The sequence below is a fragment of the Acinetobacter entericus genome (assembly GCF_026168575.1).
Classification (GTDB): Bacteria; Pseudomonadota; Gammaproteobacteria; order Pseudomonadales; family Moraxellaceae; genus Acinetobacter; species Acinetobacter bouvetii.
On sequence record NZ_JAPEQW010000014.1, the window covers coordinates 1 to 57671 of the forward strand.

Consider the following 57671-nt stretch of genomic DNA (forward strand, 5'->3'; position numbering starts at 1 on the left):
TTCACAGCTGGATGCAATGTGCCGTTACATCAAAGTGAATGGCCTAGTCAATGCATTAAAGAACAAAGATTGGAAGGCATTTGCGCGTGGCTATAATGGAAGTGGTTATGCGAAGAATAACTATGATGTGAAGCTGGCCAATGCATATATAAAGTGGTCAGCGTGAGGCTAGCCATTTTAATGCTGTGCATTCCGCTTTCAGGCTGCACAGCACATTCGATTTCGACAAGGGTGCATGTTACTGTATGTGTGCAGTGTGTGAATTGAGAAAGCCCTCTAAGTGAGGGCTTTTTTATGACTTTCAGGGTTTAATAATTCTAATAATTTAGATGTTAACTGCTGATAGCTATCGTAAAGCATATGAATAATAGAGCTAACTTCTGCACTTAATTGTTCTGGTTGTTTTTGGTTTATATCTGGATATTTAAAATAAAAGGCATTTTTATTTATAAATTCTATATTGCATTTGTAATTTATAACATTGCTATTTCCATCTTCATTTTCACTTAAAATCTCCGGGAAATAATAATGATAAGATTTTAACAGTTCTACAAAATTCAAATAATTAAGCTTAAGTTCATTATCATCATTAAACTTAGAATATTCTTCAAACCTGAATACCAATTCAGATGCAACAAATGCTATATTGAAATCAGGATAATAATCTTTACTGATGGGCATTTGATCAAATAATTCTGGATTATTGCATCTTCGTAAAATCTCATTATTTAAGAAATTAAGAATAGAATATTTTTCTCTTAATATTTCCTGAATTTCATATATTATTTTCTTTTCAAGCTCAAACTTGGCTGGTTTACGCCAATCATTAAACAGATAAATTGCCACAAAGCCTGCAAAAAATGCTCCAACACCCCCAAGAACACTTCCAAATGCAGATATTTTTCCAATATCAGATCCACCAAAAAACTGGACACTTACAAAAACAAGCATACTGATTAAATATAAATTTACTGCAAGATAAACCCAAAACAATGGCGACTTTAACTTCATGTTGTTATTTTAAACCTCACTTCCTAATTTCTTTTCAATAAAGCACTTCACCACAGCTTCAATAGCACTATCACCAACTTGTTCAGCTTCTCGACTACCAGTGCGTGGGCCAACATAAAATGCAGTCCATCTTGAGTACGAACGCACCAAGCTAATTTTTTCTTTTTCGATTAACTTTCCACACAGCTCCCAATCAATGACTGGCGTTGATTTCACTCTCATTGCTTTTGCAAGTGTGGTAGGTAGTTGATTAGGTGTTAGATCTGATACTTTCATAATTTATGTGCTCCAGCTATCTACAATATTTGCCCAATCTTGCATCATCTTTCGACGATCAATTAGATATTTCGCATGATTATATGAGGCCCTTGTTTTGTTGTCGTCAGCGTGCGCTAATTGCGCCTCAATCCATTTTTCTTCATAACCCAATTCATTTAGTAGTGTTGATGCGGTGGCGCGAAAATCATGGGCAGAAACATCATTGAGCCCTAAGTTTTCAAGCATCCTGTTCAACGTCATTTGATTGAGCATGCCATCGCTTTTATACACTGCAGGGAATACATATTTTTTATTCCTAGAGTTGTCATACTGAGTTTTTAAAATGTCATAGACTTGGTCGGAGATTGGTAAAATATGAGCACGGCTTTTCTTCATTGCGGTTTTAGGGAAATTCACTACACGTTCGTCGAAATCGACCCATGACCATTCCATTCTTCTAATTTCGATCGTTCTAAGCATTGTATATAGCAACATAAACCCAGCATTCTTAACTGTCTCTGCGCCACCATAATTTTCCAATCTCGTGCGTACCTGAGCGCGTTCTTCTTTGCTCAGTGATTTAGCATGTGTAACTTCAGGTCGAGCTACAACATCACGGACAGCATACGTAGGATCATTTTCCGCTCTAAGTGTTGCAATTGCATAGCGCATTACAGCACCAATAAATTTTCTGTTCTGAATAGCCGTTACTTCGCCGGTACCGCGATTTTTTTGAGAGCGAACACGCTTCATTGTATTTTTAATAATTGTAAGCACATCAGCAGATGTTACGTTTCTAACATCCTTATTGCCAATAATCGGCAAAATATCTTTTTCTAAAGAAACCTGAAATTGTTCTGCATACCTTTCTGATTTTGTCTTTAAGCGCTCTTTTGCATATTCTTGTGCAATGACTTTAAAAGTATTTGTGAGCTTATCATCTATAGCTTGCTTGGCCTGTCTGCGATCTTCTACCGGGTGAATGCCTTTTGCGATTTTAGCTCTCATTTCTTCGCGCAATAGGCGTGCATCCGCAAGACCAATGGCAGGGTATTCACCAAGACTCATAGATGACTCTTTGCCATTGAACACAAACTTAAAACGCCATACTTTTACACCAGTTGGGCGCACCTCAATATAGAGTCGGTCTGCATCTAAAATTCGATAAACCTTATCTTGTGGCTTCAGTGTTTTTATTTTTGCATCTGTCAGTTTTATTGTGGCCATAACGGGTAACGGGCGGGTAAGGTTTGCATTACCCGTGATCTTACCCGTTTTTCGTGCGGATTATAAAGAACTATGGAGAACTAATAAGGACTTATTTTAATTTTAATCATTGAGTTATAAAGGCTTTGGGAACTATAAAGAATTAACAGGAATTTTTATCTTTCTTTTCGATCATTAAAAGCATGAGCTTAACCTATTGAAATTACGCACTTAACTGTGCTTGATTAGTCCAAAGCGGCCCACAGTTTTCCTTGCAGGAGAAATGCAGCATTGATTATTTATATAAAGATAAATAAATCAGGAAAATGGAGCGCAAGTCATCATAGCAAAAAATAATCATTTTCGGCTGAACTATTTCGATGAACAGGAACGTGGCCTCGTGGATTGTGCCGATATCGCTATTAGGTTTTTAGTGATATTCAATAGCCGCTGATTAACGCCGCTGTTCAAGTAGGCAGCCGCTTAAATGGATGCGGCAGTCATTCATGTCTAACATGCAATTGCTGTCCTGCGAGCAGCTCACAATTTAGAGAAGATGCTGAAATCATTGTATGGATTGCAGTTAACCGTTGGGGAATAATTGTTGAGCAGCAAAATGAATTGCTGCTGCGCAGAATTTGAATAAAACACTGCTCGAAAGAAATATTCACTCAAATGGTGCATTTTTTGCCTGCGTATTTTTTCAGCATTATTTTGCCGAAAAAAAACAGCTTCAGCCTTGGATGATTTGAATGGCTGAATTTATAGCGCCAAATCTGCCAGGAGCTGGGGTTTGAAGGCTTAAAAATATTAAATAAGATGCTTTAAGTATTGAAGATTAAACAAAAAGATGAGTATTGGTTTTATTCAGGCAATTTAAATGCATGCATGCGGAAATACCGCAGCGTAAAAGGCGCAGGAATAAGCGGATATGCATGATTGCACCAAATTGGAACATGTTGTGGCGCTTTTTGAACAAAATTAAATGAGAGTGTTTGAATATGGTGCATTTACTTTGGCACTCAGTATAATAGACACAAAGCAAAGCAGCGTAATCTTTAATTCTGATAAGGAATTCAATATATTATCTTTGTTTTTAAAAGTTGGTACGGTAATTGCTTTATAACTGCCAACTGCTAACACGCACTTAGCAAGTGCAACAAAAAAACATCGGAGCAAAATGAGCATGGCGAACAAGGTCCTTCAACTCATCCAAGAAAGTGGCGCAAAATGGGTCGATTTTCGCTTTACTGACACTAAGGGTAAAGAGCAGCACGTAACTTACCCTGCTGATACAATCGACGAAGACACATTTGAAGACGGCAAAATGTTTGACGGTTCTTCAATTGCCGGCTGGAAAGGCATCGAAGCATCTGACATGATTTTACGTCCAGATGCAGAAACTTGCTTCCTGGACCCGTTCTTCGCTGAAGCAACAGTTGTTGTAACTTGTGACGTAATTGAGCCATCTACTGGTCAAGGCTATGACCGTGACCCGCGCTCGATCGCTCGCCGTGCAGAAGAATACCTGAAATCTACAGGTATCGGTGATACAGCATTCTTTGGCCCAGAACCAGAATTCTTCGTATTTGACGAAGTAAAATGGGACATCGATATGTCTGGCGCGCGCCACACATTGATTGCTGAAGAAGCGGCTTGGTCTACTGGTAAAGACTATGAAGCAGGCAACTCTGGCCACCGTCCACGCGTTAAAGGCGGCTACTTCCCAGTTCCACCAGTTGATTCTTCACAAGATATGCGTGCAGACATGTGTGCAAAAATTGAAGACATCATGGGCCCAGGCCGTGTAGAAGTTCATCACCATGAAGTTGCATCTTGCCAATTAGAAATCGGCGTAAGCTTCAACACTATGGTTCGCAAAGCTGACGAAGTTCAACAGTTCAAATATGCTGTTTGGAACGTTGCTCACCAATATGCAAAAACTGCGACTTTCATGCCTAAGCCAATGGTTGGCGATAACGGTTCAGGTATGCACGTTCATATGTCGATCTCTAAAGACGGCAAGAACTTGTTTGCTGGTGACGAATATGCAGGCCTTTCTGAAATGGCATTGTACTTCATCGGCGGTGTAATCAAGCACGCTCGTGCATTGAACGCAATTACGAACCCTTCTACAAACTCGTACAAGCGTTTAGTGCCGCACTTTGAAGCGCCGATCATGCTTGCTTACTCAGCGCGCAACCGTTCTGCTTCTATCCGTATTCCTTACGTATCTAGCCCGAAAGGCAAGCGTATCGAAGCGCGTTTCCCTGATCCAATGATGAACCCGTACTTAGGTTTCGCTGCATTGCTGATGGCTGGTCTTGACGGTATCCAAAACAAGATTCATCCAGGTGAAGCTGCAGACAAAAACTTGTACGATCTCCCTCCTGAAGAAGAAGCTAAAATCCCAACAGTTGCTCACAGCTTGGAAATGGCGCTTGATGCTCTTGAAGCGGACAACGAATTCCTTCTTAAAGGCGGCGTGTTCACTAAAGAAATGCTGGGCGCTTATGTTGAACTTAAACGTGAAGATGTTCGCCGTTTAAATACAACAACTCACCCTGTTGAATTCGACATGTACTACAGCTTGTAATTCTTCCGGTCTTTAGACCTAGAGTCACAACTGTAAAAAAAACCCGCCTTGTGCGGGTTTTTTTGTATCATGCATTGATACGTTTCAGATATGGCATACAAATTTATGGCGCAGCGTAAAAAGCATATAGGGTTTTTCCCTTGGAATGACCCAAAGGATCATGCAAAAGGCTTCAAGCTGAATTTTTCAGAAGTGACTTATATAGAAGTCGGCCGTACTCCTGAAGGCTATAAGCAGGCGCAATTTGTGGCATTAAAAAATCCTGAACTGGCTTTGCAATATGATTATCCTCAAAGTTTTTATTTGAGCAGTGAAGGATTGATTTTACAAAAAATGCCCAGCGGCAAATTTGAAGTGATTGCAAAAACAGACAATTGTTAATGATTGAATTAACCATGTTCAATGATGCGCCAACAAAAAAGCGTTAAACAGATATTTTACAGGTAGAGTTATGCAGCATATTCCCGCTGAACTGAGATCATGGCTGTATGCGTCAGGTTCATTGACCCAGCAGCTGACTGATTTAGCAGATGGAAAATTTATGGTTCAGCCGGTAAAAGAACATTTTCAGCGTCTAAACTTTATAGATGCAAAATGGATGAAAATGCCTTATCAGCACACATCCTGGGTGCGTGAAAGCTATTTATACGGCTGTGAAGAACAGCCTTGGGTGAAAGCCAAAAGCATTTTTCCGATTTTGAGCTTGCAGCAGCGCGCGCGGATATTTAAGCATATTGGCACTAAACCGATAGGCTTTTTTTTGTTTCAGCGGACAAATCCAGCCTGTGAACGCCGTGTGATTTGGCTTGAAGATGGCTGGACACGGCAGAGCTGTTATACTTGGCATGGCTGCAAATTCATTGTACAGGAAACTTTTTTGCAAAGTTTTGAACAGTATTTGCAAAAGCAACACTCTGCAGGTTAAGGACAGTCATGACAGCTGCGCATCAAATTACTTGGCGTGAACGTTTAGAAGCATATTATTATCTTTGCCGGTTTGATAAGCCTATTGGTACAGAATTGGTTTTTTGGCCAACCATGTGGGCGCTTTGGCTGGCAAATTCAGGCACACCAAGTTTGTCTATTTTGATACCAATGATTCTGGGTACAATTTTCATGCGTGCTGCAGGCTGTGCGATTAATGATTTTGCAGACCGTAAAGTAGATGCGCATGTAGAGCGAACTAAGACTCGCCCATTGGCAACTGGCATAATTTCGGCTCAAGAAGCAGTTTATGTTTTTCTGTTTTTGGTCGCTGCCAGTGCATGCATGCTGTTCTTTTTGCCGATTGAAACGTTTTACTGTTCTTTCGGTGCGCTGATTTTGGCTTTTATCTATCCTTTTATGAAGCGCTATACCCATTTGCCGCAAGTATTTTTGGGTGCTGCATTTTCATGGTCCATTCCTATGGCTTATACAGCGGTTGGTCATCCTTTGGATGTCACTTGCTGGCTGCTGTATTTTGGAAATCTCGCATGGACAGTCGCGTATGATACACAATATGCCATTACCGACCGCGAATATGATTTAAAGATTGGCGTCAAATCTACAGCGATCTTGTTTGGTAAATATGATATTGAAATTATTTCGGCACTGCAGGCTTTAAGTATTGTACTGATTGGTTCGGCGCTGTATTTAGAACAATTGCTGATGCCATTTGGTTTGCTGGCTTTACTGGCTGTTGCTGCTGATTTTATCTATCAATGGACCAAAACCCGTGACCGCGATCCGCAGCGCTGTTTTTGGGCTTTCCGCCATAACCGCTGGATTGGGCTTATTATCTTTATCGGCATTTTCTTTGCAGTTTTATGAAATATGCACACAATAAAGTGTGACGCAATTTACAAAAATTAAATAATTTATTGACCTATCTTACGAAAAGCACCTAATTGAGGTGCTTTTTTTATGCTTAATTATTTAAATCTCGTGATGAGATTCCGGCGAATAACAAGAAAGGGACATGAAAAATGAATCAGATGCTTAAACAAAGTTTGTTGGCGGCTGCATATTCTTCAGCCTTATTTTTAACGGCGTGCGGCAGTGGAGATAACGAGGACTGGAATATATGGTCTTCTAATATAAATGCTTATGCAGTGGATCCCGATGTGTCTGCATTGGCGGCGAAACATGAAATTTTGACTTATAAAATGCAAAGTGTTGCAGGCAAGGAGATTAATGCAACAACATTAATTTTTATTCCTGCTGGCGCTGCACCCTCAGGCGGCTGGCCTGTTGTGGTTTGGGCGCATGGCACAACAGGCGCTGCTGACCGATGCGCGCCATCTCAGAATGTTTTAGCGGGCTCTGAAAAGGCTTTGGTGAAAGCTTTATTAGCTAAAGGGTATGCTGTTGTTGCTCCCGATTATGAAGGCTTGGGCAATACTGCAGTACCGCACCCTTATCTGAATCTGGAAAGCGCAGCAACATCTATTCTGTCAGCGGTAAAAGCTGCGCATGATCAGTATGGAAATTTATCTAAAAACTGGAGTGTGATTGGCTGGTCTCAGGGCGGTCATGCGGCCTTGGCGGCGGCTCAGTACCAGCAAGCGCTGCTGGGCTATAATTTTAAAGGCACTGTAGCCATTGCACCTGCTTCTTATTTAGCAGAAACACTGGACGAGGATCTAAATACGGCGCAAAACAAAGCGGCAGCAGCTTTAAGCGCGGGTGATGCCGCCGCATTTGGCCAGGCCATTGGCATTGCAGCGACAGCCTATGCCTATGCGGCAATTGTCAGTTCAGGCATTAAAGCTGAAACCCCTGCATTTCAATACACGCAGTCTTTTCTGCCGGCAAAAGCTCCTATCGCTGCATTGGCGGAAAGCATCTGCTCACCCGAGCTGGGGATAAAATTCGCCGCAGACATGCAGCAATATATGGGCACAGACTATTCAAAATTCTTCACTTATACTGTATTGCAGCCAAATTTCTTAACTGATCAGGATATTGGGCAATATCTGAATGATAATACACCGGGAATGGTCAAATTAGATAAGCCTGTCGTGATTTATCAGGGCGAGGCGGATACGACGGTTCCAGTGGATATTACGACGGATTTGGCGGTCAATATGGATGGATTGGGTACAGATGTCCGGCTGGAGCCTTTCGCGGGTGAAACCCATTCAACGGTCTTTTCTAATAATATTCCGGCTTTGGCGGATGAGATTAATCAGTTGATGACCGCTAATTAAACAATGGATTCCCATTATACAAGGGGCAATGGCTCCTTGTATGATTTTTAGTGTATTGCTGCGGCTTTTAATTCCCGGCAAATCATCTGCAAGGCTTGATGGCTGGAATTTTTTCTGAAACTGGCATACAGATGCAGCGGCGTGATTTCAAAGTCGGTTGCGACGGTCTGCACATCCTCACTTAAAAACTTCAGCAGGTATTCTGGCGCAAAGCTGTAGCCCATGCCCATATTAATCAGATTGATATGCTGCAGCACATTGGTGACCCAATGCATCTGCCGCTGCGGCAGCTGTTCCAGCGCAATGATTTGATGAATATTTTCATAAAATACCGGGGAAGCGCTTTGTTCGCACATAATGATGTTCTGCTTGCTTAAATAGTTGCGCGTTACCGTATGGCCGCTGCTGTGCAGTTTTTTAGACGCCACTAAATAGATTTTCTCGGTCATCAGCTGAATATTGTCATAGTCGTCATGCTGCAGTGCAAAACGGGTAAAGCTGATGTCCAGCTCAGATCTTTTCAGTTTGTGAATCTGTTCTAAGCAGGTCAGGCTTTGAATATGAATACTGATATTGGGAAGCTGCTTTTTCAGCTTTTCTAAAATCAGCGGCATGATTTTTAATTCTGCCACATTTAAAAAACCAATATGAATTTGATTTTTCTTTTGATGCGCCACCTGCTGCGCTGCGGCCGCTGCTAAGTTGGCGCTTTCAATCGCATTTAAAGCATGCTTTAAAAAAGCCAGCCCTTCATCAGTCAGTTTGATTTGCTTGCTGGAGCGGTCAATCAGCGGTACGCCAACCTCTGCTTCCAAATCCTTAATTTGCTGACTCAGGGACGGCTGAGCGGTAAACAGCTGTTCTGCTGCTTTGGTAAAACTGCCGTGTTCTGCAACTGCTGCAAAATATTTTAAATGGCGCAATTCCATAGCGTATGACCGTTGAAAAATTAAAAAGAACCTGCAGCCAAAATCGGCGTCAAATTCAAATGAGTATGTATTCAAGCAGACAAAAAAAATATGCAACTATCGTTTAGAGGTCTTGGTGTAGGGCGCAGCTCCAAACTTTTTTAAACTGCTTAGCAGCGCTTTTGGCATTCAGGCCAAAGCTATACAGTAATTCAAATGCGGAGCTTGATATGCCGAAGCAATACGATACGGACGTTTTAATTGTGGGGACTGGGCCTGCGGGCTCTACTTTAGGTTTGGCTTTGGCGAACTATGGCATTAAAGTGCAACTCTTTACGCAATTTAATTGGCTCGCCAATAGCCCGCGCGCGCATATTACCAATCAGCGCGCGATGGAAGTGCTGCGCGATTTAGGTGTAGAAGAACAAGTCAAAGGCATTGCGACGCCGTGGCAAGATATGGGGGAAAGCTTGATCACTACCAGCCTTGTTGGCGAAGAAATTGCCCGCATGAGCGCGTGGGGAACAGGCGATGAACGCCATGGCGATTATGTGCAGGGCAGTCCATGCCCTTTGGTTGATTTGATTCAGCCGAAAATGGAAGCATTGCTGGTAAAGAATGCCGGTGAGCGCGGCGCGATTTATCATTTTAATACTGAGTATTTGTCGCATACCCAAGATGACGATGGTGTAACGGCAGCTTTTATCAATCAAATTACGGGTCAGGAATTTAGCCTGCGCGCCAAATATTTAGTGGGCATGGATGGCGCGCGTTCAAAAATCGTTGAGCAGCTGAATTTGCCTTTGGAAGGGGTGATGTCGCGTGCGGGTACAGTATATGTGACGTTTAAAGCGGATCTGTCGCAATATGTGCAGCATCGTCCCGCTATTTTACAGTGGATTGTGAATCCTGAAGCCGGCTTTGGGGATATCGGCATGGGATTGCTCCGCGCCATCAGTCCGTGGGATGAATGGATTATGGGCTGGGGTTTTGACATTGAACAAGGCGAGCCACAGGTGACAGAAGCGCAGGTGCGTGCGCGTTTAAATGCCTTTGTGGGAACTGAAATTGACGATGTTGAAATTCAGAAGGTTTCTTACTGGTATGTCAATCAGACTTGGGCAGCCAATTACTCGGTCGGCCGCGTATTTTGCGGCGGTGATGCTGTGCACCGTCATCCGCCATCCAGCGGTTTAGGCTCGAATACCTGCATGCAGGATGCTTTTAATTTGGCGTGGAAACTGGCTTATGCGGTGAAAGGTTGGGCGCAGCCAAGTCTGCTGGCATCCTATACTGAGGAACGGGCGCCAGTCGGCAAGCAGATTGTCGCCCGCGCCAACCAATCCCGTTTTGACTATAAGCATTTAAAAGATGTATTTGGTTTTGATCAGGGTGTAACCACGCAGGCGCAAATGCTGGATCGGATTTTTGCAGAAACAGAGGATGCGGCAAAAATCCGTGAGCAATTATTTAAAGCGCTGGAAATTAAACATTATGAGTTTAATGCGCAGGGCACAGAACTGAACCAGCGCTATGCATCCAATGCTGTGGTTGCAGAATCGGATGAAGAAGTCTTCCTGCAAGACCCGCAATTGCATCTGCAAGCGACTACGCGCCCAGGCGCGAAAGTGCCGCATGCTTGGCTGGTGGATGCCAAAGGGCAAAAGCGTTCGACTTTGGATATTAGCGGCAAAGGCCGCTTTACCTTAATGACAGGCCTTTCGGGCATTGGCTGGAAAGTGGCTGCTGAAGCATTGGCATTGCCTTATTTAGATGTGGTTCAAATTGGCTCGCGCCAATTCCGTGATGTGTATGGCGCATGGAATGCCAAATCGGAAGTGCATGAAGCAGGCGCGGTGCTGGTGCGTCCAGATGGTTATGTCGCGTGGCGCATGGTAAATAGGCCAAACGAGGGCTATGACTATGCTGCGGTCTTAATACAGGTACTGGCCCAGATTCAGCTGAGTGTTTAATACGTTTAGATAAATTTTGGAGCCTATTTTATCCAAGCCGGCAGCCTATGCCGGCTTTTTTATGCGGATGTAAAATGGTGGAAGCATCTATTCAATGACGCGCAATTTCAGATGAATTTGTTATATTAGCGTTCGAAACTTTAAATGCAGTGATATAGCAGGTAAATGGGTATGCAGCAGCCACAGTCAAATGCAGCGAAAACCAGTAAGAAAAAAGTCATTATTTTGATGGCGCTGGGTTTGCTGATTCCAATTTTTCTCGTCAGTATGGCTATTTTAGCTGTGAATAGTGACGCCAAAAATCAAGAAAAATACGCACAGCAAAAGGCTCAAATGCTGGAACGCATAGAAGCGCGTGAAGCGGCGGAACGGGCAAAAGCAGCGCAAGATCAGCCTGAACCAGCACAAGATGAAAATCTGAAAAATAAACAGCAGAATGATGCCGCTCAACAGCAATAAGCCGTATCGGGAGCAGCTGAAAATCAGCCGAATTCAACGCTAAGTCAATTGAGCTTATTCATTTTAGTGCTTGCAGTATCAAGTAAAAAAACCGCCGTCAATGATGGCGGTTTTTATTTGATTTGGATGGAGGGTTTGTCATTTAGCATCAGATTCAGTATAGTTATGAATTATTAAATATATTAACTATTTTTTGATGCTTTATGTAGTTGAAATAAATATTAAAAATTTAATACTGTGCTTATTTTGAAGTGAATGGATGGAACTGAAAAAAGGCAGAGAAGTTGGAAAAATCATCCTTTGGGATGACTTCGGTGCAGATCGACATCGCTAGAATGCTAGGTATTGTCAGACCATAAACAAGGAAGGCCGATGCACACAGATTTAATCATCAACGGACAGCAGATTCAGGGGCAGGCATTAAGCTTTGCAGTCATTAATCCAGCCAATGAAAGCGTTATTGCAGAAGTGGCCAGCGTGTCAGCGGGACAGGTCAATGATGCAGTTCACACTGCATTGCAGGCATTTAAAGCTTGGAAAAATGTATCAGATGATGCGGTTAAGCAGGCTTTTGCAAAAATTGCGGCTGATATCCGTGCGGAAAAAGATGAAATTGCGCAGCTGATTACCTTGGAGCAAGGGAAAACCATTGGCATGGCGCAGTTTGAAGTGGACGCTGGCGCCGGCTGGATTGACTATCTTTCAGGTTTGGACATTCCTGTAGAAACGATACAGGAACCCAACGGTAAAACCATTAAAGTCTATAACCGCCCATTGGGGGTAATTGCTTCTGTGACGCCGTGGAATTGGCCATTCATGATTGCGGTGTGGCATATCTTTCCTGCGCTAAAAACTAAAAACTGTGTCATCAACAAGCCATCAGAATATACGCCGCTCAGCACCATCAAGCTGGTGGAAATTATTAACCGTCATGTGCCTGCTGGCGTATGCAGCATTGTCTTAGGCAAAGGTGAGATTGGGCAGGCGCTGACGGAACATGCTGATGTTGCGAAAGTGACCTTTACAGGCTCGACACGTACTGGACAGAGCATTTTAAGTCATTCGGTCAGCTCGCTGAAAAGCGTGGTGCTGGAATTGGGCGGCAATGATGCCGGCATTGTTTTGGCGGATGCCGATGTGGAACGTGCTGCGCAAGGAGTTTTCGCTTCTGCATTTTTAAATGCGGGGCAAACCTGTGCAGCACTGAAGCGGCTGTATGTGCATGAAAGTATTTATGAGGCTTTGACTGAAAAGCTGGTGCAGATTGCAAATGCGCAAGTCATTGGCGATGGCGCGGACCCTGAAGTGACCTTTGGCCCAGTACAGAATAAAATGCAGTATGACAAAGTCAATGCGCTGATTGCAGATGCCGTAGCGCGGGGCGGTCAGATTTTGACGGCGTCAAAAGCGCTGCCGGATCATGGATATTTTATTGCGCCTGCGCTAATCGCCAATGTGCAGGAAGGCATTGCTTTAGTGGATGAGGAGCAGTTTGGCCCTGTGCTGCCGATTATTAAATTTAATGCCGTTGATGAAGTACTGGAGCGCAGCAATAATACGCAGTTTGGCTTAGGCGGTTCAATTTGGAGCACGGATTTGGCCAAAGCGGAGCAGATTGCCAGCCAAATGGAAACGGGGACGGTCTGGATTAACAGCCACTCTGATTTATCGCCTGCGGCGCCGTTCGGCGGCTGGAAATTATCGGGTTTAGGGTATTCTTTTGGCTTGGAAGGCTTGCTTTTATTTACCCATAAGCAGGCAGTGCATATCAGCGGCTGAAAATAAAAGCCTCTTACAGGATGTGGGAGGCTCTCTTGGCTTATATATTGCTTATTAAATTTCCGGTAAGGATAGGTGGAAATTATGCTTAATCATCAGTTTTTAACAGAGTTCAGTCAAAATTTTATAGAGCAGGTGCAGCGGATAATTAATATTGATGGATATTTAGTATATTCGATTGATGATATTGATCGGGCTTATGGCTACCATGCATTTAATATACCTAAAAATTCTTTGGATGAGTATTTAAATCATAAAGTTGAAAATGATCCTGTGTCATTTACCCGGTTTTATAACAATAAAAATAATAATGTGGAATTGCTCAGCCATCATCAATGTGATGAAAGCTATGCAGACTTTATGGCGCGCTGGAAAATACAGGATACCGCAGAAATTTTTTTCCGCAAAAGAAATGGCGATCCTATACTGGGGCTTAGCATTGTGCGTGAAAATGAAAAGATGCCTTTTAGTGTGCAGGATCAGAGGATTTTAGAGTCTTTTTATCAATTGTCTAAAAAGTATTTTTACCATCATACCGATACCATCGATAAAGCGGATATGTCTGCTTCATACAGTTTAACCAAAAAAGAAATTGCGGTTTTAGAACAGTTGATGAACGGCATTAATAATAGCGAAATTTCATTAAATTTAAACTGCAGCCTGGCAACAGTTAAAACACATGTGCAGCATATTTATCAAAAAATAAATGTCAAAAACCGTCAGGAATTAATCTGTAAATTTTTAAGATAAAATCATCCTTAAGGTGGATTTTTTATAATATTAAATCCTCTATTTTAAATCCATAGTGTTTTATTAATCATGGATTTTAGGAATGAAATATAATCGAATTACACAGTCCTTAAAAAAATGGGCTGGTTTGAATTTAACGGTTGCAGCGGCCTTAATTGGTGTGAGTCAGCAGGCTTTGGCGCATGGGCAGGCTGCAGACATGGTGCCGCTGTATCAGAACATGAGCGATTTTGGCGCTGATGTAAAAAAAGATGACTTCACTAATACCTATACCATTTCAAAAGGCTCTTTGGTGGTACGGGCTAAGCCCAATTCAGATACTGTTTTAGTCAATGGCAAGCCGCTGAAAGTCAGTGTGCCTTTGGTGGTAAAAAATGGCAAGGCCGAAGTCAGTAAAGAATTTGCCTCGGAAATTTTTCAATCAGGCTTAGATCAGACCTTTAAAGTGGAGTCTGCTGCGCATCCTTTGAACGGTTTAACCTCACAGGAAATTTCACAGACATTTGAAGCGATCAGCAAGTCTGAATATGCTTATCCGAATATGCGTTTTTCAGAGATCAAATTAAAAGATCCTGAAAAGCAGCAAGTATGGGATGCTTTCATTAACCATAAAGAATTGACACAAGACCGTGTGGCGGAATTCACTTTGCTTAAAGGCAAGTCGGTGATTGAAGGCGCGGTCGATCTGAAAATGCAAAAAGTGACGCAGTGGAAAGTATTAGAAAACACCCATGGCATGGTGCTGTATGACGATATGGTTGCGGTGCAGGAAATTATCACCAAAGATAAAAATTATAAAAAGGCCTTGGCAAAGCGCGGTGTTAAAGATGTTTCTAAAGTGGTGACGACACCGCTGACGGTGGGCTTTTTTGGCGGTAAAGACGGTTTGGGGCAAGAGCTGAATGTGCTGAAAGTGGTTTCCTATTTAGATACGGGGGACGGCAATTATTGGGCGCATCCGATTGAAAATTTAGTCGCAGTGGTGGATCTAGACCAGAAAAAAATTGTAAAGCTTGAAGAAGGCGCAATTATTCCCGTGCCGATGTCGCCCAATTCGATTGCCAATAAAAATGATAAATCACAGATAAAACCGCTGAATATGGTTGAGCCTGAGGGTAAAAACTTTTCCATTACCGGTCAAACGGTGCATTGGGGCCCATGGTGCTTCCATGTCGGTTTAGATTCCCGTGTGGGCTTAAAAGTATCGACCGTTACCTATAAAGATAAAGGCGAAAAACGCAAGGTCATGTATGAAGGGAACCTTGGCGGAATGGTGGTGCCTTATGGTGATCCGGATATGGGCTGGTACTTCAAATCCTATCTGGATTCTGGCGAATACGGTATGGGCACGCTGACGTCTTCTATTGAAAAAGGCATTGATGCGCCAGACAATGCGGTATTGCTGGATGCCGTTATTGCCGATTACACCGGGCAGCCGCGCGTCATTCCAAACGCCATTGCCATTTTTGAGCGCTATGCAGGCCCTGAGTTTAAGCATCAGGAAATGAACCAGCCCAATATCAGTTCAGAACGCCGTGAATTGGTGGTGCGCTGGATCAGCACCGTGGGCAACTACGACTATATCTTTGACTGGGTTTTTAATAATAACGGCATTATCGGTATCAACGCCGGCGCGACAGGCATTGAAGCGGTTAAAGGCGTCAAAGCCCGCACCATGCATGATGCGACTGCAAAAGAAGATACCCGTTACGGTACATTGATTGACCATAATATTGTTGGCACAACCCATCAGCATATTTACAACTTCCGTTTGGATATGGATGTTGATGGCGGAAATAACAGCTTTATGGAACTTGATCCCGTCGTTGCTAAAAATACCCGCGGCGGCCCGCGCAGCAGCGCAATGGAAGTTAAAGAGCGCACCGTGGCAACTGAACAGGAAGCTGCACAGAAATTTGACCCATCAACCATCCGCTTAATTTCCAATGCCAATAAAGAAAACCGCATGGGCAATCCGGTGTCTTATCAAATAATTCCGTTTGCAGGCGGTACGCATCCAATCGCGAAAGGCGCGAACTTTGCGCCTGACGAATGGCTGTTCAAGCGTTTAAGCTTTATGGATAAGCAAATTTGGGTCACCAAGCGTGATCAAGATGAACAGTTTCCTGAGGGCAAATATTCAAACCGTTCGGTGAAAGATACAGGGCTGGGCGAGTTCGTTGCCAATAACGACAATATTGAAAATAAAGACTTGGTGGTGTGGATGACGACAGGCACAACACATGTCGCGCGTGCTGAAGAATGGCCGATTATGCCTACAGAATGGGTCTATACCATGCTGAAGCCATGGAATTTCTTTGACAGTACGCCAACCCTGAACAATGGCGCAGATAAAAAGCAGGCCGTTGAAAAAGAACAGCACAAGCACTGATGGATGCATCAGGAGGATCAGCAGGCAGCTGGTCCTCTTTTTTTTGGAAGATTGAAAAATAAGTTTTAAGGGGAATCAAATGAGAAAGACAATGTGTGCGGCGGCATTGCTGCTGAGCGGCGGCACAGTGCAGGCAGATATGGCCAGTTTGCCTGAAAATGTAAAAATTAAACCTGTTTTAGATGTGACCTTAGGCGCTTTTTACAGTGATAAAAGCTATAACAATCCGGATGCATCAGGTGAGGTGTCTTGGCAGGAGGCTTATGCCAAATACGGTTTTGAAGCTGAAGTTCAGCATAGTGGCGGCGCATTATACGGCAGCGTGATGGGCCTGAGTTCCGGTACTTTTGGCGATGGAGATGCAGGCGGCATGACTACGGGCAAAGAGCGAAGAACTTCGTTGGAAGAATGGACAGCCGGCTGGCGCAATGGTTCGGCGGAAGAGGCCAGTTTTGATCTGCGGGCTGGCCGGCAAAATATTCAAATTGCCGATGGATTTATTGTGGCTGGCGATGCGCTGAATGTGGGTAACGGTGTTGCCGATGGGGAGCTGAACCGCGGCGGCGGCTACTATTTGGCGGCGCGCCGCAGTTTTGATTTTGCTGTGCAAATGAAGATGCAGCTGAATGAACAGCTGAAAACTCAAGTGTATTATTTAGAGTCAGACAATAAAGCGCAATATCAGCCAAAGCTCTGGGCAGCAGATGCAGAATATGACTTTGGCAAAGCGTCTGCTGGATTGACCTATTTGCAAGTAACGGATCTTGAAGATCCAAATCAAGACTCATTGCGTGATGACCTGAAAGATATTTCGCTGCGGGTGAAAGCGCAAGTCAATGCGCAGCTGGCGTTCAGCGGAGAATATGTGCATCAAGATCAAAAACATCACAATGAAAATGCATGGTACGCCGCTGCAAATTACACTTTTGATCAGCTGCCGTATCAGCCTATTTTAGGCTACCGCTATTCATCTTTCTCTGAAAATTATGATCCGCTGTTTTACGGCAATACCAATGCAGGCTTTGGCACATGGTTTCAAGGCGAAGTCGCTGGCAATTATGCTGGGCCATTCAGCAGCAATGCGCGGATTCATCAGCTGTCACTGCAGGCATCTATGAAAGAGAATTTGCATATAGGATTACTGGCATATCAGTTTGATACTATAAAAAAAGAGACTGAAAATTTAGATGGCCATGAAGTGGATGCTTTTGCTGTGTGGTCACCGACAGTAAATATCAATGTGATTCCTTTGGCTGGCTGGTACAAGCCGAAAAAAGATATCGATCATGGCGGCAGCCAGGCGGGCGGTACGGGCAGCAATGTTTATGCTCAGCTGATTTTGCAGTATCTGTATTAAATGCAGAATGAACCAATAAAAAAAGTACCGCAATTGCGGTACTTTTTTTATTTAAAGACATGGGTGAGGTTTAAGCTCCCATCCCTATAACATCATGATGGCTTTGCTGCAAATCAGGCCGCTAAAGCATTGGTGATCAGCGCCGCGCCTGTTACAGCTTTAATCTGCTCGAGTGTGACATCTTTCGCCAATTCCACTAAAGCAATTCCTTTTTCAGTTATATCCATCACGCCTAAATCTGAGATGATGCGGGTTACCACACCTTTACCCGTCAGCGGCAGGGTGCATTGCGGCACAATTTTCGGACTGCCGTCTTTGGCATTGTGCTCCATCAGCACCACTACTTTTTGCACGCCAGCCACCAAATCCATAGCGCCGCCCATGCCTTTGACTTTTTTGCCCGGAATCATCCAGTTGGCAAGGTCGCCAGTTTCAGAAACTTCCATTGCGCCTAAAATTGCAATGTTGACATGGCCGCCGCGGATCATCGCGAAAGACTCTGAACTGGAAAAAAACGCCGCGCCTTTACGTGCAGTGACAGTCTGTTTGCCCGCATTGATTAAATCTGCATCGACAGTATCTTGCGTCGGAAATTCATCAATGCCGAGCAGGCCATTTTCAGACTGCAGCCACACGTTGATATTGTTAGGAATATAGTTGGCGACCAGTGTCGGCAGGCCAATGCCTAAATTGACATAGAAGCCATCTTCCAATTCTAAGGCCGCGCGCTGCGCCATTTCATTACGTGTCCAAGCCATGATCAAGCCTCCGCCTTTAAGGTTAATTGTTCAATGCGTTTTTCAGGCGCTGTATTGAGCACAATGCGGTTGACATAAATGCCCGGCAGATGAATATCATCTGGATCAATCTCGCCAATCTCTACCACTTCTTCAACTTCAGCGATGGTAAGCCTGCCTGCCATGGCGCACTCAGGGTTAAAATTGCGCGCGGTTTTGCGGAACACTAAATTGCCGGCTTTATCGGCCTTATAGGCTTTCACTAAAGCGACATCCGCCGTAAGAGACGGCTCTAAAATGTATTCTTTGCCGTCAAACTCCCGGACTTCCTTGCCTTCGGCAATTAAAGTGCCAACCCCAGTTTGGGTAAAGAATGCGGGAATTCCTGCGCCGCCAGCACGCAGTTTTTCGGCCAATGTGCCTTGAGGGGTAAGTTCAACTTCTAATTCGCCATTTAAATATTGGCGTTCAAATTCTTTGTTTTCGCCGACATAAGAAGAAATCATTTTTTTGATTTGCTTGGTGTGCAGCAGTTTGCCTAAGCCGAAATCATCGACACCCGCGTTGTTGGAAATACAGGTCAGGCCCGTCACGCCGGTATTTTTTAAAGCATCGATCAGCGCTTCAGGGATGCCGCATAAACCAAAACCGCCAACGGCAAATGTTTGATTGTCTGCCGCAATATCCGCTAAAGCAAGTTCTGCACTTGCCGCCAGTTTGTTCATTCTCAAATTCCTTTTTTGCTTTATTATTTTTTAACATTGCGCTTAACAATTGAGAAATTGAATCTTTCTAACGCCTGATCAGAAAAACTCATTAATGAATGCAAGGCAGCCGTGTGAAGCCTGCATGCAGGGCAAGCGGATTTTGAAAATGAAGAATTTGTTTATGAATAATTTAATTGGTTTTATGGCTCATTGAAGGTGGTGCTTTAACGCATGACTCAATGAAAATCATGCTGTAAAACAGTTTCTATAAAATGTGTGGAAATATTGGAAAGTTCGTCATCTTTTTTATAAATGATGCCCACAGGAAGCTGAACATCATTGTCTTCAATTTCAATTAATACGTTTTGTTCTAAATTAATAAAATTTTTGAAATGGCGGGGAATGGCGCTGACCCCCATGCCGTAAGCGGTGAAATGCGATAGGGAGCTGATCTGGTGACATTCAACTTTTAAATCTAAGTGAATATTGTGCAAAGCGCAGTGCTGTTCGATAACCCTGCGGATAATGGAAGGGCTTTGCAGCGTGACAAAGGGCTGAGAACACAGCTCCAGCCAAGTGATGCTCTTTCGGCTGCTTAAAGCATGGCCCTTTGGCAGCAAGGCTAAGAAATCCTCATTAAATAAAGGCTGAAAAATCAACTGATCGCTCATTTGCGGATTAAAGCAAATGCCGATTTCAAAAATGCCTTCCTGCACTTTTTCAATAATTTTCTCATTGGGGATGTCATGAATGGAAAAATTAATATTGGGATAGCGCTTTGAGAAATTCTGTATGACGGCGGGCAGGATGGCGTGTGTCGCAAAAGGCATGGAGGCAATGTTTAAAGTGCCGCGGTTTAATTTGAACCGCTGCTTGACATCCTTTTCCATATCCTCCCAATTGGCTAATAATTTTCTTGCATAGGGGATGAGTGATTCGCCTTCCGCAGTCATTTCTACTCGGCGGGTATTGCGTTTAAAGAGTTTGCCGCCCAGTTCTTCCTCTAAAGTCTTGATGCTTAAACTCAAAGCCGATTGGCTTAGGCACAATTCATTGGCGGCATTGGCATAATTTAATGCGCGCGCTAAGACTAAAAAGGCTTTTAACTGTTTGAGTGTCATCCGTGGGCCTTATCAAAAGAAGTCAATAACGGTTCATAATAGCGAAGGCTGATAAAATTGGCATTCATCTGCTTAAAGTTCAAGCCGAACTCAATACAAACACAGGAAAATGAGCCCGATATTTCATTTAATAGTTTGTATTGATAATTATAAGCTGAAAAATACGGATTGCGGGAGTTTTAAGGTGTTGGCTATTCAGCATTATGAGTTTTTTTAAATATTAAAAATACAATGTGCCTTCAGATCTAAAATCTAAAGCTAATGTGGCGCATCCATTCCTTGCATTGGTACTGCTGATTTGAGTTGCGTAATGAATAGCTGTACTCCGCATACGCTTTTGCTGATTTCATTTAGAAAAGCAGCTCAGGGTTGAGCTGCTTTTTTATCATTGTTTTTGGGGGATGGCTTAGGCATCCACTTTCGCAGCGGCTGAGTTGTTGTCTAACTCTGATGCATGCAGGAAGTGCGTATGATCAGGCGCGCGTTTGGTTTTAGACCATTGTTCCAGCATGTCATGCTTCATGTCTTCCGTGATCATGGCAATTTTTTCAGGCGCTTTTTCATCGTCATATGCCAGTTCCAAACGGTGGCCATTGGGATCAAAGAAGTAAATTGAATGGAAAATACCGTGATTGGTAATGCCCAGCACATCAATGCCATTTTCTTCTAAATGCGCTTTTGCTTCAATTAATGCGGTGCGGTCTTTGACTTTCAGCGCAATATGCTGCACCCATTTCGGAGTGTTTTCGTCACGGCCCATTTCGGGTTGCGTTGGCAGCTCAAAGAAGGCGAGAACATTGCCATTGCCTGCATCTAAAAACAAATGTATATAGGGATCAAAGGCTTTGGTTGACGGAACATGGTCTTCTGCAAACGCCAGAATAAAGTTCATATTCAGGTTCTTTTTGTACCATTCCACAGTCTCTTTCGCGTCTTTACAGCGGTACGCTACGTGGTGAATTTTTTCAATTTGAATGGTCATGTTGAATGTCCTTATTTAATGATCAGTTAAGCCGCATCTGACTGCGCTTCGGGCGCAGCCTTTTGGAATGCATCCAATGCATTGCAGTGGGCGTATATAGATTGAATTTTGGGGTAAGCTGATAAATCAATATTGAAACGCAGCGCGTTATACACTTGCGGCATCAGGCAGCAGTCAGCAATGGTTGGGTAGTCGCCAAAACAGAATCGCCCATTGGAATGAACCAGCTGTGCTTCTAAAGCATCAAAGCCCACTTTGACCCAATGCGTGTACCATGCATTTTTCTGCTCATTGCTTAAGCTCAATTCACCAGTTAAATGCTGCAGTACGCGCAGGTTATTTAATGGGTGAATGTCGCAGGCGATGCTCAGGCTGAATGCACGGGCAAGCGCACGCTGCTGCAGGTCTTGCGGCAGAATGTTATGCGCTGGAAATTTTTCGTCCAGATATTCCAAAATGCTGAGTGACTGGGTGAGGGTGAAATCATCATCCACCAAAGCAGGAACCAATTCACTTGGATTAACTGCACGGTAAGCTTCGCTGTGCTGTTCGCCGCCGTTATGCAGCAAATGCACTGGAATTATCTCTGCATTGAGCTGCTTTAGATTCAGCGCAATGCGCACGCGGTAAGCTGCGGAGCTGCGGAAATAACTGTAAAGCTTCATGCGCATGATGCTTCGGCAGCATGTTCAGCAAAATGAAATGCAACGGCAGGGCGCACTTTGCCTGTGACTTCGCCAAAGCCAATGCGCAAACCGCCTTTTTCGCAAAAGCCTTTCATAATGAGGGTGTCGCCATCTTGAATAAAGCTGCGTTCTTCGCCATTCGATAGTGTTAACGGCTTGGTGGCATTCCAGGTGATTTCCAGCAGTGAACCATATGAGTTAGGCGTTGGACCGGAAATGGTGCCAGAGCCCATCAAATCGCCAACTTGCACATTGCAGCCGGCAATCGTGTGGTGGGTCAGCTGCTGCGCCATCGACCAGTACATATATTTAAAGTTGGTTTCGGAAATCACATCCGCCTGATCTGCGCCATCGGCTTGAATTTCGACAGATAAATTGATGTCATAGCTGTTGCTGCTGTGGTCTTCGCGTAAATAAGCCAGCGGCTGCGGCTCTTGGATTGGCGAATGGGTTTTGAAAGGTTCAAGCGCCTCCAAAGTCACAATCCAAGGCGAGATTGATGAAGCAAAAGTTTTGGCATTGAACGGGCCGAGCGGCACGTATTCCCATTGCTGCAAGTCACGTGCAGACCAGTCATTGAACAGCACCATGCCAAAGATATGATCCCATGCGTTTTCAATGGCAATCGGTTCGCCTAAATTGTTGGCTTTGCCTACAATAAAGCCGGTTTCCAATTCAAAGTCCAGTTTGCGGCAGGCAGAAAACTGCGGACGGTCGGCATTGGGCAGTTTGATCTGGCCAGAAGGGCGGACAATATCTGTGCCGCTCACAATCACGGAGCTGGCACGGCCGTTATAACCGACAGGCAGTTCTGACCAGTTCGGCAGCAGGGCATTTTTAGGGTCGCGGAACATGCAGCCGACATTGGTGGCATGTTCTTTCGATGAATAAAAATCGGTATAGCCAGGCACGTGCACGGGCAGATGCAAAGTGACATCGGCCTGCTTAAAGAACACTTGCTCACGCAGGGCTGGGTTGTCGCGCAGTTCGGCATTGTCTGCAGACAGCAATTCCTGAAGTTCAGCACGGATTTTAGACCAGTTGGCTTTGCCGGATTCAATGAATTTGTTCAATGTGCTTTGCGCAAAGTAAGTTTCGCCAGCATGAATTTTCAAATAGCCATTCGCTTCGAGGGCCGCCAAGTCCAGCACCCATTCGCCGATGGCTGTACCTGCGCGGCGCACGCCGTCTTGAGTGTTGCTGAAAATGCCATAAGGCAGGTTTTGAATTGGAAAATCTGAATTTTGGGCGACGTCTATAAATGAGTTCAATGGGCGGGTCATTTCTATATTCCTTTTGACTGAGCAAAGCAATCCATGCATTTGACACGTTTGCATTGAGAAAAATAAGCATCAGGGGTTCCAGGCATTGCGCAAATTGATGATTTTGCAAATCATATTTTTATAAAACTTTGAAATATAAATGTTTTATAAAAAATTACGCCTAAGGTCTTAGAAGCCTTGATTTTTACGATTAATCTCATCATACTCATTTTAATAAATTACGCAATATATAAATTAATTATGAATTGCGTAATTTATGAGTTTTTAAAATTAACAGATCAGGAGCATTGCTTAAAAGTTTATTGCGGCCAATTTTGTGTTTAGCGCTTTTTAATCAGACTGCTTCGCGTAAAATACTGATCATTAAATTGAGAGTTAAAAGACGAATGTCTGAAGAAAAAACACAAGGCGGGGTGCAGTCTTTAGAGGTCGGCTTAAATGTATTGGATGCACTGATTGCGCACCGTACGCCGATGATGCTGAAAGAACTTTCTGAAAAGCTGTCGATGCATCCGGCAAAGGTTCACCGCTATGTGGTGAGTCTGGTGCGGATGAATTACGCCAAGCAGCTGGATGACGGGCGCTATGCGCTTGGTGATCAGGCCTGGCGTTTAGGGCTGAGCTGTATACAGCGCACAGATATGATTCAGGCGGCTCAGCCGATGATTCATGCGCTGCACCGTGAAATCAACTGCGGCCTGCAAATCAGCAAATGGACGTCACAAGGGCCATTGGTAGTGCAGTGGATTGAACCTGATCAGCCCGTGTCGGTGATTACGCGGGTCGGTTCTGTCATGCCGATGCTGAATTCAGCAACTGGGCGCACTTTTGCCGCTTTTATGGCAGAAGACATTGTGCGCCCTTTACTGGAAAAGGAATGGCAGCAGCGCCAAAGTTTGGGTCAGCAGGTCTATCCAGCCAATTGGGAAGAGTTTCAGGAGATGAAACGCGCGATTTGTGACAAGGGCGCAGCGACAGTCTCTGGAGACTTGCTTGCTGGGGTAAATGCGGTGTGTGTGCCAGTGTTTAACCGCCACGGGGAAATTGAATTTTCCATCGCGGCATTGGGCAGTGATGCGCATCTGCCAATTGATTTTAATAATGAAAAAGTTAAAGCGCTAAAAGGAACAGCATCTGCTTTAACGGAGTTGATCTCTCAAGGTTAAGCCTTTGCTTTCCTTGAGCAGAATATATGCAAGGAACTAGGGAAAGCAAAATGAAGACAACGGAAAATCAGTTTTTTTACGGCTGGTGGATTGTATTGGCGCTGATGGCGGTTTCAGGTTCAGCCCTTGCGCTGACCATTACAACATTCAATATCTATCTGAACGCATTCACCCAGCAGGCGGGCATCAGCGCGACGCAATTTGCACTGTGCTCAACCATTATCAATATTACGGTGATGCTGTTTTCGCCGAAAGTCGGCAAAATCCTGCAGGCGCATACCCAAAAAGCCTTATTGTTTTTCTTAACCGGTTTTTGCCTGAGTTATGCCGCATTTTCAATGGTCAGCAGCATTGCGGCGCTGTATGTCACCGCGGCGCTGTTTGGTTTTTTTTCTACAGGTTTAACCTTTATTCCGCCCAATATATTGGTGAATCGCTGGTTTGCAGAAAAGAAAGGCTTGGCGATGAGCATTGCGCTTTCGGGCAGCGCATTCTTTGGCATGGCGCTCAGTAAATATATTACCTACTGCATTCAGCATTTCAGTCTGGCTTTTGCTTATCAGACGGTGGCGGCGATCATGTTTGCGGCAGGAGCCGTGTTGATTGTCTTTATCATCAAAGACAGTCCGGAAAGCATGGGCTTAAAAGCATATGGCGCAGAGCAGGCGCTGAAACAGTCCGTGCCGGGAAATCAAACTGCACTGGTGCATTTGGTGCCTGCCGTATTAAAGAAAAAGCCTTTTTTCTGGTCGATGCTGGCGGCTCAATTTTTGGTGGGTTTTGTCGGCGGGGGTATTGTGCTGCAGCTGCCAGTTTATCTGCAAAATACTTTTGGCATGGAGCAGGCGGCAACATTTTTAGTGATTACTCTTGGCATCATGATTTTTGCAAAAGTGGCATTGGGCTGGCTGTACGACAAATTCGGATCGCTTAAAACGACTGCTTTGGTGGCGGCATCGGTATTGCTGACCTGCATTCCCTTTATTTTTACCGTTTCTGCAGATATGTGGATGCTGGGGCTGGTGGGTGCGATGTTTTGGGGGGTAGGCAATTGCATAGGCACGGTAACGCCGGCTGTTGTGGCCTCCAAAACCTATGGCCCTGCATATTATGGTGAAGTTTACGGCATTTGCCTGCGTTTTCAGACGCTGGGTATTGCCGCTGGCGTTCCGGCAATTTCAATGATTGCAGCCGAGACAGGTTCATTCACCATGGTCTGGGTGCTTTGTTCATTTTTAACTGTATTGCTGCTGAGCTTTTATGCCGTGGGCTTAAATGGAAGCAAAGTATACCGCAGCCATACAGCTGAAGATTCGATTCAACTTAAAGACAGCATGCCGCTGCAGCCAGCAGGTTAAGCGGCTAAAAATATTTATTTATTGTAATGAAGACAAGGAGTTCAAGATGCATTTTTCAGCGGCAGAGCCAAGAAAATCACTGTATTACAATTATCAAGTTTTTCAGCACTATCATGGCGCGGCATCCGAAACGGCGGATGATCAAACTGTCACTGTTGTTGGCGCCGGGCCCATCGGCATGACCGCCGCATTGCTGCTGGCCAAGCAGGGCGTAAAGGTCATTTTGATGTCTGCGGAACTGCAGCTGTCAGAAGGCAGCCGCGCCCTGGTGTATACCAAGCGCTCAATGGAAATTCTGCAGGCGGCAGGCGCAGCGGGGCGCATTATGGCCAAAGCATTGCCGTGGACGCATGGCAATTCTATATATAAGGGGAAAATTGCCTTCCGCATGGCGTCGCCGGTCAGTGAGCATGATCAGTTTGCGCCATTGAATAATCTGCAGCAAAACTGGCTGGAGCATTTTTTGCTGGAAGAAATTCAGCAGCAGCCGAATATTGAAATGCGCTGGGGCAACAAAGTGGTGGATCATGAGCAAGCCCATGATCAAGTCACCTTAACTATTGAAACGCCGGAAGGCGCTTATCAGCACACATCTAAATGGGTGGTGGCAGCCGATGGCGGCCGTTCGCCGATCCGTGAGCGCATGAAGCTACGGATGGAAGGCGCAAGCTACGAAGGGCGTTTTGTCATTGCGGATATCCGCATTAAATTGGACTATCCAACAGAACGTTTGGCTTATTTCTCTCCTGACTGGAATCCGGGCAATACCATTTTGATGCACCGTGAGCCGGACAGCATTTGGCGCTTTGATTACCAGCTCGATCCTGCGGTTTCTCCAGAAGAAGCTTTACTGCCGGAAAATCTGCATAAAGCGGTCAATGATCAGCTGAAGATGATTGGCAAAGATCATTTAGCATGGGAAATGGACTGGAGCACGGTGTATTCTGCGCGGGCGCTGACCTTGGATAATTATGTGCATAACCGGATTATTTTCGCCGGTGATGCCGCGCATCTGCTGCCGATTTTTGGCGTGCGCGGCGCCAATACCGGTTTTCAGGATGCGCAGGATTTGGCGTGGAAAATGGCGGCGGTCGTGAAGGGCTGGGCGCCTGAAAAGCTTTTAGAAAGCTACAGTTGTGACCGGGTTGGCGCGGCGCGTGAAATTATTGCAGAGGCCGGAAAATCGACCCGCTTTATGGCGCCGCCGACGGAAGGTTACCGCCTGCTGCGTAACGCCGTGCTGTCTTTGTCTTTAGCGCATGAATTTGTGCGTCCGCTGTATCATTGGCGCACATCCCGCCCGCATGCCTATACGCATTCGCCACTAAACAGTCAGCATGATGATAATGCGCAAATGAATGAATTGACAGAAAATGGCGCGCTGATACCCAATGTTAAATTTGCCGATGGTTCGTTCCTTTATGATGCCATCTCTGGAAAATTCACAGTATTGGCGCTGACAGAGCAAGGCCAGCTCCCTGCATCATTGCATGCAGAAATTGTTGCGCTGAAAACGCAAGGCATTCCAGTGCAGCTCATAGCTTTAGCATTGGATGGCGTGACGGCTGATGGTGCAGACCGTACGGTCGCCATTGCGCCGGACGTGGCTGCAGAGCGCTTCTTTGCAGAGGCTGGGGCAATTTACTTAGTTCGTCCGGGGCATCATATTAACGGGCGATGGATCAATTACCGCGAAAATGCCATTCCCCAAACCTTTCAACAATTTCTTCAAGCCGCCGAAGGAGCCGCAGTATGAACGCAATCAGCATTCCAGATTTAGAAAAAGTATATGACCTGCTGGCCGAAACCTTAGATGCCGTGCCTGAACAAAAGCGTGAGCTGTTTTTAGTCAAACTGGCGTTACTCAGCGCCAATCAAATCCAGGATGGCGCCGTGTACCAGCAGCTGATTCATCAGGCTAAAGTTTTTGAAGATTGATTGTATACTTGATGCACCAAATCCTAGCCGCAACAAAGCGTCTGGGATTTTTTATTGCAGTTCTGCATGGGGCGGGTTAACCCGCTGCTGCGATTAACGTAGATGCAGAAAAGCCAAACCCCCAAAGGCGCTTTACAAAATATCCTTTTGCAGATTATGCACGCTGGGGATGCTGGTATAGCGCAGCACACGGTAACCGGCTTCCTGCAGCATGGCGTCCCGTTCAGCATCTTCTTTTTCCTTGCCGATGTGGCTGGGATCATCCAATTCAATAATCACGATCACGCTGCAGTCTTTATCCAGCAGCACAAAGTCGGTCACCTTGCGGTTGAACTGATTGCGTATTTTATAGTTTTGATTGGTGATGAGTGCGCTGAATGCCACCTGCGCTAAAACATGATGCTGCGGAAAAGCGCTGATTAAGCGCGTGTACATTTTGCTTTCGAAGGGAGTGATAACGCGTTTTGGAAAATATTTCTGCTTACGGAAAAAAAGCCGGGGAAACAGAATGCAAACTAAAGCAAAGCTTGCAAGGCAGCCGATAATAAAAAAAATAATTTGAGTTAAATTGAACACAGGAACTTTTGCTATACCGAAGAAAAAGCCCACGTCATAATGCGTGGGCTTTTAGAATTTGGCTCTCCAACCTGGGCTCGAACCAGGGACCTGCGGATTAACAGTCCGTCGCTCTACCGACTGAGCTATTGGAGAATCTGAAGCGGATTCTAGACGCCTCTGTCCATAAGGTCAAGACAGAAGTTTGAAAAAACACGGAATTAACGTTCAACTGGAGTAAAAATAATCAAAAATCAATTATTTCGGGGTTCTTACACTATTTTTATTAACCCGATGAAATTCCTTTTCAGCTGGCTGCTTAACCTGTATTTGTTGCTGTCATTTAAGAGGCTAAGCCGTCATAACGCAAGGCGAGTCGAGTTCAGCCAAAGCTGAAGGCGGATGATGAAGGCAATTTTCTGGAGGGAGAATGCGGTTTTACAGTAAATACAGCGCAGTTTGAAATTCAGCATAAAAAAGCCCACGTCATAATGCGTGGGCTGTTAGAATTTGGCTCTCCAACCTGGGCTCGAACCAGGGACCTGCGGATTAACAGTCCGTCGCTCTACCGACTGAGCTATTGGAGAATCTGCATGCGATTATAAGGAGATTTCCCCGAGGGTCAAGCGAAAACTGTCATCTTTATGGCATTTTTTAACTATATGCTTTTTATTTAAACAAAAGCGTTTGCTTTTAAAATTTACAGTCAGAAAGCCTTGCAATAGGAAAATCCACTTGCTAGTCTGAATTTAACAACAGAGAGTTTAAGCGCAAGCTTAGACGGTGTGGATTTAAACCAACTTGCCAGCACTAAAATGGCTAAACAGGAGAAAGCGAATGAATGCGCTGACTATTTCTTATCTATTTTCAAATCTTCAGTCTTATCAAGCTCAGTATCTTTCGATTCTGCAGAACGCAGAACAGTACTTTACGCCCGTAGAAGATGCCTATATTCACGTATGGCCCGCTGCAAGACAGCCGCTCTATCTGGGGGACTTGCTTCAGTTATGGCTGAGTGATAAATGGATTGTAAATACAAAAAAAACGCCATTAATCAATACCATTTTGCGCGATAAAAATAAGCCCGTCACTGAATTTGACCGTTATGTATTTAAGCTTGAAGGAAATTTATTCACTGGCCGGCACGCTGCTCAGGCTTGGTCAATTCACGCATCACAGTGTGAAACATTAAATGTGGGTAGTTTATTTCAGTTTTACTGCATCTTTAAAAGCTTAAACCGCCCCAAACCTCAAGCCAAACCATTGCAGCAGCCGGTTTAAGGCGCTTGCCGCCATTGGCTGGGATGCTTAGCGCTGAAACCAGCCAGTTAACGATTCCAGCAAGCATTGCACATTCGGTTAAAACAAAGCGCTATAACGCCAATCAATGCCTAAGGGCGGATGATCATGCAGGTTGCAGTGGCATGGGCATACAGCTTGCCGTCTTCATCAATAATCTTCCCTTCTGAAATGCCTAAATTTTTACTGATATTGATCAGTGTGCCGACAGCCAAAAGTTCTTTGTTTTGCGGGATGGGGCGGCACATTTTAATATTCAGATCGATGGTGCCATAGCCTACGCCAGCTTCAAGCATCGTATGCACAGCGCAGCCGGTGACTGAATCCAGCACCGTTGCAGCAAAACCGCCATGCACGCCGCCCAGCGGATTTAAGTGGCGGTGGTCGGCTTTGGCTTTAAAGCGGATGCTTCCCTCAGCAACTTCAAATGGCTGCATAGGAATCGTTTCACTGATGCTTGCAGGAGGTATTTTTCCGTCACACATGGCCTGCAGCAGCTGTAATCCTGTCATTTCTTTGGGATGCATTCTGTTTTCCTTTCTTTAATCTATAGTTCCTTTTTGGAACTTGATATTGATTAAACAAAATTCATCCGCGGGCGTCAATGCGCAGATTTGAATTCATCAGTACATTTATTGGTCTGTATTAGGAGAGATAGGCTTTATCAAAACAGTCAAATTGCCGCAGAATTTTCATGGCAATCTCTTCGCCGGTCGCCCACGTCGTAACCGCTGTTTGCGGATGGACATCAATAATGTCTAAATTCAGACAGAGGGTTTGCTGACTTTGAATAATAATAAATTGAGGAGAGCGCGGCTTTAAGCTTTTTGCAATATAGTGTTTTAAGTTTTCTTTTTGATAAACATCAATAATTTTATAGCGCATGAGCAGGTAAAAACCTCTATAAGCTTTATCGTGGCTATTTTAGAGCTTAAAGCATTTTTTTTGCAAAGCAATTAAATAGATAAATGTATCAAAAAGCTCAGAGCATAGACTTTTGGCAATATGCAGAATCAGTGTGATTTCAAGTGATTGATACGCTGCTGAACTGTTTATGGCTGAATAACAGGCAAAGTAAGCTAATGAGTAATTTAAATAAGGGTGAGTAGAAAAGCATAGTAGATTTCATAAGCAGAATTCGATATACCTAGAGCATGCCGTTGAATAAGGATGCTCAACCATGCTGTTTAAAATTTGCATCGCCATGCTGGCATTTGCGGCAAATTCTATTTTGTGCCGTTTGGCTTTAGCCCAGCAACAGATTGATCCCATGAGTTTCAGCCTAATCCGTGTGTGCAGTGGGGCAGTAGCGCTGTTTTTACTGTATATGTGTTCTGCACAGAAAGCCCAAATAGAGTGGAGTGTAAAAAACGGATTTTTTCTTTCCTTATATATTGTGGCTTTTTCACTGGCTTATGTGCATATCGATGCAGGTGTGGGGGCGTTGCTGCTGTTTGGTACCGTTCAGATCAGTATGGTGGCCTATGGGCTGTGCCATGGTGAAACAATCAATCTGCGCCGCGGTATCGGGCTGGCGATTGCCATTTTAGGTATTTTCATCTTATTGCTGCCTGGCGCATCAGCGCCTCATTTGGGCTATGCCGCGATGATGGTGCTTTCAGGCCTGGGTTGGGCGATGTACAGCATCGCAGGCAAAAATATGCAAAATCCATTGGCGAGCAGCCTTGCCAATTTTATGCTGGCTGTTCCTTTTGTTGGATTGGTTTATCTGGTTTTTTACAGTCAGAGCTTTGTGCAGCCTAGAGGGGTGATTCTCGCGATAGTGTCGGGCGGTTTAGCATCCAGCGGCGCTTATGTGCTGTGGTACGCCATTGTGAAGCAGATTGACCGTGTGACGGCCAGCAGTGTGCAGCTGTCTGTGCCATGCTTGGCGATTATCGGCGGTGCATTGTTTATTGGTGAACCTTTGAGCTGGCGTATTATTTTGTCGGCAGTCATTGTTTTAGCAGGGATTGGCTTGGTGATTTGGGCTTCGGCAAAGAAGGGTAATATAAAAGAAATTGAAAATTTGAAGATATAAATCATGAAAGAAAATAATGTATTGATTCCTGAAATTTACGCCTCTTACCCTTATGATGGAAAGATTTTAGAATATTATCAGGGCGTTTTTGAATCGGTGTATATCGTTTTACATCCCTTTTATAAAGGAATAACTCTAAATTTAGATCAGGAGAATGATGAATTTTGGTTTGATGATGATCAACTGAGAAATGGCTGTAAAATAGTGCAGTGGAAAGACGTTATTGCATTAACAAAGTTTGAGAATTATTCTCAAATACATAAGGCATGGAATAAATTAAATAGTGGTGAAGGTAATGGTATAGAGTGTTCCTGCACTTCTGAATTGGCTGGACTGTATGAGAAAACAAAAATAGCGATTCCAGATGATAGCTGTGGAATAATTTCCCCTTTTTTGTCAGATGCGATGCTAAAAAGTGTAAAACTTTTAGGATACTCTAAACTTTGGCTTGTAGATGAGTTTTCTTATCAGCAGCCCAGCTTGCATAATATAGATGAGTTATTGCTTACACAGCAAACACATAATTGTAATTATACAGAAGATCATAAATTACTTTTCGCAACGCATTGGGATAGTCATTTTTCGTTTCTATGTTCATCTAAATCAAATATTGACAAAATTCTTGAAAATTATCCTTTCGAAGGATTCTTCTGTACGCCTCAAACAGAAGTTTATTGGGGGCTGCATGAGATTTAAATACTGAATCATTTAGTCTTTAAAAATTTAAGCCGTGAAATTTAAACCCAAAAAAAACCCGCGAAATTCGCGGGTTTTTCAAATTTGATATTTAAATCAAATTATTTTTCAGCAGCAATTGAAGCAATCGCAGCATCTACGCCTTCGATTGAATCAGCCGCTTTCTTGATACGTGCCAGCGCGTCTACAAGCACTTCGTCAGCAGTTGCATAAGAAATGCGCATGTAGCCGCCTAGACCGAATGCATCACCAGGAACAACGGCAACACCAGTTTCTTCCAATAACCATGCAGAGAATTCTGTGCAAGATTTTAAGCCTTTGGCACGAATCAATGGGCGGATGTTGGCGTATGCATAGAATGCGCCGTCAGCAGGAAGGCAAGTGATGCCATTGATGTCATTCAAGCCTTTCACAACTAAGTCATGACGGCGTTTGAATGCTTCAATCATTGGCTCAAGAACGTCTTGAGGGCCATTCAATGCAGCTTCTGCAGCAACTTGCGAAATAGAGGTTGGGTTTGAAGTTGATTGAGATTGGATTTTTTTCATTGCGCCAATCAATTTAGCAGGGCCCGCTGCGTAGCCGATGCGCCAGCCAGTCATTGCATACGCTTTAGATACACCATTCAGAACGATTACGCGGTCATAAAGGTCTGGGGCAACAGTTGCGATGTTGTAGAATTCGTCTTCCCAGCGGATTGGTTCGTACATGTCGTCAGAAGCAACTAGAACTTCTGGGTATTTACGAAGAACTTCAGCTAAAGCGAGTAATTCTTCTTTCGTGTAGATCATGCCAGTTGGATTTGAAGGGCTGTTTAGAACCACTAAACGAGTTTTGTCAGTGATTGCCGCTTCTAATTGAGCTGGAGTGATTTTGAAACGCTGTTCTTCACCGCATTTCACAATGACAGGCACGCCTTCAGCGATGATTACCATGTCAGGGTAGCTTACCCAGAATGGCGCAGGGATGATTACTTCATCGCCTTTATTTAACAAAGCAAGCGCCAAGTTGAAGAATGATTGCTTGCCGCCGCAAGAAACCAAGATTTGGTTCGCTGCATAGTCAAGATTATTGTCGCGTTTTAATTTAGCAATAATTGCTTTTTTAAGGCCTGGAGTACCGTCAACAGCTGTATATTTGGTAAAGCCGTTGTTAATCGCTGCAATTGCTGCGTCTTTGATGTGTTGTGGTGTGTCGAAATCAGGTTCGCCAGCGCCCAAACCAATAACGTTTTTACCCGCAGCCTTCAATTCAGCTGCTTTGTTCGTTACCGCAAGAGTTGGGGACGGTTTGATGGCATTTACACGATCAGAGAGACGTACGTCCACGGCAGTATTCCTTCTTATAGGGATTAAAAATTAAAAAGCACATTATCTTAGCCTAAAATGGCGCATAAAGGGGAGTATGAATTGCACCATTATGAAAAAAACTCTGCAAAAAAATTCAAATACATTTGAGTGTCCTTACAAATACAAAGCTTTAGTCTGAATTAGTAATAGGAGGAATTTATTCTTTTGATATAAAAGGCATTATTTATAAATTTAGCATTCTTGATTGAAAACAGGCCGAAAATTAAATGATAAAAAAAGGCCGCATAGCGCTGGCCTTTTTTTACCGTCTATTTCAGCTTATTTTTGAAAGCGTGATAAATCTTCTTCAGGGCGCGCAGTTAATACTTCAACGCCATTTTTGGTGACCAGCAGCGTATGTTCATACTGCGCAGACAGGCTATGGTCTTTCGTCACCACAGTCCATTTATCGCCCAGTAATTTAGTTTTCCAGTCGCCGCCATTGACCATCGGCTCAATGGTAAAGGTCATGCCTTCTTCTAAAATCATGCCGGTATCAGGCTGGCCGTAGTGTAAGACTTGCGGTTCATCATGGAATACTGTGCCAATACCGTGGCCGCAATATTCACGCACGACACCAAAACGCTCTGATTCGACATATTGTTGAATGGCATGGCCAATATCGCCAATGGTTGCGCCTGGTTTAACCACTTCCATGCCGCGGTACATAGCTTCTTGAGCCACTTTGCATAAACGGTTTGCCAGGATTGAAGTTTCACCGCCTACGATGTACATCATATTGGTATCGCCGTGATAGCCATCTTTAATCACGGTGACATCAATGTTCAAGATGTCGCCTTTTTTCAAAACTTTACTGTCAGACGGAATGCCGTGGCAAACGACATGGTTTACAGATGTGCAGATTACATGCTGGAACGCAGGGCGGCCAGGCGCAGCACCGTAACCTAAACATGCTGGAATCGCCTCTTGTTTATTGACAATATAGTCATGACAAATCGTATCAAGTTCAAGGGTAGTCACACCGGGAACAATATGCGGTTTGATCATATCCAAAACTTCTGCCGCCAGCCGTCCAGCGACACGCATTTTTTCAATTTCGTCTGGAGTTTTTATTAAACGGCGGGGAGCTTCGTAAGTACGGTTCATGATCTCTAAAAACTTTTGGAAATTTGTATGTGACTATGGTATAAATAGCCGCCCATTTTATCAAATGCTTTTTCGTGAATAAATTTCACGAGCTTTGTGCGATGGGGCAATAAAATCCGCACATATATCGACACATTTCTCTGGGTGCCCTTTGGGGTGGAGAATGCGGATATATGGAGGCCTAACCCAAACTTTAAGGTAAAGAAAATGGCAGATTACAACGTAAGCATGCGCGACCTTCTTCAAGCAGGCGCTCACTTCGGTCACCAAACACGTTTTTGGAATCCAAAAATGCGCGAATACATCTTCGGCGCGCGCAACAAAATTCACATCATTAACCTTGAACACACTGTTCCTGCGTTAAATGATGCTTTGAACTTTGCTAACAACTTGGCTAGCAAAAAGAACAAAGTTTTGTTCGTTGGTACTAAACGTGCTGCTTCTAACATCATCCGTGAACAAGCTCAACGCGCAGGTCAACCATACGTTGATCACCGCTGGTTGGGTGGTATGTTGACTAACTGGAAAACTCTTCGTCAGTCAATCAACCGTCTTAAAGACCTTCAAACTCAATCTCAAGATGGCACTTTCGCTAAGCTGACTAAACGTGAAGCTTTAGAGCGTACTCGTGAGATGGAAAAACTTGAACGCGCTTTAGGCGGCGTTAAAAACATGGGTGGTTTACCTGATGCATTATTCGTAATCGATGTTGATCACGAAGCAATTGCAATTAAAGAAGCTAAAAACCTTGGTATTCCTGTAATCGGTATCGTTGATACAAACTCTAACCCAGACAACGTAGACTACGTTATTCCGGGTAACGATGATGCGATCCGTGCAGTTACTCTTTATGCTTCTGCTATGGCTGATGCGATTATTGCTGGTAAAGAATACGCTCAATCACAAGCAAATGCGCAAGCAAAAGCTGAAGACGTTAAAGAAGCTCCAGAGGCTTAATGCGTTTGACGCAAGCTTGTCATTTTTGCGACATGTGATGGTGGCAATGTAAGCGTCATGTATGCAGACGGCCCATGAGAATCCTCTGGGCCGTTTCTGTTCTAAAAAGAATTCATTTTCTACCGAATTTAGGAGATTGACATGACTGCAGTTACAGCAAGCATGGTTAAAGAATTGCGCGACCGTACTGGTTTGGCAATGATGGAATGTAAAAAAGCATTGACAGAAGCGGGCGGTGACATCGAATTAGCGATTGACAACCTTCGTAAATCTGGTCAAGCAAAAGCTGCTAAAAAAGCAGGCAACATTGCGGCTGACGGCGCGATTACTATCGCTCAAGAAGGCAACAAAGCTATTCTTTTAGAAGTAAACTGCCAAACTGACTTCGTTGCTAAAGACGAAAACTTTGCTGGTTTCTCTGCAAAAGTTGCTGCTGCTGCACTTGCTGCTGGCGTAACTGATGCTGCTCAAATTGCTGAATTGCAACTTGAAGATGGCCACACTGTAGAAGAAGCGCGTATTGCGCTTGTTCAAAAAATCGGTGAAAACATCCAAGTTCGCCGCGCGTCAATTGTTGAAGGTGAAAACCTTGCAGTTTACAAACACGGTTTAAAAATCGGTGTTGTTGTTTCTTACACTGGTGATGCTGACACAGGTAAAGGCATTGCAATGCATGTTGCTGCATTCAACCCAGTTGCCGTTACAGCTGACCAAGTTTCTGCAGATCTTATCGCGAAAGAAAAAGAAATTGCTGAAGCGAAAGCGATCGAATCTGGCAAGCCAGCAAACATCGTTGAGAAGATGGTAACTGGTTCAGTAGAGAAATACTTGAACGAAGTGGTTCTTGAGCGTCAAATGTATGTAATAGACAATGACAAAAAAGTTGCTGACGTATTGAAAGCGACTGGTACTGTTGTTGCTCAATTCGTTCGCTTTGAAGTAGGCGAAGGCATTGAGAAGAAAGCAGAAATGAGCTTCGCTGACGAAGTTGCTGCTGCTCAAGCTGCTGCTGCTCAATAATTTTAGCCTTTAGGCTCAAATTATTTGCATAAAAAAGCCCCATTTTTGGGGCTTTTTTATGTTTCCGCATCGGCTTAAACACTTTTAAGTCAAAGCAAAACCCACAACATTTATAATAATCAGTGAATTGTTCTGATTTAATATAAGCAGAATGATTTTGACATTAGATGATGTATGGCAAATAAAACAAATTTAAGTATTGGCGCAGTGATTGTGCTGCTGGCAGCTGCATATTTAGGCATTGATCTGCAGCAAAATAAAACTGAACAGCCTGCATCAAAGCAAGTGAGCGAGGTTGAACGCCCTACAGAGAGCAATGGCCTGCAGCATGCGGAAAATTATGCAAACCGTCAGCCTGCTGCCGATGATATGCAGAATGACACTGCATTAATTGAAAAGGCATATGCACAGCAGCAAAGCAATGTGCAGGTACATGCAAGCGGCGAAGTCAAGGCCGTATTGCGTGATGATGCTGAAGGTTCAAAGCACCAGAAATTTATTTTAAAACTCAGCAATGGGCAAACTGTTCTTGTCGCGCATAATATTGATTTATCGCCGAGGATTCAAAATCTGCAAAAAGGCGACACAGTTGAATTTTATGGAGAATATGAGTATTCCAGTCAAGGTGGGGTGATTCATTGGACGCATTTGGATCCCAATCAGCGTCATGAAGATGGCTGGTTAAAGCATGATGGGAAAATTTATCACTAATAATGCCATGATTGGATAAAGCTCAATAAGCAATTTTGTTCTATGCATGCGTTAAAAAATAGCTATGTTAGGTGTTGATAAGACAGGAGCAGTCATGCAAGAGAACAAAGCGCTTGAATTTGCAGATTATTGGCATGTCCAGGAGCTGGGCGGACTGGAGCTGCTTAAAGCATCCTATCAGCAGACTCAGTTTTCAAAACATACGCATGAAGGCTATTGCATTGGCTTAATTGATGAAGGGGCTCAGTCATTTTTGACCATGGGGAGTCAGCATATTGCCCCCAAAGGGGGCATTATTTTGGTGAATGCGGATGAAGTGCATACCGGTTCTTCAGCTGTTGAGACCGGCTGGCGCTATCGGGCGATTTATCCGACGCCAGAAATGATGGAAGAAATCAGTGGCGGCTTTTTCAGAGAAACCGGCGCTGCCCCATGGTTTCCGCAAGCGGTGGTGCATGATGAGGGGCTGGCGGAGCAGCTGCATATGCTGTTCGATTTATTGCTGCAGCCTAAAAATGCATTATTTAAGCAAAGCTTATATCTTTCTACATTGGCCTATTTATTCACTAAACATGCGCGGGAAAAACAGAGTTTAAAATCGTTACCCGAGGCGCAGCAAAAAATTCAGCTTATACAGGAGTTCTTGGCCGCAGAACCTGAAAAAGAGCATCAATTGGCCGATTTAGCGCAGATGGCAGGTTTAAGCCAGTGGCACTTATTGCGCCAATATAAGAAATATACAGGGTTGCCGCCGCATGCCTGGCTGGTGCAATGCCGCTTGCGGAAATCGCTGAAGCTGCTGAAACAGGGCCAGGATATCGCTTTAACTGCCCAGTTGTGCGGGTTTTCTGATCAAAGCCATTTTACACGGCATTTTAAGAAATCGCTGGGCTGCACGCCTGCGCAATACAGGCTGCATAAAAATTCTGCATAGCCTTTTTTAGCATACATCAATCTTCGAATACTGCAGCTATGCGAAACTGCTTTATTTTTTACTTGCACTATTTCTGTATACCGCAATTTTATTCAATTAATTCAGTACATTTGGATTCATCCTCTCTAGATACTGGAACTTGGGACGAATCCGTAATGATGAAAACATGGCCTTATTCAGCGAAAGGCACCCCGTCTTTAGGCTTTTGGCAGGGCGTGCAGGATATGCTGCCATTGTCTATTGCCGTCATTCCATGGGGGATTCTGGCCGGATCTGCAGCAGTCAATGCAGGATTAAGCTTAATGCAGGCGATTGGCATGTCTGCTTTTGTATTTGCGGGCGCTGCGCAGCTGGTCAGTTTGAGCATGCTGTCAGCAGGCGCATCTGCTGTCAGTATTGTGCTCACCATATTTTTCTTAACCAGCCAGCATTTTATTTATGCACTGCATTTGAGGGATGAAGCGGTCAAATTGCCATTGGCAAAACGGCTCTGCCTTGGTTTTTTGCTGACGGATGAGTTATATGCCACTGCTATGCTGACTGATCAGCGGCCTTATCGATATCTATTGGGGGCTGGGCTGAGCTTTTATCTGTGCTGGGTGGGGTTCAGCATTGCAGGGGTTGGGCTGGCCGCAATGGTTCCGGATTTGAGCGCCTTTCATTTGGAATTCTCGATCGTTGTCATCTTTTTGGTGATGGCGGTTTTACTGCTGAATAACAGGCTGGCCATTGTTGGCGTATGTGTTTCAGCGCTTTCAGCAGCCGTGTTTTCTTGGCTGAAACTGGAAGCGGCTATTGTACTGGCAGGGCTGTGCGGCATGCTGGCTGCAGCATGGCTGGATTGGAGAGGGAGCCGATGATGAGTTGGATCTTGCTATTCAGCCTGACAGCGGTGACTTTTTTTAACCGCTACCTTTTTCTGGAGCCTAAAACAGCAATTAAATTGCCTGATTTTACCCTGCGGATGCTGAAATATGCGGCGCCGTGCCTGATGGTTTCCATTTCTACACCGATTGTCTTTTTCGAGCACAGTGAATGGAAAGGAGTCATCAGCAACAGCTATTTTTATGGCGCTATTTTTGCTGTTTTCGTGACTGCAATTACACGCAAAATGCTGATCAGCATTGCGCTGAGTTTGCTATTTTTTTATGTCATGATTTATTTTTTCAAATTTTAAAAATGAGATGAAAATAATTCAAATAAGAGGGCTGGTTTGATGAAAAAAGCTAAACAAAAAGCCTTTTTCATCCCATCTGGAAAATCCGTGCGCTAAATGCTCGTCATTTGCGTTTTTTGGCGGGTTTTCCATTTAGCGCTAACTTTCCTAGGTAGGCGTCTACACACCATAGAGGGCCAATGAGGAGGAATTGAAGATCTTTAAAGAAAGACGGTTTTTTCCCTTCCACTTTATGGCCGTAAAATTGTCCGATCCATGCTGCGGTGAACAGCGCGATGTACAGCCCAGCACCTGCAGGCAGGATGAAAATCAGCCAAACCATCAGCAGTGTCAGCGCAGCCATGGCAATGGCTAAAGCAATATCAAGGCGCATATAAAACACCATGGCTAAAACAATCAGCAGAGCCGTAAGCAAAACACTGAAATGTGCGAGGATGCCGATAATCGAAAAATAAATGGTGGGCACGCAAACCCAATGGATCAGCTTATTGGTTTTGTTCTGATGGCTTTCATTGTATTCATCAAGCCATTCGGTGACTGTTTTCATGCGGCATCCATTCTTATCTATATTTCTGAGTAAAATATAATCAAGAAAAGAGGATCCGTCAAAAGATTCAAATCAGCAGCATGACGGCTCGGGCTGTAAGCGCTACGCTAAAAAAATGCGATTTAAGCTGAGGGTGCCTGCAAGGGGCATTTTGCCGGTTTTGAAAATGAAGAGCGTTAGGCGATATTGGGTTTATTTGACCTTGTGAAAGGTCATGCAGAGCAGTTGGGCGGTTTGCATCAGACTTTCAAACAGGTTGAAATGAAAAAAGCCGCAGGGCGGCTTTTCAGTCAAATGCAATAAGTAAAGCCTTAAGAGTTCGGACCTTCGACCCGTTCGATATTGACACTTGCTGTACCTGAATTGGTAATGCCTAATTGCTTAGCCGCACCATATGACAGATCCAGTACACGGTTGCCATGGAATGGGCCGCGGTCATTAACCTTTACGACTACGCTTTTGCCATTGTTTTTATTCGTTACACGAATAAAGCAGTTTAGCGGCAGGCTGCGGTGGGCTGCAGTTAATCCATTCATATCGAATGTATCGCCGCTGGCAGTTTTACGGCCATGGAATTGGCGGCCATACCATGAAGCTGTACCACTCTGGCTGAAACGGCGCACAGTGTTTGAAGCTACGGTATTCAACTTTTCAATCACTGAAGGTTCTTCTTCAGGGATCTCAATTTTTGCAGCGATGGTTTCGCGGCGGATTTTATCGCCAGAACGCTCAGTGATTGAAAGGCTGCTCAAGTTTTTAAAATTTGAGTTAAAGCTTTGCGCTTCTTTGTTCAAGGCGCGCGCGGCAAGGCGAGAGTTATCGTTATCATTGGTAAATGATGACTGAACCATCTCGGCTTGTGATTGGCTTAGGGCAACCGTCGTGGCAACCGCTAAGACATATTTTATAAGTGATGACTGCATTGTTTATCTCCCAAGGGCATATTTGCAGCTAATTTCAAGTGTTTGAAAATTATGCAATGTTGCCTGTTATTTCACTTTTGCAACTACATTTGACGAAATGGATAATATTCATGCAGTCAATAGGCTGTCTAGTCTTTAATTAAAATAGTTAAAAAAAGAACGCAAAAGAAACAAATATTGATCAAAAAATGATCAATATTGTAACATGGTATGTATAATGAGGCTTTTATGATCTTTTTTAATATTTTTTTTATTGACTTTTTTATTTCAAAGGAAATTGCCGGCCTTAACGGCTGGCAATTTCAGTCCCTAAAAGCCACAGTGCTGTAGCATACATGCGGCTTTTGTTGTAGGTGGTAATGACTTGAAAATTCGGGTAAGTGATGTAATAAATTGGCCCATAATTTTCTTGCAGCTGTATGACATTCACCAAATCTAAGTCATCAATTTTTATAATAGGATTCAAGGGGCTAATGCCCTGAGTCTTGACTGCGCCATAAGGGGCAGGCTGATTTAAATCGGCCGAGATGACAGAAGCGGGATTGCTGCCTGAATAGCGGGCGGGAAATGCAATCGGCTGATTGCGCTGCCAGCCATGCTGCGCCAGATAATTGGCAATGGAGCCGATGGCGTCTACGGCAGAATTTCTTAAATCAACATGGCCATTGCCGTCATAGTCCACGCCAAATTTAGGAATATTGCTCGGCATGAATTGCGGATAGCCTACAGCGCCTGCATAAGATCCGACAATTGAATTTGTCGGCACGCCGTCTTTATATGACCATGCGATTAAAGCGCTTAACTCATCTTGAAAATAAGCGCCGCGGCGTTCATAGCCAAATCCAAGCGTTGCTAAAGCGTCACGGGTGACAAAAGAACCCTTGTTTGCGCCAAAACCTGTCTCTACCCCTAAAATACCCAAAATGATGGATTGAGGTACGCCAAATTGCTGTTCTGCGCGGTTGAGCGTGTCTGCATACTGCTGTTTAAAGCGTACACCGCGCTGAATGGTGCTTTCGGCTAAAAAATTGGTTTTATATTCATACCAGGGTTTGCTTTCACCTGGACGGTTCATAATATTGATAATATTGGGCAGATTTTTTGCGCCATTCATTGCCCAGTCGACTTGTTCCGCACTGAGGCCGTAAGCCTGCATGGTTTTTTGCTTAAAATTAAAATATTGCGGCGTGTTTTGAAAATCATTGGCTTGGCAGAAACTGGTGATTGACAGGGCGCCAGCTGCTAGAGCCAAGGTTTTTAGCTTCTTATAAAAATGCTGTTTAAACATATTGGGCTGTATTCCAAAATTATTATCAATACGAATCAAATGACCGTAAAGCAGCTGCTCGCTGCAGGGGATAAAAGCATCAAAAAATGCTGATTTCAAAGGGTGTATTGCTTAATGATCTTAAGATAGCACTCATGAGCTGCAAGTTAACAAAAAGTTCTATAAAACTAGACAAGGATTGATCAAAAGGAAAAGTTTCATCCGTGATTTCTGAAGATTTGTATGTATATATAGTCGAAGAACAGGTGATGCTGAATAAACATGGTTTTGAATTGATGTTCTGCTTTAAGCCATGCGCTGCGAAGAGCGATTGGGCTGCTGATGTATGCGGAGAATTGGAGGGAATTCCATTGCGCCAAGTCAGCTGGAGATGCGTTTGCGCTTCAACGCTGTAGGCAAATCGTTTTATATAAACGCATGTATATAGTCATGAAAGGCATAAATTTAACGTTCGTTTAAATTTTTATCAAAAATTCTATTGTGCGCAATCGGTGGAGAGGCTGTTTGGGACTGCGTCTGCATGAAGAGTGCGGTAAACAGCGCGCGGTAAAAAGCCGCGCTTAAATTGAATTTAAGTGCGGCTCGGGAATCATTAAACCATGCAGAATAATTTTATGGATTGAACATCGGGTCGTGCGCTTCAGCAAGTGCGCCAAGCTCTTCTTTGGTTAAGTTCGGGAAGATCTTATCAATGGCAATGTGAACTGCCTTAATGACCGCAGAGGAACCGATATCGGCCGCTTTGCGCTTAATCATGCCTAAATCCAGTGTTTTGTTGAAGTCATTCATGAAATGGCGCACAGTCGCTTCGGCAAATTGTTTGTACAAAGCTGCAAATGCGGACTTATTAATGTCATTTCCGGCTTTAATCTCTGCATAAGATGCTTTTAAATTGGCAACTAAGCTGCTGTCTAGCGGTTCCCCAACGCGTTTAGCGCCGGAAGCATCTGTAAATAGGCTTCTTTCAGAAAACTCAATGGATTGCTTGACTACATTATTATCTGCCTTGCTCAATAGCTGCTTCAGCAGCACAGCAACAGTCGACTTTACATATCCTGCAAGTTTTTCAGCCGTATCGCGCTTGTCACTGGCAGGAAAAAGGCGAACTGGGCCAAGAATTGTCGCATCAATAATTTCATCATTGATCAGCAAGGCTGTTTTATCCCGTAAAGGATACAGCGGCTCGCTTGAGTTCTTGCTGTTATGGCCAGTCTCAATACTGTCTAAAAGCGAATCTGATGGAATAAAACCAAAAAATGGCATCGTATAAACCTCAATGTTCTTTATTTTATTGTCGCGCCAATCGAATGGGGCGAGGCATCCATGTTAAGTCCGATACACGGCAAGGGTTAATGTCTAAACCGCCGCGGCGTGTATAGGCGGCATATACCATCAGCTTTTCAGGCTTCAGGTTTTGCCAAATGTCAGCATAAATCTGTTCTACGCATTGCTCGTGGAAACCGTTATGCTGACGGTACGAGATAATATAAGCCAAAATACTCTCGTAAGACGGCTTTTTACCTTGATATCTTATAAATACCGTGCCCCAGTCGGGTTGTCCAGTGACTGGGCAGTTACTTCTGAGTAAATGTGAATAAAACTGGACTTCGATATTTTCATCCTGCGCCGCATCCAAAGCCAAAAGCGCGGCATTGGGATGGTTTTCCAATTGAGCTGGAATCAGCTCATCGATGCAAAAACCTTCCGGCTCAGAAACATCAACACCATCTGCATGAAATAAGTCGATCGTGACAGGCGCTCCGGCAGCCGCGGATAAATCTTTTTCTACAGTGGCCTTAAAGGCATCTTTAGAGTCAAACTTGGTGAAGTTCATACTGTTAAAGTAAAGCTTTAACGATTTTGACTCGATCAGATTCGGCGAGGCTGCAGGCAGGGTCAAGCGGCCAATGGCGACTTGAGGTATGCCGGTATGATTCAGCCATGAAATTTCAAAAACATGCCACCAGTCTTTGCCTTGCTGGATGCCTTCTACATGCGCATAGTTGTCACGTGACTGAGCACGGGCGATGGGAAACAGAATATCCGGCTGATATTCTGTTGGATAGTTGGTGTCTTTACCTAAAAGAGAATGTTCTACACTCATTATTCACGCATTCCTGAACCACGAGAAAGTAAATAGTAAGCAATGCCGTAAAGTACGGCACAGCATAATGTGACAACGCCAAGTGAAATGCCAACATTGACATCGCTGTGGCCCAAGATGCCGTAGCGGAATGCGTTGACCATATACACAATGGGGTTAATCAAGGATAAGTTTTGCCAAAATGGGCTGAGCGCCGAAATGGCGTAAAATACGCCGCCTAAATAAGTCAGCGGTGTCAGTACGAAGGTTGGGATAATTGAAATATCATCAAAAGATTTTGCATAGACGGCATTAATAAAGCCGCCCAATGAAAATAAGAAGGACGTAATTAATACAGTATATATAGTCACAAACCAATTGGTAATATAGAGGTCAGTAAAAAACAGGCTCATGGCTGTTACGATAATGCCGACTAAAACGCCGCGGCAAACGCCGCCCAAGACATAGCCCCATAAAATGGCATGTAATGGAACCGGGCTCATAATCAGTTCTTCAATGCTTTTTTGGAATTTGGCGCTGAAGAAACTGGACGACACGTTGGCATAGCTGTTGGTAATCACGGCCATCATAATTAAGCCGGGCACAATAAACTGCATATAAGTGAAACCGCCCATAGTGCCAATGCGTGACCCGACTAAATTGCCGAAAATCACAAAATACAGGCTCATGGTAATCGCTGGAGGCAGCAAAGTTTGCGGCCAAATCCGCATAAAGCGCCGGATTTCTTTATGTACAAGTGTATAGAGCGCGACTTTTAGCTGGTTTAAATTCATTGCGCGGCTCCATCAAGATTTTTTTCAACCATTTTGACAAACAGTTCCTCTAAACGGTTGGATTTGTTGCGCATGCTGCGTACTTGAATGCCTTGTGCTTCCATTAATTGGAACAGCTGATTTAATGTATGCGCTTTGTCCATTGTTACTTCTAGGGTGACAGGATCGATCAAATTAAAACGCACGCCAATAATATCGACATGCAGCGGTTCAATCGGCGCGGCCAAATCAAAGATAAAAGATTCTTCATTTAGCTGATTTAAGAAGTCTTTCATACTGGTGTCTTCTTTAATCACACCGCGGTCAATGATGGCAATCCGGCGGCACAGCATTTCCGCTTCTTCTAAATAGTGTGTCGTTAAAATGATAGACGTGCCTTTTTCATTCATTTCGGTCAGAAATTCCCACATCGAGCGGCGCAGTTCAATATCGACACCGGCAGTCGGTTCATCCAATATCAGTAATTTTGGCTCGTGCATCATGGCGCGGGCAATCATCAGGCGGCGTTTCATGCCGCCTGACAGCATGCGGCCTTGGGTATTGCGCTTTTCCCATAAGCCGAGCTTTTCTAAATATTCTTCGGCGCGCTTTTCGGCAATTTTCTTAGGAATACCGTAGTAGCCGGCTTGAGTCACTAAAATATCAAAGGTTTTTTCAAATTGCCCAAAGTTGAATTCTTGCGGGACGACGCCTAGGCATTGTTTGGCTTCAGATGGGTGAGTGTCTAAATTATGCCCAAAAATTTCCACGCTGCCAGATGTTTTTTTCGTCAGTGAGCTGATGATGCTGATAGTTGTTGATTTACCTGCACCATTTGGACCTAATAGCGCATAGAACTCACCTTCAGGAACGGTTAAATTGATTCCTTTCAGCGCTTGAAAACCGTTTTTATAGGTTTTAGATAAATCCCTTAGCGTCAATGCATCAGTCATGAAAATATTACCTGGTGAATAATGGGGCTATTGTGAGCGAATTGACTGAATAAACCAAGTAACTAACAGGGAATACTGCGTTTCAAATTTGGGATATTGTATAAAGTATAGGCACAAAAATGCATAACCTGTATATAGTTGCTTTACCTTACTGATTTTTTTGATATGATGTGCACGCGCGCTCATAGCTCAACTGGATAGAGTACAGGTCTCCGAAGCCTGTGGCGTGGGTTCGAGTCCCGCTGAGCGCACCAATTTCTTGTTTTATCCCTTCCGGTGTTATCTGAAAATCATTTAAAATAAATAACTTACGCAACTGGGTTGTCCGATACTATCCAAAGGCGTTTTAGGATACTGTAATCTTTTACGGTATTTTTTACGGTACATTCCATTTCTGAAAAAAATATACCGTAAAAAATGCCTAAATTAGTTATCAGTCTGACTGACTCAAAAATTAAGTCTGCAATATCAATGCAAAAGAAATCATTTGAAAAAAATATCAAGCTTTCAGATGGTGGTGGTCTTTATTTATTGTTAGATAGAAAAGGTGGGGCATATTGGCGTTTTGATTATATTCGCCCAATCTCTAAGAAAAGAGCCACTATAGCTATGGGTATTTATCCAAGTTGTACATTGGCCAGAGCTCGTGCAAAACGAAGTGAGTTTAGAGAACTGCTTGCGCAGAATATTGACCCAGCAATTCAAAAGCAAGATAAACAGTCCCAATGCCGAAATAATAGTTTTAGATCAGTAGCAGATGAATACCGCAAGACCGAAGAACTAGAGTCAAGCACTCAACGTCGAAATAATTGTGTTAGGGATAAGTTATATGCTGCAATTGGTAATTATCAAATAGACAGTATTACACCATCGCAAATTTTAGAAGTATGCTGACTGTATGAGCAACAAGATAAAACAGATTCTGCTAAACGAATGGGAAGTAAGGCCTCTCAAGTTTTTAGATATGCGATTGCTTTAGGTTTATGTCAATTTAATGTCACTGATCAAATTAGTGGTATTTTTAAAGTGGGCAAAAACAAGCACAGGGCCGCTATAACAGATGAGCAAATGCTTGGGCAACTATTAAGAAATATCAATAAAAATATCGGTCGTGGGGATATTACGATTGATTATGCAGTCAAAATTTTAGCCCATGTATTTGTACGCCCTGGCGAGTTATGTGCAGCAAATAGGTGGATACAAATTTTGAAAATAAAACTTGGCGTTATACACCGCCTAAAACCAAGAATCAGACAGCCCTACAGCATATTGTTCCTTTATCTGATCAAGTTTTGAAGCTATTTCAAGGGCTTCATCAAATGACTGGACACTCGGAATGCTGTTTTATCTCTAGGCGTAATCGGAATAAAACGATTAGTGAATCGACCATCAATAAACGATTGAAGCAATATGGTTTTGAAAATGGAGAAACGACAGGCCATGGATTCAGAGCAACGGCAAGAACCTTGTTGGATGAGGTTTTAAAATTTATGATTGAGCGTATAGAGTAGCAGTTAGCACGCCAAGTGAGGGATATAGATGGTCGAGCATATAACCGCACAAAGTATTTGGAGGAACGTACAGTGATGATGCAGTCTTGGTCTGATTATCTGGATAAATTGATGGATATAAACTTTCTTGCTATTGCTATATTTATGTCTTCAGTTAAGTTGTCGCCCCCCACCAAAAATTGTATAAAAAGCCACTTAATTAAGTGGCTTTTTATTGTGAGATATTTCACTTAAATATCAGGATGTGCTTTGTGTTATTAAAGCCTAAACTTTCCGATTTTACTTCATGACTTCTTGATTCATAAAAGTTTTATATTTGAATCTTTTAAAATCTGGTGCAAAAAATTCAAGTCGGGTTAGTACAGAACCATAATAATTTAGTTTGTTGTATTAAAAAGCCCAGATAAACTTTAAAAGGCCAGTATGTCCTTCAGGGCGGTTTTCAATATTGGTCTCTTTTAAGTACTTCGCTTCAATAGACCAATTTTGATCCTGATATTGAATAGCAGGACCAACTGCAAGGACTTGTCCTTTTTGACCAATATCATCACCGTTGAGATGATCTGATTTTAATTGTTTAAAAGCATAACCTTCTATTGCCAATTTGACATGATCATTCAGTTTGTAGCCCAAGCTGTAGTCACCGGCAAAATATGCTCCAGATTTATAATGCGTGTCGTCATTTTCATCATTAAAGCTATACGACAGTTTGGTTGAAATATCTAAACCATTTGCCGGCGCGTAGGTATAAGCAATAATGGGGCGAATAGTATTGTAATTCTTACCAATATTGGCCACCACAGGCTGAGCGGAGGTAGGAGTGTCATACTGCCCAGTGGCTAAAACTGTTTCGATTGCGCCAATCCAATGATGATTGCCTTGATGCCAGCCAAGCATGGAACCAAGAATTAAATCACCTAAAGCTGCATTATGATCAGACATGCCATTAATGTTTAAGCGCAAATCGACCAAAGGCTGGGCTGCATAAAAACCGAGCTGCCCACCTAGATAGTTTTGTTCGGTCATCCAGACCAAGCGTGGGATAAAGGCATTCACATCAAGATGAAAGCTGTCCGGCCCTTGGTCAAAACTGCCTGCATGATAATTTTGATAATAGTTAAGTAAATACACACCGGGCGGCGGCAATGCACCAGCCATCATACCTTCAGCCCCTAAGGCAAATGAATCAGCACCATTTTCTGTTGCAAAGGTGAGTGTACTGCTCAGGCCTAGGATTAGGCTCAGAGATAGCTTTAAAGTCAGTTTTTTCATAGAAAATCCTTTTCAATGATGTTGTTATGACAAAGATTGATGTCATTGATACCGCACCAATAAGAATGTTCATTGGTGCATATTCGGCATTAAGCACTTGCACGGCGACGGTCAACCTCTGTCGACGGTGCTTGATCTACCTCTTTGACCAATTCGAAATTGAATGTAATGTGCTTGAGCGGCTTATCTAAACCGCGGCGTGAGAGTTCAGCTTCATCTGTAATTTCAATGGCTTTTGCGATCAGTCCATCGCGTGTGGCAAAAGCGAAGTCATCCCAAAGATACTTATCACCTTCAATATTGAACTGAGTTGTTAATTTGCGGTAGCCTGGTGCAGAAACAAAATAATGCACATGAGAAGGACGATTGCCATGACGGCCCAGCTTATTCAGTAAGGCTTGTGTGGTGCCTTCAGGCGGACAGCCATAGCCGACAGGCATAGTGGTTAAAGCAGTATATTTGCCATCTGCATCGGTAAAAATAGTACGGCGCAAGTTGAACTCGGATTGCGCCTTATCAAAGAAAGAATAGTTTCCAAGGCCATTCGCATGCCAAATTTCAACTTTTGCATTGGGGATCATATTTCCCTGAGTATCGGTCACCGTTCCTTCAATAATTAAAGTATCAATGTGGTCTGATTCTGAGCCATCATCCAAACGTGCAAAACCAACGGATTCTGGTGCGCCAGCCACATAAAGTGGGCCTTCGATGGTTCGCGGTGTTCCACCTGTAATTCCTGCCTTAGCATCGGCTTCATCCGCGCGTAAATCTAGATAATGTTCTAAGCCTAAACCCGCAGCGAGTAATCCAAGTTCGTTGGCTTGACCTGTATCGGTGAAATATTCCAAGCCTTTCCAAAGTTCAGTTTGAGAAATATCCAAATCTTCAATGGCCTGAAAAAGATCACCTAATAAACGGACAACAATTTGCTGCACACGCGGGTTTACTTCACGTATCGCAGTATCTACATTCATTTGTTTTACTAATGTGTCGATTTCTTGACGGTTCATTTTTATCTTCCTTTTTTATCGTGTAATTGTTCCGAATACTCTGAAACGGACATGAAACAGAGCATCCGAAAGGGGGAGAACCAAGTAAAATTGGTTCTATGTCTAGAAGTTCTTAAAACGTTTCAATCAGCATTGTGATGTTGCTATATGTGTCTAAATAGCGCTGAGCGAGAGGCGGTTGTTGCACCATCAGCGGCACTTAAGAAGCGTTCGGTATGAATATCTTTTTCAAAGAGACGGCTTTGCATCAGTGTTGAAATAGCCGCATCAATCATAGGTGGCGGACCGCATAAATAGGCTTTATGACCACTGCATTTATTTTCAAAATAATCTGCCACCGCTTCATGTACAAAACCTGTAAATCCTGTCCAGTGATCTTCTGCTTTGGGCGCATTTAGTGCAGGTATGTAACGGAAATTTGGATAGTCTTTGACTAATGTTTCAAACATTTCATGGTTGTAGAGTTCAGACACATCACGCGCGCCTTGGAAAAGATAGATGGTACGTGTATCACCTTGTTCCAAAAGGTCCAAAATCATGGATTGCGGGCTAGAGAGACCAGAACCGCCCGCAATAAAGATGGCATCTTTTTCATCGGATTTACGGACAAAGAATTGTCCATAAGGTCCTGAAACTTCAAGTTCATCGCCCACTTGCAGGGTTTCATGCACATAAGTGGTGGCTGCACCACCTTGTACCTGACGAATATGCAACTCAATTACACCTAATTCACTCGGTGCATTGGCAATTGAAAATGCACGGGTCCCTTCAATATTCGGCAATTGAAGATTGATGTATTGCCCAGCCTGAAACTCCATTGGACGGTCAATCTGTAAACGCACACCTTTAATGGTCGGTGACAGTTGTTTGATCTCTAAAACTTTAGCTTGGTAGTCTTGGACTAAATAGCCAAGGAAATCCTCGTCCTCATCAACATCGGCTTCAATCACCATGTCAGATTCAGGTTTACAACAGCAGGCAAGCACTTTATTTTCTTCGCGTTCAATGTCCATGAGTGCAAAGGGCGAGGCTTCACCGACATCATAAAAACCGTCAGTGACCTGAACTTTACAGGTACCACAGGTGCCATGACCACAGGCGAATGGCAGCCAAACCCCTTGACGTAAAGCGGCGTCTAAAATGGTTTGATCTTCTTCTACTTCAATGGTCATGCCTACAGGTTCAATCGTGACTTGATAACTCATGATATTTCTCCCTTATACATGCGTGCCGTTGTAGCCATCTAAACCGGGTGTTACAAAGCGCAGGAGAGATTTATGATCAAAATTTAAATCAGCCAAAGTTTTAGAAAAATCGATATCTGTCAGGCGTTCGCGATTCAGGGTGAATTGTACTTTTGACCAATCGATATGCTCAAAGTCTGGGTGTTGATTGAAACCCGCTTGAATTTGCTGATCAATCAAATCTTGTAAACTTTGCTGTGGTGAGACGACAAAAGCATGTGCGGCACAAAACAGCGTGTGATGATCCCATCCCACATAGAGCAGCATGTTGTCGCCGTAATTTTTTTGTGCATCACGTGCATCAAATTCATAATTTTTTTGAATCGCTTGTACTGGCATGAGAAAACTCCTAAATTCCTTGAGTGTGAAGCCATCTCAAAATGTGTATTCATGAGATGACTTCTGATCCTTTTTACTTATGCAACGTGACCTTTCCATTTTTTCCAACGTTCTTGGTCTGGAGAACCTTCAATATCCATGTTGTCTGAACCAACATTAAAGTTGTAGTAATCACGTAAAATGCTTTCTAAATCAGGACCGCCACAATTGCCTTGTAAAATTTGATTCACTGGCAGCCACGCTTGAATATATTTTTCAGGTTCACGTTCAAAAATGTCATGACATCCGTCTGAACAAGTGTGGTAACGCTCGCCTTTATAAATACTGTCACGGTAACTGAACATGGTTGGATCACCATCCATTTCAGTAAAGGTCATTGGAATCTGGCAAATTTGGCACAGTTGCGGTAAGCCATTGCTATAGAAGCGTTTACCTTCAGCTTCCAACTTACGCGCCAACTCCCATTTCGGACGGTAATATTTGTCGAAGGTGTCTGGATATTTCTCAGATAACCAATCCATTTCTTCATCGGTTGGAATCCAAGTATGGAAGCCAGCAGCATGACCGAAGTTATAGAAAATCCACCAAGCTTGATGTGAAATATGCTCTTTTTCTTTCACAATCACGTCGGAATATTTCGGCATACGAATACCGTAACGGCTGAGGTCTTTAAACAATGCACCGCCAGCTTCTTCGAAATAGGTTTCCCATGCTTCTTTCCAAGACATCACTTTGTTTGGCAACATGTAATCCATCATCATGCCGACAATAGACAGCAGGCGAGTACCGCGCCAGAACCATTTATCAATCCATTCCTGAACAATCGGCACGTTGTCTTCATGTTGTTCCAGTAGGAATTTTACGATTTCCAAACCTAAGGTCATGTGACGTGCTTCATCGGACTGCGCACTAAAACCGAAGGTCACGGTTGCCATATCACCGTTGTAGGCCGCACCTGACATAAACGGCACGAACAATAAGTTAGTCAGAACGTATTCAAAAGAGAAACTAATCGCCAATAAGAATTCGAATGGGCCTGCTGAACGCGCATCTTCAAAGAATGATTTTGGTACGGAGAGATACCAAACACGGTCATGCATGTGCGCCCAGTCTTGGAAGCCATCAAAGAATTTGTTGTAATGGCTCATGGCATGAATTTGCGTTTGCACATGACGCAGTTCATCAATCGATTGCATTTGTGAGGCAATTCGTGCGCCGATTCCGCCAAACTGACGACCAACATGTGCATAACCCTGATATGCCTGATATTCCAGTGGCGTTACAGCTGTTAAAAATAGTTTAATGGCATTTAAATAGCGTTCATTACTGACATTCATTTGACTATTGTTTTGAGAAAAGGCATCAAAAATGGCATACAATTTTTTCTCTTTTTCTGACTGATACTTCCAATATGAATCCATGGTTAAACGGAATGGATCTTCCCATTTTGACCAGTCTGTAATTTTAATGCCTTCAAATTCTTCGTAAGGAAAAGCCTCTTTACGATCTGCATAGGAAAAATCCCAATCCAGATCACGAGTCAGCATACGGTAACGGTCTTTCGCATTGAGTTTTTTGGTTGCTGTTTTTGTCGCATTTTGTGCTTGGCTATTCATCTTGATCATCCTTTTCAATCTGTTGAAGCGATCAGCTTCTTATGTTTTTCCGTGTAGGCTTAATTCCATTGCAACGTGAAGGTGTCATCATCTTCATCAACGTTGCCACCTAAGGTGATCATGTTGAGTTGCAGTTCTTGAATATCCCAATCTTGTCCTAGTTTTTCAGAGACCGTTTCAGCACGAACCACTAATTTTCCGAGGTTTTCCACACGAATCATGGCAGGAAGGTATTGAATGGTAGCTTCTGGGTTATCTTGCTCAATTGCTTCAATGATGTAGCGTGAGGTATCGTTATCTTGTAATGCCAAATAAACTTTAGAGCTCATGTTTGCGTATCCTTATGCAACTGAATCTAATTCTGAGGTTAAACCGGCTTTTTTACTGCGCTCTGCAATGACCGCTAAGCCATTGGCTATAGATGGATATCCAAGAGCGGTATTTGACCATGCACTAAAGGCTTCAGTCACTTGAGGTAAAAGTGTGTTTATCCAACCCTGAATTAAGGTTTTATTTTCTTCAGATTCAGCAATGGCTGTTTTTAAAACAGGGTCTGACCATTTGCGTAAATCGGTTAAACAGTCCTTCATAAATTCAGTCAGCATTGCCACATCACGTGCGCCGTGTTCAACTAACCATTGATCCAGTTCACCGTAAACCAGAGCTTGCATTAAGCTGTCGATGATTAGGTTTTGCAGGATATATAGCTTGAACCAATCTTGTTCCGTTAAGCTTTGTTCACACAGTTTGCGCAGTGGTTGCCAAGAGGTATCATTCATCCAGCTATCTTTGGCTTGTTGTAATGATTCACCAGTATTGCCATCAATGAGTAAGCCAATACGAGAGAGATATTGCGCCATGCCCAAACGATCCATTGCCGCAAAAATACAAGCTTGAGTAATGACTGTGCCATAACCATAGGCACTGCCTGACATCATGTGTAGATTGGCGGTTTGTTCGATATAACGAAACGGTAATAAGCAAGTGATGATTTTCTGTTTCACTTCATCACTTAGATTTTCAATCAAATGGCGTTTTTCAAAGAATGAGTAATTGCTTTCAGCGGTCTCTTGTAAACGTGCACGATGCTGTACATATGCACCATAATAAAATTGACGCGGATCTTTAAATACATACCAGTCTTGCATTTGTAACGCTGTATGGGTGTGATCATTTAAAGTTTTGTCTGGTTTCCACAATGGGCGATAATGAAAATTGGTTGTACCTTGTACATCAAAACTGACTTCTTGATAACGAGTCGCAGGTTTTTTACCAAAACGACGCTCGATATAGGCATAGGTTTGACGAATCGGTTCTAAGTTGGAGGTTTTAATTTCTAAAGTCATCACGATTTCCTTATGGGCTTAAGATGGATCTTCTTGATCTAAATGTTCATGGGCTTGGCTTAAAATGGTGGGTTCAACGCCATAACGCCATTTATCTTCTTGTGCATCATTCCAAGCTTGCTGGGCTTCAGTCATTTCAATGACATGATTAATTTCACAGAAATGTTGAAAGGCTTGCTGAGGGAGAATAAGTTCGACAAAAAGTGTTGGGTCGTGGATTGCGAAGTCAAATTCAACAAACTTGGCATGACGGTCGCCTGTTATACGAATGTATTTGGTGAGCTGGTCATGTTGTAGCGCTTGAGTCATTGGAATCATCCTTTTATCTCTACACTGAAATCATTTCAGTGATGCAACCTTGCATTTATTGATAGAGATATATCAAAACTCATGCCAACTTTTATTAATTATTATTAATCAAATATTTATAATTTTTATCTGCTTTGTTTATATCATTTGAATGATAAAGATTCATGGAATGATGAACATAAAAATGTTTGATTTCATCAAATAATGAATGATTAGGCGAAGAATTTGAAAATACTTTTTATAGGTCAAGTGATATATATCTATATAATTTTATAGGTTTAATTTAAAAATACCTTATAGGTATAAAGTTATGACAATAAGATTGTAAAGCTTTTTCGTTGGATGTGGGTAAGATAGGGGGAGACCTATAGCCAAGGATGGATATTCAGTCATGCCTAAAGCCAAAGATGCGAATTTTTATACTCAAATTTTGGAGAAAAACAAAGACATTCAGGATTTATTGGATAAAATTCAGTTTGATAGCCAGCATGGAAAAATTTGGTTTGAAGAAAACCGTATGTTGCTGATACATACCAGCATCATGGGCTTTTTAAGAAAAGATTTGTATAACATGCTGGGCTGGGAACGGACTAAGCGTTTTTTTATTCGTTTGGGGTATCAGGCGGGTGTGAGGGATGCAGAAGTCACTTCTAAATTACGTCCGAATTTAAATGAAGCTGAAGCATTTATGGCTGGACCGCAAATGCATGGTATTCGCGGCATGGTTCAAGTTGAAGTCAATGAACTTCAATTAAGTCATGATGAGCATGAATTTTATGCAGATTTTAACTGGCGAAATTCATTTGAAGCGGAAGTTCATTTAAGTGAGTTTGGTGCTTCGGAAGAATCGGCTTGTTGGATGCTATTGGGTTATGCCTGTGGTTATAGCAGTCTGGTCATGGGGCAAACTATTATTTATCAGGAAACCCATTGTGTTGCCAAAGGGGATGATTGCTGTCGAATTATTGGTAAACCTTTAGAGGAATGGGAAAATGCCGATGAGCTGATCCAGTTTATGTCACCCGATCCAGTGTCTGATGAATTAATTGCCTTACAGGCGGAACTGAATGAATTAAAGAAAAATATCTATACAGATATAGAAGCAGACTACACCATGTTCAATTCTATTGGTGAATCAGTTGCATATCGTAAAGTCTGTGATCTTTTGAAAAAGGCAGCAGGCAGCAAGGTTGCTGTATTACTGCAAGGTGAAACTGGGGTGGGTAAGGAAGCTTTTGCCCGAGGGATTCATGAAGGCAGTTCCCGTAAAGGGCAGCCATTTGTTGCTGTAAATTGTGCCTGTATTCCGCCAGATTTAATTGAAGCGGAACTTTTTGGTGTAGAAAAAGGTGCATTTACAGGTGCAACGCAAACTCGGAGTGGAAAATTTGAACGGGCTCATCAAGGAACTATTTTTTTAGATGAAGTGATTGAACTTTCACCACGCGCTCAAGCCGCTTTATTGCGGATGTTACAAGAAGGAGAGTATGAGAGAGTTGGTGATCATCAAACTCGAAAGGCTGATGTCCGTTTGGTTGCAGCCACCAATGAGGATTTGGAACAAGCCGTGAAAGATGGGCGATTCCGTGCCGACTTATATTATCGCTTAAACATCTTCCCCGTTATCATTCCGCCGCTGCGTGAGCGCCGTGATGATATTCCATTATTGATTACGCACTTCTTATCACGTTTTGAAAATATGTATGGAAAGACTTTAAAAGGTTTAAGTGACAAAGCCAAAAACTTTGTAATGACTTATGAATGGCCAGGTAATATTCGTGAGCTTGAAAACTTATTAGAGCGGGCGACCTTACTGACGGATCATCAGCAGGAAATTAAACTTAGTCATTTGTTTCCGCAGATTAAAGAGTATGTTGAAACAAAGCCTGAAAAAGTGGACTTAGATGCCGTGATACAAGATGGCTTTTGTCTGGAAGATCATGAAAGGCAACTGATTTCTATCGCAATGCAAAAAGTGAATCATAATGTTTCTGAAGCGGCCCGGGTATTGGGTATTAGCCGAGCGGCTCTGGATTATCGTTTAAAAAAGCAGGCTATTCATGGTAAGAAAGCGTAGATTTCAATGAAGTACAGCTTGATTGTTATGATGGGTTTTTTTAAAGACAAATTTTCCAAGATTGCTTGATATGGCTTAAAGCCTTCTAAAATGAATTTAGCAATCAATTTGATGAAGTCTTCAGGATTAGTAAATATTTTATAGCATTCAATGAATGGATGAATGCTAACAAAATGGGTTGGTGGTTTTTGTGAGCGCTGAGCACACCATTTTCCTGTTTTATCCCATCCAAAAAATTAAAAATAAATAACTTGCGTGGTTGGCTTGTTTGATACTGTCCGATGGTATTTTCGTTTATTTCAGTTTTTTACGCTAATCAAACATTTACTGCAGGGATTTACCGTAAAAATGCCAAAATGAGTTTTAACTCTTACAGATACATAAATACGATCGGCTTTAAATTCACACCAAAAATTATCAGTTAAGATTCAAATCAAACTCGCAGATGGCAACGGTCTATTCTTTATCATTGATAAAAATGGGAACGCATATTGAAGATGGGGTTATACTCGGCCCATAGCTAAAAAACTAACAGTATATCTTTAGGAACGTATCCAGAAATATCTTTATCAAGTGCTAGGGTAAACAAGCTGATTGTAGAAAGTTGCTTGCCCAAAATATTGATCAAGCAACTCAAAAGCAACGTGAAAACGAATTTAAACAAATTCAAAAAATA

General features: G+C 43.3%; 55 protein-coding genes, 3 tRNA genes and 2 pseudogenes. 28 read left to right on the top strand and 32 right to left on the bottom strand.

Annotation, left to right across the window (positions count from 1 at the left end; genetic code table 11):
- A partial coding sequence (locus OKC24_RS11680; protein WP_265465343.1) for an N-acetylmuramidase domain-containing protein occupies positions 1–166 on the top strand: 166 nt, incomplete at its 5' end.
- 110 nt (positions 167–276) lie between these two features.
- Here the strand turns inward: OKC24_RS11680 and OKC24_RS11685 are convergent.
- From OKC24_RS11685 to OKC24_RS11695, 3 genes are read right to left on the bottom strand one after another with little or no spacing between them, the layout of a single operon-like run.
- Complete coding sequence (locus tag OKC24_RS11685; protein WP_265465242.1) at positions 277–1011, bottom strand: SoxR reducing system RseC family protein; 735 nt, start codon at positions 1009–1011, stop codon at positions 277–279.
- Between the two features lie 9 nt (positions 1012–1020).
- Positions 1021–1287: a phage protein NinX family protein gene (locus tag OKC24_RS11690; protein ID WP_265465244.1), complete on the bottom strand. Its 267-nt coding sequence runs from the start codon at positions 1285–1287 to the stop codon at positions 1021–1023.
- A 3-nt stretch (positions 1288–1290) separates the two neighbouring features.
- The gene (locus OKC24_RS11695; protein WP_265465246.1) at positions 1291–2496 is read right to left on the bottom strand and encodes a tyrosine-type recombinase/integrase; all 1206 of its coding nucleotides are present in this window, start codon (positions 2494–2496) and stop codon (positions 1291–1293) included.
- A 1159-nt stretch (positions 2497–3655) separates the two neighbouring features.
- Here OKC24_RS11695 and glnA point away from each other — a divergent pair.
- From glnA to OKC24_RS11720, 5 genes are all read left to right on the top strand, one after another.
- The gene (gene glnA, locus OKC24_RS11700) at positions 3656–5071 is read left to right on the top strand and encodes a type I glutamate--ammonia ligase (RefSeq protein WP_018572573.1); all 1416 of its coding nucleotides are present in this window, start codon (positions 3656–3658) and stop codon (positions 5069–5071) included.
- Between the two features lie 105 nt (positions 5072–5176).
- A complete protein-coding gene (locus tag OKC24_RS11705; RefSeq protein WP_130145064.1) occupies positions 5177–5452 on the top strand; it encodes a hypothetical protein in 276 nt (91 codons plus the stop codon).
- Between the two features lie 70 nt (positions 5453–5522).
- On the top strand, positions 5523–5996 hold the full coding sequence (locus OKC24_RS11710; RefSeq protein WP_130145062.1) for a chorismate--pyruvate lyase family protein: 474 nt from the start codon (positions 5523–5525) through the stop codon (positions 5994–5996).
- 8 nt (positions 5997–6004) lie between these two features.
- The gene (gene ubiA / locus OKC24_RS11715) at positions 6005–6883 is read left to right on the top strand and encodes a 4-hydroxybenzoate octaprenyltransferase (protein WP_130145060.1); all 879 of its coding nucleotides are present in this window, start codon (positions 6005–6007) and stop codon (positions 6881–6883) included.
- A gap of 155 nt (positions 6884–7038) precedes the next feature.
- Positions 7039–8262: an alpha/beta hydrolase family protein gene (locus tag OKC24_RS11720; protein WP_130145058.1), complete on the top strand. Its 1224-nt coding sequence runs from the start codon at positions 7039–7041 to the stop codon at positions 8260–8262.
- A 47-nt stretch (positions 8263–8309) separates the two neighbouring features.
- Here OKC24_RS11720 and OKC24_RS11725 read toward each other — a convergent pair whose 3' ends face one another.
- The gene (locus tag OKC24_RS11725; protein WP_130145056.1) at positions 8310–9191 is read right to left on the bottom strand and encodes a LysR family transcriptional regulator; all 882 of its coding nucleotides are present in this window, start codon (positions 9189–9191) and stop codon (positions 8310–8312) included.
- Positions 9192–9400: 209 nt separating this feature from the next.
- Here OKC24_RS11725 and OKC24_RS11730 point away from each other — a divergent pair, with 209 nt between their 5' ends.
- The 6 genes from OKC24_RS11730 (at position 9401) to OKC24_RS11755 (ending at position 17880) form a co-directional block, all read left to right on the top strand.
- Positions 9401–11143, top strand: a complete 1743-nt coding sequence (locus OKC24_RS11730) for an FAD-dependent monooxygenase (RefSeq protein WP_130145054.1) — start codon at positions 9401–9403, stop codon at positions 11141–11143.
- A gap of 165 nt (positions 11144–11308) precedes the next feature.
- Complete coding sequence (locus OKC24_RS11735) at positions 11309–11602, top strand: hypothetical protein (protein ID WP_130145052.1); 294 nt, start codon at positions 11309–11311, stop codon at positions 11600–11602.
- Between the two features lie 372 nt (positions 11603–11974).
- Complete coding sequence (locus OKC24_RS11740) at positions 11975–13381, top strand: aldehyde dehydrogenase family protein (protein WP_265465253.1); 1407 nt, start codon at positions 11975–11977, stop codon at positions 13379–13381.
- A gap of 84 nt (positions 13382–13465) precedes the next feature.
- Positions 13466–14131, top strand: a complete 666-nt coding sequence (locus OKC24_RS11745; protein ID WP_131277039.1) for a helix-turn-helix domain-containing protein — start codon at positions 13466–13468, stop codon at positions 14129–14131.
- Between the two features lie 82 nt (positions 14132–14213).
- Positions 14214–16523, top strand: coding sequence for a primary-amine oxidase (gene tynA, locus OKC24_RS11750; protein WP_131277036.1), 2310 nt, complete (start codon positions 14214–14216; stop codon positions 16521–16523).
- 79 nt (positions 16524–16602) lie between these two features.
- Complete coding sequence (locus OKC24_RS11755) at positions 16603–17880, top strand: hypothetical protein (protein WP_265465257.1); 1278 nt, start codon at positions 16603–16605, stop codon at positions 17878–17880.
- Positions 17881–17993: 113 nt separating this feature from the next.
- Here OKC24_RS11755 and OKC24_RS11760 read toward each other — a convergent pair whose 3' ends face one another.
- The 6 genes from OKC24_RS11760 to fahA form a co-directional block, all read right to left on the bottom strand.
- Positions 17994–18638 (bottom strand): CoA transferase subunit B, encoded by a 645-nt coding sequence (locus OKC24_RS11760; protein WP_131277030.1) that lies wholly within the window; start codon positions 18636–18638, stop codon positions 17994–17996.
- A gap of 2 nt (positions 18639–18640) precedes the next feature.
- Entirely contained in the window at positions 18641–19342 is a 702-nt protein-coding gene (locus OKC24_RS11765; protein WP_131277027.1) for a CoA transferase subunit A, read from the bottom strand.
- 218 nt (positions 19343–19560) lie between these two features.
- Complete coding sequence (locus tag OKC24_RS11770; protein WP_131277025.1) at positions 19561–20445, bottom strand: LysR family transcriptional regulator; 885 nt, start codon at positions 20443–20445, stop codon at positions 19561–19563.
- A 406-nt stretch (positions 20446–20851) separates the two neighbouring features.
- Positions 20852–21427, bottom strand: a complete 576-nt coding sequence (locus OKC24_RS11775; protein ID WP_131277022.1) for a VOC family protein — start codon at positions 21425–21427, stop codon at positions 20852–20854.
- A gap of 26 nt (positions 21428–21453) precedes the next feature.
- Entirely contained in the window at positions 21454–22092 is a 639-nt protein-coding gene (gene maiA / locus OKC24_RS11780) for a maleylacetoacetate isomerase (RefSeq protein ID WP_131277019.1), read from the bottom strand.
- Positions 22089–23396, bottom strand: a complete 1308-nt coding sequence (gene fahA, locus OKC24_RS11785) for a fumarylacetoacetase (RefSeq protein ID WP_131277016.1) — start codon at positions 23394–23396, stop codon at positions 22089–22091. Before fahA ends, maiA begins: the two co-directional genes overlap by 4 nt.
- Positions 23397–23782: 386 nt before the next feature.
- Between fahA and OKC24_RS11790 the strand changes: the two genes are divergently transcribed.
- Genes OKC24_RS11790 through OKC24_RS11805 form a run of 4 tightly spaced genes read left to right on the top strand, consistent with a single transcriptional unit; the run spans position 23783 to position 27858 of the window.
- Positions 23783–24562: an IclR family transcriptional regulator gene (locus tag OKC24_RS11790; RefSeq protein ID WP_130145030.1), complete on the top strand. Its 780-nt coding sequence runs from the start codon at positions 23783–23785 to the stop codon at positions 24560–24562.
- 50 nt (positions 24563–24612) lie between these two features.
- A complete protein-coding gene (locus tag OKC24_RS11795; protein WP_131277013.1) occupies positions 24613–25920 on the top strand; it encodes an MFS transporter in 1308 nt (435 codons plus the stop codon).
- A gap of 46 nt (positions 25921–25966) precedes the next feature.
- Complete coding sequence (locus OKC24_RS11800; protein WP_131277010.1) at positions 25967–27676, top strand: FAD-dependent monooxygenase; 1710 nt, start codon at positions 25967–25969, stop codon at positions 27674–27676.
- The gene (locus OKC24_RS11805; RefSeq protein ID WP_005011237.1) at positions 27673–27858 is read left to right on the top strand and encodes a hypothetical protein; all 186 of its coding nucleotides are present in this window, start codon (positions 27673–27675) and stop codon (positions 27856–27858) included. Before OKC24_RS11800 ends, OKC24_RS11805 begins: the two co-directional genes overlap by 4 nt.
- Positions 27859–27990: 132 nt before the next feature.
- Here the strand turns inward: OKC24_RS11805 and OKC24_RS11810 are convergent, their stop codons facing one another.
- From OKC24_RS11810 to OKC24_RS11820, 3 genes are all read right to left on the bottom strand, one after another.
- Positions 27991–28434, bottom strand: a complete 444-nt coding sequence (locus tag OKC24_RS11810) for a DUF2726 domain-containing protein (protein WP_130145024.1) — start codon at positions 28432–28434, stop codon at positions 27991–27993.
- A gap of 59 nt (positions 28435–28493) precedes the next feature.
- Positions 28494–28569, bottom strand: a tRNA-Asn gene (locus tag OKC24_RS11815).
- 355 nt (positions 28570–28924) lie between these two features.
- Positions 28925–29000 (bottom strand) — tRNA-Asn (locus tag OKC24_RS11820).
- A gap of 250 nt (positions 29001–29250) precedes the next feature.
- On the opposite strand from OKC24_RS11820, the gene OKC24_RS11825 reads away from it, so the two are divergent.
- On the top strand, positions 29251–29694 hold the full coding sequence (locus OKC24_RS11825; RefSeq protein ID WP_130145022.1) for a hypothetical protein: 444 nt from the start codon (positions 29251–29253) through the stop codon (positions 29692–29694).
- Between the two features lie 110 nt (positions 29695–29804).
- Here OKC24_RS11825 and OKC24_RS11830 read toward each other — a convergent pair whose 3' ends face one another.
- On the bottom strand, positions 29805–30239 hold the full coding sequence (locus OKC24_RS11830) for a PaaI family thioesterase (RefSeq protein ID WP_130145020.1): 435 nt from the start codon (positions 30237–30239) through the stop codon (positions 29805–29807).
- Between the two features lie 118 nt (positions 30240–30357).
- Positions 30358–30597, bottom strand: coding sequence for a hypothetical protein (locus OKC24_RS11835; protein ID WP_005011230.1), 240 nt, complete (start codon positions 30595–30597; stop codon positions 30358–30360).
- A 295-nt stretch (positions 30598–30892) separates the two neighbouring features.
- Here OKC24_RS11835 and OKC24_RS11840 point away from each other — a divergent pair, with 295 nt between their 5' ends.
- Positions 30893–31753: a DMT family transporter gene (locus tag OKC24_RS11840; protein ID WP_130145018.1), complete on the top strand. Its 861-nt coding sequence runs from the start codon at positions 30893–30895 to the stop codon at positions 31751–31753.
- A gap of 3 nt (positions 31754–31756) precedes the next feature.
- On the top strand, positions 31757–32449 hold the full coding sequence (locus tag OKC24_RS11845; RefSeq protein ID WP_130145016.1) for a DUF2711 family protein: 693 nt from the start codon (positions 31757–31759) through the stop codon (positions 32447–32449).
- 101 nt (positions 32450–32550) lie between these two features.
- On the opposite strand, the gene OKC24_RS11850 is transcribed toward OKC24_RS11845, so the two are convergent.
- Positions 32551–33777 carry a pyridoxal phosphate-dependent aminotransferase gene (locus OKC24_RS11850; protein WP_005011222.1) on the bottom strand — a complete coding sequence of 409 codons (1227 nt, stop codon included), beginning with the start codon at positions 33775–33777 and terminating at the stop codon, positions 32551–32553.
- Positions 33778–34077: 300 nt separating this feature from the next.
- Entirely contained in the window at positions 34078–34905 is an 828-nt protein-coding gene (gene map / locus OKC24_RS11855; protein WP_005011221.1) for a type I methionyl aminopeptidase, read from the bottom strand.
- A gap of 207 nt (positions 34906–35112) precedes the next feature.
- Between map and rpsB the strand changes: the two genes are divergently transcribed.
- From rpsB to OKC24_RS11885, 6 genes are all read left to right on the top strand, one after another.
- A complete protein-coding gene (gene rpsB, locus OKC24_RS11860; RefSeq protein ID WP_005011220.1) occupies positions 35113–35862 on the top strand; it encodes a 30S ribosomal protein S2 in 750 nt (249 codons plus the stop codon).
- 141 nt (positions 35863–36003) lie between these two features.
- Complete coding sequence (gene tsf, locus OKC24_RS11865; RefSeq protein WP_130145012.1) at positions 36004–36882, top strand: translation elongation factor Ts; 879 nt, start codon at positions 36004–36006, stop codon at positions 36880–36882.
- 174 nt (positions 36883–37056) lie between these two features.
- The gene (locus tag OKC24_RS11870; RefSeq protein WP_130145010.1) at positions 37057–37593 is read left to right on the top strand and encodes a DUF3465 domain-containing protein; all 537 of its coding nucleotides are present in this window, start codon (positions 37057–37059) and stop codon (positions 37591–37593) included.
- Between the two features lie 94 nt (positions 37594–37687).
- On the top strand, positions 37688–38527 hold the full coding sequence (locus OKC24_RS11875) for an AraC family transcriptional regulator (RefSeq protein WP_130145008.1): 840 nt from the start codon (positions 37688–37690) through the stop codon (positions 38525–38527).
- A 155-nt stretch (positions 38528–38682) separates the two neighbouring features.
- Positions 38683–39387, top strand: coding sequence for an AzlC family ABC transporter permease (locus OKC24_RS11880; RefSeq protein ID WP_130145006.1), 705 nt, complete (start codon positions 38683–38685; stop codon positions 39385–39387).
- On the top strand, positions 39387–39704 hold the full coding sequence (locus OKC24_RS11885) for an AzlD domain-containing protein (RefSeq protein ID WP_171457716.1): 318 nt from the start codon (positions 39387–39389) through the stop codon (positions 39702–39704). The genes OKC24_RS11880 and OKC24_RS11885 overlap by 1 nt, the downstream gene beginning before the upstream one ends.
- Before the next feature lie 92 nt (positions 39705–39796).
- Here the strand turns inward: OKC24_RS11885 and OKC24_RS11890 are convergent.
- The 7 genes and pseudogenes from OKC24_RS11890 to OKC24_RS11920 all read right to left on the bottom strand — a co-directional run bounded on the left by OKC24_RS11890 (position 39797) and on the right by OKC24_RS11920 (position 46271).
- Positions 39797–40251, bottom strand: a pseudogene (locus OKC24_RS11890) (Mpo1 family 2-hydroxy fatty acid dioxygenase).
- 311 nt (positions 40252–40562) lie between these two features.
- Complete coding sequence (locus OKC24_RS11895) at positions 40563–41174, bottom strand: septal ring lytic transglycosylase RlpA family protein (protein ID WP_005011197.1); 612 nt, start codon at positions 41172–41174, stop codon at positions 40563–40565.
- Between the two features lie 286 nt (positions 41175–41460).
- Positions 41461–42462, bottom strand: a complete 1002-nt coding sequence (mltB, locus tag OKC24_RS11900; protein ID WP_130145096.1) for a lytic murein transglycosylase B — start codon at positions 42460–42462, stop codon at positions 41461–41463.
- A 612-nt stretch (positions 42463–43074) separates the two neighbouring features.
- The gene (locus tag OKC24_RS11905) at positions 43075–43725 is read right to left on the bottom strand and encodes a hypothetical protein (RefSeq protein WP_005011193.1); all 651 of its coding nucleotides are present in this window, start codon (positions 43723–43725) and stop codon (positions 43075–43077) included.
- A 25-nt stretch (positions 43726–43750) separates the two neighbouring features.
- On the bottom strand, positions 43751–44566 hold the full coding sequence (gene queF, locus OKC24_RS11910) for an NADPH-dependent 7-cyano-7-deazaguanine reductase QueF (protein WP_131277007.1): 816 nt from the start codon (positions 44564–44566) through the stop codon (positions 43751–43753).
- Positions 44566–45339, bottom strand: coding sequence for an ABC transporter permease (locus OKC24_RS11915; protein WP_130144999.1), 774 nt, complete (start codon positions 45337–45339; stop codon positions 44566–44568). The genes queF and OKC24_RS11915 overlap by 1 nt, the downstream gene beginning before the upstream one ends.
- A complete protein-coding gene (locus OKC24_RS11920) occupies positions 45336–46271 on the bottom strand; it encodes an ABC transporter ATP-binding protein (protein ID WP_005011190.1) in 936 nt (311 codons plus the stop codon). The genes OKC24_RS11915 and OKC24_RS11920 overlap by 4 nt, the downstream gene beginning before the upstream one ends.
- Positions 46272–46449: 178 nt before the next feature.
- Between OKC24_RS11920 and OKC24_RS11925 the strand changes: the two genes are divergently transcribed.
- Positions 46450–46525 (top strand) — tRNA-Arg (locus OKC24_RS11925).
- A gap of 163 nt (positions 46526–46688) precedes the next feature.
- Positions 46689–47896: pseudogene (locus tag OKC24_RS11930) on the top strand (tyrosine-type recombinase/integrase); the annotation flags it as partial.
- 276 nt (positions 47897–48172) lie between these two features.
- On the opposite strand, the gene OKC24_RS11935 reads toward OKC24_RS11930, so the two are convergent.
- The 8 genes from OKC24_RS11935 to OKC24_RS11970 form a co-directional block, all read right to left on the bottom strand.
- Positions 48173–49054 carry a SphA family protein gene (locus OKC24_RS11935; RefSeq protein ID WP_131277003.1) on the bottom strand — a complete coding sequence of 294 codons (882 nt, stop codon included), beginning with the start codon at positions 49052–49054 and terminating at the stop codon, positions 48173–48175.
- Between the two features lie 89 nt (positions 49055–49143).
- A complete protein-coding gene (gene catA / locus OKC24_RS11940; protein WP_131277000.1) occupies positions 49144–50064 on the bottom strand; it encodes a catechol 1,2-dioxygenase in 921 nt (306 codons plus the stop codon).
- Between the two features lie 143 nt (positions 50065–50207).
- The gene (locus OKC24_RS11945; RefSeq protein WP_131276997.1) at positions 50208–51269 is read right to left on the bottom strand and encodes an NADH:ubiquinone reductase (Na(+)-transporting) subunit F; all 1062 of its coding nucleotides are present in this window, start codon (positions 51267–51269) and stop codon (positions 50208–50210) included.
- Between the two features lie 12 nt (positions 51270–51281).
- Positions 51282–51647 carry a phenol hydroxylase subunit P4 gene (locus OKC24_RS11950; RefSeq protein WP_131276994.1) on the bottom strand — a complete coding sequence of 122 codons (366 nt, stop codon included), beginning with the start codon at positions 51645–51647 and terminating at the stop codon, positions 51282–51284.
- 77 nt (positions 51648–51724) lie between these two features.
- Entirely contained in the window at positions 51725–53263 is a 1539-nt protein-coding gene (locus tag OKC24_RS11955) for an aromatic/alkene/methane monooxygenase hydroxylase/oxygenase subunit alpha (RefSeq protein ID WP_265465280.1), read from the bottom strand.
- Positions 53264–53322: 59 nt separating this feature from the next.
- Entirely contained in the window at positions 53323–53592 is a 270-nt protein-coding gene (locus OKC24_RS11960) for an MmoB/DmpM family protein (protein ID WP_086185130.1), read from the bottom strand.
- Positions 53593–53604: 12 nt separating this feature from the next.
- Positions 53605–54609: an aromatic/alkene monooxygenase hydroxylase subunit beta gene (locus tag OKC24_RS11965; protein WP_131276987.1), complete on the bottom strand. Its 1005-nt coding sequence runs from the start codon at positions 54607–54609 to the stop codon at positions 53605–53607.
- Between the two features lie 18 nt (positions 54610–54627).
- Positions 54628–54918, bottom strand: a complete 291-nt coding sequence (locus tag OKC24_RS11970) for a phenol hydroxylase subunit (RefSeq protein WP_131276984.1) — start codon at positions 54916–54918, stop codon at positions 54628–54630.
- A 391-nt stretch (positions 54919–55309) separates the two neighbouring features.
- Between OKC24_RS11970 and mobR the strand changes: the two genes are divergently transcribed.
- Positions 55310–56995, top strand: coding sequence for a phenol degradation transcriptional regulator MobR (gene mobR, locus OKC24_RS11975; protein ID WP_131276981.1), 1686 nt, complete (start codon positions 55310–55312; stop codon positions 56993–56995).
- Positions 56996–57671: the final 676 nt, after the last annotated feature.

Coding starts and splice junctions, on each gene's coding strand:
- OKC24_RS11955 (WP_265465280.1), bottom strand. CDS start 53,263: ATGAATAGCCAAGCACAAAATGCGACAAAAACAGCAACCAAAAAACTC.
- OKC24_RS11705 (WP_130145064.1), top strand. CDS start 5,177: ATGGCGCAGCGTAAAAAGCATATAGGGTTTTTCCCTTGGAATGACCCA.
- glnA (WP_018572573.1), top strand. CDS start 3,656: ATGAGCATGGCGAACAAGGTCCTTCAACTCATCCAAGAAAGTGGCGCA.
- OKC24_RS11770 (WP_131277025.1), bottom strand. CDS start 20,445: ATGACACTCAAACAGTTAAAAGCCTTTTTAGTCTTAGCGCGCGCATTA.
- rpsB (WP_005011220.1), top strand. CDS start 35,113: ATGGCAGATTACAACGTAAGCATGCGCGACCTTCTTCAAGCAGGCGCT.
- OKC24_RS11825 (WP_130145022.1), top strand. CDS start 29,251: ATGAATGCGCTGACTATTTCTTATCTATTTTCAAATCTTCAGTCTTAT.
- OKC24_RS11790 (WP_130145030.1), top strand. CDS start 23,783: ATGTCTGAAGAAAAAACACAAGGCGGGGTGCAGTCTTTAGAGGTCGGC.
- OKC24_RS11840 (WP_130145018.1), top strand. CDS start 30,893: ATGCTGTTTAAAATTTGCATCGCCATGCTGGCATTTGCGGCAAATTCT.
- mltB (WP_130145096.1), bottom strand. CDS start 42,462: ATGTTTAAACAGCATTTTTATAAGAAGCTAAAAACCTTGGCTCTAGCA.
- OKC24_RS11695 (WP_265465246.1), bottom strand. CDS start 2,496: ATGGCCACAATAAAACTGACAGATGCAAAAATAAAAACACTGAAGCCA.
- fahA (WP_131277016.1), bottom strand. CDS start 23,396: ATGACCCGCCCATTGAACTCATTTATAGACGTCGCCCAAAATTCAGAT.
- OKC24_RS11775 (WP_131277022.1), bottom strand. CDS start 21,427: ATGACCATTCAAATTGAAAAAATTCACCACGTAGCGTACCGCTGTAAA.
- mobR (WP_131276981.1), top strand. CDS start 55,310: ATGCCTAAAGCCAAAGATGCGAATTTTTATACTCAAATTTTGGAGAAA.
- OKC24_RS11735 (WP_130145052.1), top strand. CDS start 11,309: ATGGGTATGCAGCAGCCACAGTCAAATGCAGCGAAAACCAGTAAGAAA.
- OKC24_RS11895 (WP_005011197.1), bottom strand. CDS start 41,174: ATGCAGTCATCACTTATAAAATATGTCTTAGCGGTTGCCACGACGGTT.
- OKC24_RS11870 (WP_130145010.1), top strand. CDS start 37,057: ATGGCAAATAAAACAAATTTAAGTATTGGCGCAGTGATTGTGCTGCTG.
- OKC24_RS11970 (WP_131276984.1), bottom strand. CDS start 54,918: ATGACTCAAGCGCTACAACATGACCAGCTCACCAAATACATTCGTATA.
- OKC24_RS11805 (WP_005011237.1), top strand. CDS start 27,673: ATGAACGCAATCAGCATTCCAGATTTAGAAAAAGTATATGACCTGCTG.
- OKC24_RS11730 (WP_130145054.1), top strand. CDS start 9,401: ATGCCGAAGCAATACGATACGGACGTTTTAATTGTGGGGACTGGGCCT.
- OKC24_RS11740 (WP_265465253.1), top strand. CDS start 11,975: ATGCACACAGATTTAATCATCAACGGACAGCAGATTCAGGGGCAGGCA.
- ubiA (WP_130145060.1), top strand. CDS start 6,005: ATGACAGCTGCGCATCAAATTACTTGGCGTGAACGTTTAGAAGCATAT.
- OKC24_RS11875 (WP_130145008.1), top strand. CDS start 37,688: ATGCAAGAGAACAAAGCGCTTGAATTTGCAGATTATTGGCATGTCCAG.
- queF (WP_131277007.1), bottom strand. CDS start 44,566: ATGAGTGTAGAACATTCTCTTTTAGGTAAAGACACCAACTATCCAACA.
- OKC24_RS11755 (WP_265465257.1), top strand. CDS start 16,603: ATGAGAAAGACAATGTGTGCGGCGGCATTGCTGCTGAGCGGCGGCACA.
- tsf (WP_130145012.1), top strand. CDS start 36,004: ATGACTGCAGTTACAGCAAGCATGGTTAAAGAATTGCGCGACCGTACT.
- OKC24_RS11795 (WP_131277013.1), top strand. CDS start 24,613: ATGAAGACAACGGAAAATCAGTTTTTTTACGGCTGGTGGATTGTATTG.
- OKC24_RS11950 (WP_131276994.1), bottom strand. CDS start 51,647: ATGCCAGTACAAGCGATTCAAAAAAATTATGAATTTGATGCACGTGAT.
- OKC24_RS11965 (WP_131276987.1), bottom strand. CDS start 54,609: ATGACTTTAGAAATTAAAACCTCCAACTTAGAACCGATTCGTCAAACC.
- OKC24_RS11945 (WP_131276997.1), bottom strand. CDS start 51,269: ATGAGTTATCAAGTCACGATTGAACCTGTAGGCATGACCATTGAAGTA.
- OKC24_RS11685 (WP_265465242.1), bottom strand. CDS start 1,011: ATGAAGTTAAAGTCGCCATTGTTTTGGGTTTATCTTGCAGTAAATTTA.
- OKC24_RS11760 (WP_131277030.1), bottom strand. CDS start 18,638: ATGGCTTGGACACGTAATGAAATGGCGCAGCGCGCGGCCTTAGAATTG.
- OKC24_RS11830 (WP_130145020.1), bottom strand. CDS start 30,239: ATGCATCCCAAAGAAATGACAGGATTACAGCTGCTGCAGGCCATGTGT.
- tynA (WP_131277036.1), top strand. CDS start 14,214: ATGAAATATAATCGAATTACACAGTCCTTAAAAAAATGGGCTGGTTTG.
- OKC24_RS11690 (WP_265465244.1), bottom strand. CDS start 1,287: ATGAAAGTATCAGATCTAACACCTAATCAACTACCTACCACACTTGCA.
- OKC24_RS11765 (WP_131277027.1), bottom strand. CDS start 19,342: ATGAACAAACTGGCGGCAAGTGCAGAACTTGCTTTAGCGGATATTGCG.
- map (WP_005011221.1), bottom strand. CDS start 34,905: ATGAACCGTACTTACGAAGCTCCCCGCCGTTTAATAAAAACTCCAGAC.
- OKC24_RS11880 (WP_130145006.1), top strand. CDS start 38,683: ATGATGAAAACATGGCCTTATTCAGCGAAAGGCACCCCGTCTTTAGGC.
- OKC24_RS11920 (WP_005011190.1), bottom strand. CDS start 46,271: ATGACTGATGCATTGACGCTAAGGGATTTATCTAAAACCTATAAAAAC.
- OKC24_RS11905 (WP_005011193.1), bottom strand. CDS start 43,725: ATGCCATTTTTTGGTTTTATTCCATCAGATTCGCTTTTAGACAGTATT.
- OKC24_RS11835 (WP_005011230.1), bottom strand. CDS start 30,597: ATGCGCTATAAAATTATTGATGTTTATCAAAAAGAAAACTTAAAACAC.
- OKC24_RS11720 (WP_130145058.1), top strand. CDS start 7,039: ATGAATCAGATGCTTAAACAAAGTTTGTTGGCGGCTGCATATTCTTCA.
- OKC24_RS11885 (WP_171457716.1), top strand. CDS start 39,387: ATGAGTTGGATCTTGCTATTCAGCCTGACAGCGGTGACTTTTTTTAAC.
- OKC24_RS11915 (WP_130144999.1), bottom strand. CDS start 45,339: ATGAATTTAAACCAGCTAAAAGTCGCGCTCTATACACTTGTACATAAA.
- catA (WP_131277000.1), bottom strand. CDS start 50,064: ATGAACCGTCAAGAAATCGACACATTAGTAAAACAAATGAATGTAGAT.
- OKC24_RS11725 (WP_130145056.1), bottom strand. CDS start 9,191: ATGGAATTGCGCCATTTAAAATATTTTGCAGCAGTTGCAGAACACGGC.
- OKC24_RS11710 (WP_130145062.1), top strand. CDS start 5,523: ATGCAGCATATTCCCGCTGAACTGAGATCATGGCTGTATGCGTCAGGT.
- OKC24_RS11845 (WP_130145016.1), top strand. CDS start 31,757: ATGAAAGAAAATAATGTATTGATTCCTGAAATTTACGCCTCTTACCCT.
- OKC24_RS11935 (WP_131277003.1), bottom strand. CDS start 49,054: ATGAAAAAACTGACTTTAAAGCTATCTCTGAGCCTAATCCTAGGCCTG.
- maiA (WP_131277019.1), bottom strand. CDS start 22,092: ATGAAGCTTTACAGTTATTTCCGCAGCTCCGCAGCTTACCGCGTGCGC.
- OKC24_RS11960 (WP_086185130.1), bottom strand. CDS start 53,592: ATGAGCTCTAAAGTTTATTTGGCATTACAAGATAACGATACCTCACGC.
- OKC24_RS11800 (WP_131277010.1), top strand. CDS start 25,967: ATGCATTTTTCAGCGGCAGAGCCAAGAAAATCACTGTATTACAATTAT.
- OKC24_RS11745 (WP_131277039.1), top strand. CDS start 13,466: ATGCTTAATCATCAGTTTTTAACAGAGTTCAGTCAAAATTTTATAGAG.